The sequence below is a fragment of the Escherichia sp. WS1118 genome, assembly GCF_046487695.1.
Classification (GTDB): domain Bacteria; phylum Pseudomonadota; class Gammaproteobacteria; order Enterobacterales; family Enterobacteriaceae; genus Escherichia; species Escherichia coli.
On sequence record NZ_JBJQIZ010000007.1, the window covers coordinates 115,343 to 173,013 of the forward strand.

At 51.3% G+C, this 57,671-nt stretch carries 53 protein-coding genes, 1 tRNA gene and 1 pseudogene (2 of these 55 running past the window's edge); 29 read left to right on the plus strand and 26 right to left on the minus strand.

Features of this window, described 5'->3' with window-relative positions; all coding sequences use genetic code 11:
• The 5 genes from ACJHYO_RS13740 to atoS all read right to left on the minus strand — a co-directional run.
• On the minus strand, positions 1-95 hold the 5' portion of the coding sequence (locus tag ACJHYO_RS13740; protein ID WP_000580275.1) for a TIGR00366 family protein. 1,228 nt of this gene lie to the left of the window's left edge; only the first 95 of its 1,323 coding nucleotides appear in the window; its start codon is at positions 93-95; its stop codon lies beyond the left edge, outside the window.
• Positions 92-742 carry an acetate CoA-transferase subunit beta gene (gene atoA, locus ACJHYO_RS13745; RefSeq protein ID WP_000339055.1) on the minus strand — a complete coding sequence of 217 codons (651 nt, stop codon included), beginning with the start codon at positions 740-742 and terminating at the stop codon, positions 92-94. The genes ACJHYO_RS13740 and atoA overlap by 4 nt, the downstream gene beginning before the upstream one ends.
• The gene (gene atoD, locus ACJHYO_RS13750; protein ID WP_000850538.1) at positions 742-1,404 is read right to left on the minus strand and encodes an acetate CoA-transferase subunit alpha; all 663 of its coding nucleotides are present in this window, start codon (positions 1,402-1,404) and stop codon (positions 742-744) included. Before atoD ends, atoA begins: the two co-directional genes overlap by 1 nt.
• Before the next feature lie 195 nt (positions 1,405-1,599).
• Positions 1,600-2,985 (minus strand): acetoacetate metabolism transcriptional regulator AtoC, encoded by a 1,386-nt coding sequence (gene atoC, locus ACJHYO_RS13755; RefSeq protein ID WP_410232491.1) that lies wholly within the window; start codon positions 2,983-2,985, stop codon positions 1,600-1,602.
• Entirely contained in the window at positions 2,982-4,808 is a 1,827-nt protein-coding gene (atoS, locus tag ACJHYO_RS13760; RefSeq protein WP_001296244.1) for a two-component system sensor histidine kinase AtoS, read from the minus strand. Before atoS ends, atoC begins: the two co-directional genes overlap by 4 nt.
• 166 nt (positions 4,809-4,974) lie before the next feature.
• Between atoS and rcsC the strand changes: the two genes are divergently transcribed.
• Positions 4,975-7,824 carry a two-component system sensor histidine kinase RcsC gene (gene rcsC / locus ACJHYO_RS13765; RefSeq protein WP_085455444.1) on the plus strand — a complete coding sequence of 950 codons (2,850 nt, stop codon included), beginning with the start codon at positions 4,975-4,977 and terminating at the stop codon, positions 7,822-7,824.
• Positions 7,825-8,023: 199 nt separating this feature from the next.
• Here the strand turns inward: rcsC and rcsB are convergent, their stop codons facing one another.
• The gene (gene rcsB, locus ACJHYO_RS13770) at positions 8,024-8,674 is read right to left on the minus strand and encodes a response regulator transcription factor RcsB (protein WP_001061917.1); all 651 of its coding nucleotides are present in this window, start codon (positions 8,672-8,674) and stop codon (positions 8,024-8,026) included.
• A gap of 16 nt (positions 8,675-8,690) precedes the next feature.
• A complete protein-coding gene (gene rcsD, locus ACJHYO_RS13775; RefSeq protein WP_001249136.1) occupies positions 8,691-11,363 on the minus strand; it encodes a phosphotransferase RcsD in 2,673 nt (890 codons plus the stop codon).
• Between the two features lie 738 nt (positions 11,364-12,101).
• On the opposite strand from rcsD, the gene ompC reads away from it, so the two are divergent.
• From ompC to mqo, 6 genes are all read left to right on the plus strand, one after another.
• Complete coding sequence (gene ompC / locus ACJHYO_RS13780; protein WP_001539019.1) at positions 12,102-13,229, plus strand: porin OmpC; 1,128 nt, start codon at positions 12,102-12,104, stop codon at positions 13,227-13,229.
• Positions 13,230-13,340: 111 nt separating this feature from the next.
• A complete protein-coding gene (gene apbE / locus ACJHYO_RS13785; protein ID WP_000406075.1) occupies positions 13,341-14,396 on the plus strand; it encodes an FAD:protein FMN transferase ApbE in 1,056 nt (351 codons plus the stop codon).
• A gap of 73 nt (positions 14,397-14,469) precedes the next feature.
• Entirely contained in the window at positions 14,470-15,534 is a 1,065-nt protein-coding gene (ada, locus tag ACJHYO_RS13790; RefSeq protein ID WP_021531460.1) for a bifunctional DNA-binding transcriptional regulator/O6-methylguanine-DNA methyltransferase Ada, read from the plus strand.
• Positions 15,534-16,184, plus strand: coding sequence for a DNA oxidative demethylase AlkB (gene alkB, locus ACJHYO_RS13795; RefSeq protein ID WP_000884929.1), 651 nt, complete (start codon positions 15,534-15,536; stop codon positions 16,182-16,184). The genes ada and alkB overlap by 1 nt, the downstream gene beginning before the upstream one ends.
• A gap of 75 nt (positions 16,185-16,259) precedes the next feature.
• A complete protein-coding gene (yojI, locus tag ACJHYO_RS13800) occupies positions 16,260-17,903 on the plus strand; it encodes a microcin J25 efflux ABC transporter YojI (RefSeq protein WP_001357210.1) in 1,644 nt (547 codons plus the stop codon).
• Between the two features lie 217 nt (positions 17,904-18,120).
• Positions 18,121-19,767 (plus strand): malate dehydrogenase (quinone), encoded by a 1,647-nt coding sequence (mqo, locus tag ACJHYO_RS13805; protein WP_000758051.1) that lies wholly within the window; start codon positions 18,121-18,123, stop codon positions 19,765-19,767.
• Between the two features lie 149 nt (positions 19,768-19,916).
• Here mqo and eco read toward each other — a convergent pair whose 3' ends face one another.
• Complete coding sequence (eco, locus tag ACJHYO_RS13810) at positions 19,917-20,426, minus strand: serine protease inhibitor ecotin (protein WP_000712252.1); 510 nt, start codon at positions 20,424-20,426, stop codon at positions 19,917-19,919.
• 113 nt (positions 20,427-20,539) lie between these two features.
• The gene (locus ACJHYO_RS13815) at positions 20,540-20,704 is read right to left on the minus strand and encodes a hypothetical protein (protein ID WP_001296243.1); all 165 of its coding nucleotides are present in this window, start codon (positions 20,702-20,704) and stop codon (positions 20,540-20,542) included.
• 108 nt (positions 20,705-20,812) lie between these two features.
• On the opposite strand from ACJHYO_RS13815, the gene napF reads away from it, so the two are divergent.
• Genes napF through ccmH form a run of 15 tightly spaced genes read left to right on the plus strand, consistent with a single transcriptional unit; the run spans position 20,813 to position 32,952 of the window.
• Complete coding sequence (napF, locus tag ACJHYO_RS13820; protein ID WP_000686723.1) at positions 20,813-21,307, plus strand: ferredoxin-type protein NapF; 495 nt, start codon at positions 20,813-20,815, stop codon at positions 21,305-21,307.
• A complete protein-coding gene (gene napD / locus ACJHYO_RS13825; protein ID WP_000557384.1) occupies positions 21,297-21,560 on the plus strand; it encodes a chaperone NapD in 264 nt (87 codons plus the stop codon). Before napF ends, napD begins: the two co-directional genes overlap by 11 nt.
• Positions 21,557-24,043 (plus strand): periplasmic nitrate reductase subunit alpha, encoded by a 2,487-nt coding sequence (gene napA, locus ACJHYO_RS13830; protein WP_000778064.1) that lies wholly within the window; start codon positions 21,557-21,559, stop codon positions 24,041-24,043. Before napD ends, napA begins: the two co-directional genes overlap by 4 nt.
• Before the next feature lie 6 nt (positions 24,044-24,049).
• On the plus strand, positions 24,050-24,745 hold the full coding sequence (napG, locus tag ACJHYO_RS13835; RefSeq protein ID WP_000091291.1) for a ferredoxin-type protein NapG: 696 nt from the start codon (positions 24,050-24,052) through the stop codon (positions 24,743-24,745).
• Positions 24,732-25,595: a quinol dehydrogenase ferredoxin subunit NapH gene (gene napH, locus ACJHYO_RS13840; RefSeq protein ID WP_000013506.1), complete on the plus strand. Its 864-nt coding sequence runs from the start codon at positions 24,732-24,734 to the stop codon at positions 25,593-25,595. Before napG ends, napH begins: the two co-directional genes overlap by 14 nt.
• Positions 25,592-26,041 (plus strand): nitrate reductase cytochrome c-type subunit, encoded by a 450-nt coding sequence (napB, locus tag ACJHYO_RS13845; protein WP_000835174.1) that lies wholly within the window; start codon positions 25,592-25,594, stop codon positions 26,039-26,041. The genes napH and napB overlap by 4 nt, the downstream gene beginning before the upstream one ends.
• A 9-nt stretch (positions 26,042-26,050) precedes the next feature.
• The gene (gene napC / locus ACJHYO_RS13850; RefSeq protein ID WP_000528376.1) at positions 26,051-26,653 is read left to right on the plus strand and encodes a cytochrome c-type protein NapC; all 603 of its coding nucleotides are present in this window, start codon (positions 26,051-26,053) and stop codon (positions 26,651-26,653) included.
• Positions 26,654-26,665: 12 nt separating this feature from the next.
• Entirely contained in the window at positions 26,666-27,289 is a 624-nt protein-coding gene (gene ccmA, locus ACJHYO_RS13855) for a cytochrome c biogenesis heme-transporting ATPase CcmA (RefSeq protein ID WP_000525586.1), read from the plus strand.
• Positions 27,286-27,948, plus strand: a complete 663-nt coding sequence (ccmB, locus tag ACJHYO_RS13860; RefSeq protein ID WP_085455442.1) for a heme exporter protein CcmB — start codon at positions 27,286-27,288, stop codon at positions 27,946-27,948. The genes ccmA and ccmB overlap by 4 nt, the downstream gene beginning before the upstream one ends.
• 41 nt (positions 27,949-27,989) lie before the next feature.
• Positions 27,990-28,727: a heme exporter protein CcmC gene (gene ccmC / locus ACJHYO_RS13865; protein ID WP_001295447.1), complete on the plus strand. Its 738-nt coding sequence runs from the start codon at positions 27,990-27,992 to the stop codon at positions 28,725-28,727.
• On the plus strand, positions 28,724-28,933 hold the full coding sequence (ccmD, locus tag ACJHYO_RS13870; protein ID WP_000186540.1) for a heme exporter protein CcmD: 210 nt from the start codon (positions 28,724-28,726) through the stop codon (positions 28,931-28,933). The genes ccmC and ccmD overlap by 4 nt, the downstream gene beginning before the upstream one ends.
• Positions 28,930-29,409, plus strand: coding sequence for a cytochrome c maturation protein CcmE (ccmE, locus tag ACJHYO_RS13875; RefSeq protein ID WP_001026418.1), 480 nt, complete (start codon positions 28,930-28,932; stop codon positions 29,407-29,409). Before ccmD ends, ccmE begins: the two co-directional genes overlap by 4 nt.
• Positions 29,406-31,349 (plus strand): cytochrome c-type biogenesis heme lyase CcmF, encoded by a 1,944-nt coding sequence (gene ccmF, locus ACJHYO_RS13880; RefSeq protein WP_000982445.1) that lies wholly within the window; start codon positions 29,406-29,408, stop codon positions 31,347-31,349. The genes ccmE and ccmF overlap by 4 nt, the downstream gene beginning before the upstream one ends.
• On the plus strand, positions 31,346-31,903 hold the full coding sequence (gene dsbE, locus ACJHYO_RS13885; protein ID WP_000824439.1) for a thiol:disulfide interchange protein DsbE: 558 nt from the start codon (positions 31,346-31,348) through the stop codon (positions 31,901-31,903). The genes ccmF and dsbE overlap by 4 nt, the downstream gene beginning before the upstream one ends.
• Positions 31,900-32,952 carry a cytochrome c-type biogenesis thiol:disulfide oxidoreductase CcmH gene (gene ccmH / locus ACJHYO_RS13890; RefSeq protein ID WP_001211575.1) on the plus strand — a complete coding sequence of 351 codons (1,053 nt, stop codon included), beginning with the start codon at positions 31,900-31,902 and terminating at the stop codon, positions 32,950-32,952. Before dsbE ends, ccmH begins: the two co-directional genes overlap by 4 nt.
• A gap of 34 nt (positions 32,953-32,986) precedes the next feature.
• On the opposite strand, the gene narP is transcribed toward ccmH, so the two are convergent.
• Positions 32,987-33,634 (minus strand): nitrate/nitrite response regulator protein NarP, encoded by a 648-nt coding sequence (gene narP / locus ACJHYO_RS13895; protein WP_001113641.1) that lies wholly within the window; start codon positions 33,632-33,634, stop codon positions 32,987-32,989.
• Between the two features lie 319 nt (positions 33,635-33,953).
• On the opposite strand from narP, the pseudogene ACJHYO_RS13900 reads away from it, so the two are divergent.
• Positions 33,954-34,707: pseudogene (locus ACJHYO_RS13900) on the plus strand (autotransporter outer membrane beta-barrel domain-containing protein); the annotation flags it as partial.
• Positions 34,708-34,838: 131 nt separating this feature from the next.
• Here the strand turns inward: ACJHYO_RS13900 and ACJHYO_RS13905 are convergent.
• The 3 genes from ACJHYO_RS13905 to ACJHYO_RS13915 form a co-directional block, all read right to left on the minus strand.
• Positions 34,839-34,915, minus strand: a tRNA-Pro gene (locus ACJHYO_RS13905).
• A gap of 74 nt (positions 34,916-34,989) precedes the next feature.
• Positions 34,990-36,750, minus strand: coding sequence for an LPS biosynthesis-modulating metalloenzyme YejM (gene yejM / locus ACJHYO_RS13910; protein ID WP_000256203.1), 1,761 nt, complete (start codon positions 36,748-36,750; stop codon positions 34,990-34,992).
• A 19-nt stretch (positions 36,751-36,769) separates the two neighbouring features.
• Positions 36,770-36,997, minus strand: a complete 228-nt coding sequence (locus tag ACJHYO_RS13915; RefSeq protein WP_001135664.1) for a YejL family protein — start codon at positions 36,995-36,997, stop codon at positions 36,770-36,772.
• Positions 36,998-37,178: 181 nt separating this feature from the next.
• Here ACJHYO_RS13915 and yejK point away from each other — a divergent pair, with 181 nt between their 5' ends.
• Positions 37,179-38,186: a nucleoid-associated protein YejK gene (gene yejK / locus ACJHYO_RS13920; protein WP_000050789.1), complete on the plus strand. Its 1,008-nt coding sequence runs from the start codon at positions 37,179-37,181 to the stop codon at positions 38,184-38,186.
• A 138-nt stretch (positions 38,187-38,324) separates the two neighbouring features.
• Here the strand turns inward: yejK and rplY are convergent, their stop codons facing one another.
• Together rplY and ACJHYO_RS13930 are read right to left on the minus strand one after the other, a co-directional pair.
• The gene (gene rplY / locus ACJHYO_RS13925) at positions 38,325-38,609 is read right to left on the minus strand and encodes a 50S ribosomal protein L25 (protein WP_000494186.1); all 285 of its coding nucleotides are present in this window, start codon (positions 38,607-38,609) and stop codon (positions 38,325-38,327) included.
• A gap of 124 nt (positions 38,610-38,733) precedes the next feature.
• Complete coding sequence (locus ACJHYO_RS13930) at positions 38,734-40,494, minus strand: DEAD/DEAH box helicase (protein ID WP_000578053.1); 1,761 nt, start codon at positions 40,492-40,494, stop codon at positions 38,734-38,736.
• Positions 40,495-40,643: 149 nt separating this feature from the next.
• Here ACJHYO_RS13930 and rsuA point away from each other — a divergent pair, with 149 nt between their 5' ends.
• The 3 genes from rsuA to ACJHYO_RS13945 all read left to right on the plus strand — a co-directional run bounded on the left by rsuA (position 40,644) and on the right by ACJHYO_RS13945 (position 43,235).
• Entirely contained in the window at positions 40,644-41,339 is a 696-nt protein-coding gene (gene rsuA, locus ACJHYO_RS13935; protein ID WP_085455441.1) for a 16S rRNA pseudouridine(516) synthase RsuA, read from the plus strand.
• Between the two features lie 27 nt (positions 41,340-41,366).
• Positions 41,367-42,557 (plus strand): multidrug efflux MFS transporter Bcr, encoded by a 1,191-nt coding sequence (bcr, locus tag ACJHYO_RS13940; protein ID WP_000213379.1) that lies wholly within the window; start codon positions 41,367-41,369, stop codon positions 42,555-42,557.
• Positions 42,558-42,890: 333 nt separating this feature from the next.
• Positions 42,891-43,235: a YejG family protein gene (locus ACJHYO_RS13945; RefSeq protein WP_000202798.1), complete on the plus strand. Its 345-nt coding sequence runs from the start codon at positions 42,891-42,893 to the stop codon at positions 43,233-43,235.
• Positions 43,236-43,238: 3 nt separating this feature from the next.
• Here the strand turns inward: ACJHYO_RS13945 and yejF are convergent, their stop codons facing one another.
• The 10 genes from yejF to yeiP form a co-directional block, all read right to left on the minus strand.
• A complete protein-coding gene (yejF, locus tag ACJHYO_RS13950) occupies positions 43,239-44,828 on the minus strand; it encodes a microcin C ABC transporter ATP-binding protein YejF (protein WP_340531210.1) in 1,590 nt (529 codons plus the stop codon).
• Between the two features lies 1 nt (position 44,829).
• Positions 44,830-45,855: an ABC transporter permease gene (locus tag ACJHYO_RS13955; RefSeq protein ID WP_001683059.1), complete on the minus strand. Its 1,026-nt coding sequence runs from the start codon at positions 45,853-45,855 to the stop codon at positions 44,830-44,832.
• Positions 45,855-46,949 carry a microcin C ABC transporter permease YejB gene (locus ACJHYO_RS13960; RefSeq protein ID WP_000501604.1) on the minus strand — a complete coding sequence of 365 codons (1,095 nt, stop codon included), beginning with the start codon at positions 46,947-46,949 and terminating at the stop codon, positions 45,855-45,857. The genes ACJHYO_RS13955 and ACJHYO_RS13960 overlap by 1 nt, the downstream gene beginning before the upstream one ends.
• Positions 46,950-48,764, minus strand: coding sequence for an extracellular solute-binding protein (locus ACJHYO_RS13965; protein WP_001337883.1), 1,815 nt, complete (start codon positions 48,762-48,764; stop codon positions 46,950-46,952).
• An 81-nt stretch (positions 48,765-48,845) separates the two neighbouring features.
• Positions 48,846-50,402 (minus strand): cyclic di-GMP phosphodiesterase, encoded by a 1,557-nt coding sequence (locus ACJHYO_RS13970; protein WP_000470587.1) that lies wholly within the window; start codon positions 50,400-50,402, stop codon positions 48,846-48,848.
• 180 nt (positions 50,403-50,582) lie between these two features.
• Positions 50,583-51,149 (minus strand): bifunctional murein DD-endopeptidase/murein LD-carboxypeptidase, encoded by a 567-nt coding sequence (gene mepS, locus ACJHYO_RS13975; protein ID WP_000241011.1) that lies wholly within the window; start codon positions 51,147-51,149, stop codon positions 50,583-50,585.
• A 411-nt stretch (positions 51,150-51,560) separates the two neighbouring features.
• Entirely contained in the window at positions 51,561-52,274 is a 714-nt protein-coding gene (gene lpxT, locus ACJHYO_RS13980) for a Kdo(2)-lipid A phosphotransferase (protein ID WP_001296239.1), read from the minus strand.
• Between the two features lie 38 nt (positions 52,275-52,312).
• Complete coding sequence (gene yeiR, locus ACJHYO_RS13985; protein ID WP_000198796.1) at positions 52,313-53,299, minus strand: zinc-binding GTPase YeiR; 987 nt, start codon at positions 53,297-53,299, stop codon at positions 52,313-52,315.
• Between the two features lie 117 nt (positions 53,300-53,416).
• A complete protein-coding gene (locus tag ACJHYO_RS13990; RefSeq protein WP_001091922.1) occupies positions 53,417-54,883 on the minus strand; it encodes a mannitol dehydrogenase family protein in 1,467 nt (488 codons plus the stop codon).
• A gap of 222 nt (positions 54,884-55,105) precedes the next feature.
• Positions 55,106-55,678, minus strand: a complete 573-nt coding sequence (gene yeiP / locus ACJHYO_RS13995) for an elongation factor P-like protein YeiP (RefSeq protein ID WP_001136827.1) — start codon at positions 55,676-55,678, stop codon at positions 55,106-55,108.
• A gap of 154 nt (positions 55,679-55,832) precedes the next feature.
• Here yeiP and ACJHYO_RS14000 point away from each other — a divergent pair, with 154 nt between their 5' ends.
• Positions 55,833-56,087: a YkgJ family cysteine cluster protein gene (locus tag ACJHYO_RS14000; RefSeq protein WP_000389030.1), complete on the plus strand. Its 255-nt coding sequence runs from the start codon at positions 55,833-55,835 to the stop codon at positions 56,085-56,087.
• Here ACJHYO_RS14000 and setB read toward each other — a convergent pair.
• Positions 56,084-57,265: a sugar efflux transporter SetB gene (gene setB, locus ACJHYO_RS14005; protein ID WP_000552001.1), complete on the minus strand. Its 1,182-nt coding sequence runs from the start codon at positions 57,263-57,265 to the stop codon at positions 56,084-56,086. The two genes, ACJHYO_RS14000 and setB, sit on opposite strands and share 4 nt — an antisense overlap.
• Positions 57,266-57,632: 367 nt before the next feature.
• Here setB and fruB point away from each other — a divergent pair, with 367 nt between their 5' ends.
• Positions 57,633-57,671 carry the 5' portion of a fused PTS fructose transporter subunit IIA/HPr protein gene (gene fruB / locus ACJHYO_RS14010; RefSeq protein ID WP_000487246.1) on the plus strand. The gene runs 1,092 nt beyond the window's last position, so the window shows 39 of its 1,131 coding nt (coding positions 1-39); its start codon is at positions 57,633-57,635; its stop codon lies off the right edge, out of view.

A 57,671-nucleotide genomic window follows, 5' to 3' on the forward strand; every position in this document is an offset into this window, starting at 1 on the left:
AATGTTAGCAATGTCAGCAACATGGCAAAGATCAGTGGATCGGGAAGCCACCGGCTGACAAAACGCGTCATAAAACGCGATATGCGACCAATCATAAATCACCCCGTTGCGTATTCAGATCGGCAGCGACTTCAAACCGAGCTTCTGTTTTGGCACGCACGGTGGCTAAATCACACCCGTCGGCAATTTCGGTGAGCCACATTTTGCCGTCAATAAAACGAAAGACAGCCAGTTCAGTAACCAGCATATGCACCGCATGTTGCGCAGTGAGTGGCATGGTGCAGCGGCGCAAAATTTTTGCTGAACCATCTTTGGCGCAATGTTCCATGGCGATGATCACTTTGCGCGACCCGGTCACCAGATCCATCGCGCCCCCCATACCGGGCACCATTTTCCCAGGCACTACCCAGTTCGCGAGGTTTGCTTCTTCGTCTACTTGCAAACCACCGAGCACGCAGGCATCAATATGACCGCCACGGATTAGCGCAAATGACATGGCGCTATCAAACATGGCTGCGCCGGGTAAAATGCCGCACGGTTGTCCGCCAGCGTTCACCAGATCTGGATGCGCTGTTGTGACCGGGCCTAAACCGAGGAAGCCGTTTTCTGATTGCAGAGTGATATGAATACCCTCCGGTAAATAATTGGCGACCATTGTGGGTAAACCGATCCCTAAGTTAACGATGTCACCATCACGAAGCTCTTGCGCCACACGGCGCGCAATACGTTGTTTCGCATCCATTATTTGCTCTCCTGTGAAACGATGATGTGGTCGATAACGGCACCAGGGGTGACAATATGGTCAGGTTGCAGCTCGCCGGTTTCGACCAGTTCATCCGGCTCTACCAGCGTGATATCAGCCGCAAGGGCTATCAGGGGGTTAAAGTTGCGGGCGCTAAGGTGATAGGTCAGGTTGCCAAGTGTGTCGCAACGATGAGCGCGAATTAGCGCCAGGTCGGCGCGCAGCGGGCGTTCGAGCAGCCAGGTTTTACCGTCGAGTGTCAGTGTCTGTTTGCCTTCCTCTACGACGGTGCCGACACCAGTTGGGGTGAGAAAACCACCAAGTCCAGCTCCGCCACAGCGAATTTGCTCGATTAGCGTACCTTGCGGCACCAGAACGACGTCCATCTCACCAGATATCATGCGCCGACCTGTTTCCGGGTTGGTGCCGATATGTGAAGCAATCACTTTGCGGACTCGACCATTGACGATGAGCGGACCGATGCCTGTATCAACAAACGCGGTATCATTGGCTATCAATGTCAGGTCGCGAACACCAGATTCCAGTAATGCTTCAACCAGGCGGGATGGAGTGCCAATCCCCATAAATCCGCCCACCATGATGGTCATGCCGTCACGAAAGAAGCCGGTGGCGTCTTGTAATGTCATCAATTTTGTTTTCATTTTTTATCCCTCTTGCATACACCGTTGTGGGTACAGTCAGGGAATAGCAAGGGGAGTGCCAGAATGAGATTATTGAATGTTGTTATTTAACTAATTGAATAGAAAAGGATAAATTAGATGGGGATTCATAAGGAGAATGAGCGGCTATGCAGAAAATTGCGCACTGTGCAAATTTCTGCATAGCAAGTTTTGGCGTTATACATCCGCCGGATCGATACCGTATTCCTGGAGTTTATACATCAATGCACGGCGACTGATGCCCAGCATTAAAGCAGTGCGGGTTCGGTTTCCTTCTTGTTGTTCCAGCACTTCCATAATGATGCGTTTTTCGACGCGTTTAATTTCCTCTTTTAAATTACGCTCACCGACAGGGGCTGTTTTTGCTTCACCAGCATTACAGACTGGCTGACGAATCTGCGGCGGAAGATCCTCAGAAAAAATGATCGGGCCTGAATTCATCACGACGGCGCGTTCAATAACGTTGGAAAGCTCTCGAATATTTCCCGGCCATGACCAGGCGGTAAGCAGTGACATTGCCATCGGATCGATGTCGATAATATCGCGCTGATTCTCACTACTGAATTTTTGCAAAAAGTGATTAGCTAACAGGGAAATATCTTCCCGGCGATCGCGCAGAGGCGGCAGTATTAAATGAATAACGTTAAGGCGATAAAAGAGATCTTCACGGAAGGTGCCTTCTTTCACCATTGCCTGCAAGTCGCGGTTGGTGGCAGCAATGATGCGGATATCAACTTTTATGGTCTGATGGCCGCCAATCCGTTCAAATTCCCGTTCCTGCAGAATGCGTAGTAATTTGGCTTGCAGTACCAGCGGCATTTCGCCAATTTCGTCGAGGAGCAGAGTACCTTCGTTGGCACGTTCAAATAATCCCTGACGCAAGGTTTGTGCACCAGTAAATGCACCTTTTTCATGACCAAACAGTTCACTTTCGAGCAACGATTCCGGCAGCGCCGCGCAGTTGACTTTAATGAACGGCCCCTTTGCCCGCCGCGAATTGTAGTGAATCGCTCTGGCAATCAACTCTTTCCCAGTGCCGCTTTCACCGCTAATCAAGACGCTGGCCTGAGAAAGGGCAATTTTGGCGGTGTCTTTGCAGATGTCCATCATCGCCGGGCTGTTGGTGAGAATGTGCCCCCATTGCCAGCTGGTGCTCAGTGCCTGGTGCAGATGACGGATCTCTTTTTTCATTGACTGGAGTTGTAAAGCGCGCTGAACGATTAAATTCAACTCATCGGGATCAAACGGTTTGATAACATAGTCGAAGGCTCCGCAGCGTAGTGCTTCGACGGCGGTTTCCACTTCAGCATAGGCCGTCATCAGAATAACGGGTGTCCGGGTCTCATGGCTGCGCATCTCCTTTAGTGCCTTGATGCCGTCCATCTCTGGCATGCGGATATCCATCAACACCACGTCAGGGTGAATATCGGCAAACAGGTGTAATGCTGTGCGCCCGTTGTTCGCACAATGTGTTTCGAATCCTTGTAGTGCAAAAGCGGTGCTCAGCATACGGCGAACATTATCTTCATCATCCACAATAAGGATGCGATTAATAGCAGTCATACAGTCTGATTTCCCTGCGGGTTGATCGGTAAAATAAGCGTGAAGGTTGCGCCGTAGCCCGGCAAACTGGCGACGCGAATATCACCCTGATGGGCATTAATGATGCGTTGACTTAACGCCAGACCAAGCCCGGTTCCTGAGGCTTTGGTAGTGAAAAAGGGATCGAAGATCTTTTTTTGCAGCGAGAGATCAATGCCACTGCCGTTGTCCTCTATCGAAATGGCCTGTTGCGAGTCGCTATACTGCCAGGTTCGAATGCGAATTTTCCCTCGTGCACTGATAGCCTGGACGGCATTGATCAGGATATTCAGTAGTACCTGTTTGAGCAGTTCACGATCGGCGTTAATCGGGCTTAATTCATTATCCAGTTCGCTTATGAAGTCGACCCGCGCTTGTACGCCGGCGGTTTGTACCAGTACCAGAGTTTCTTCAACCAATGCATTGAGGCTGACTTGTTGCCATTGACTGTGGCGTGGACGTGAAAATTCGAGCAATTGCTGAATAACTTTGTTAATTGAATCGATTTCTTTGAGTACTACGGACAGATATTCCTGATGTATTGGGTCACGGGTTTGTTGGCGCAAGATCTGTACATAACCACGAATAGCCGTTAACGGATTACGTACTTCATGCGCCACGCCAGCCATCAGCTCACCCAGTGTGGCGAGGCGTTCTGCTTGCGCCATGCGGCGCTGGGTTTCTTTGCGGGCAGTTAAATCAGAGAAAATCACCAAAGCACCTATCATTTCACCGTGCGTGTTATGAATACGACTGGTCGTGACACTGAGTTCAATGGTGCGGTCACGGCCTGGAAAACTGATCTCCAGTGCTACATGTTCGGTGCCATGTTCCAGCGTATCCAGTACGGGACTGTAGAACTGAGTATTGTCGAACAACATGGAGTAAGGCTGCCCTACCAGTTCATGACGTTGATAGCCAGTGATGACTTCTGCTGCTGGGTTCATGGTGGTTACATCACCCTGGCGGTCAATGGCAATGACGCCATCGGCAGCGTTTTCAATAATCAGATCGTTAAGTGTTCGCGTTTCACGCAGTGCCTGGGCGAGGTTGTTAACACTCTGACTGATTTGCCCCATTTCACCGGGCAATTGTGGTAATCGAGTGGGAATATTTTGAGCCAGAGTCGAGAGGCCATCGGTGATGATATCTATATTGGCGCTCAGGCGACGGGAGAAAAGGACAATCAACAGCAGGCTTATCAGCAAACCGGCGGTGAGCACAATGATAATCCTCACATCCATTTTCCAGGCCTGGCGGCGAATATCTTCGGTTAATTCATTGGCCCAGATATAGCCGAGGATTTCACCATTACGCTCAATGGGAATCATTGAATTCAAAATATCGCCGCGCACCTGCCTGCCTGAATAAACCAAAGGGGTATTTGTACGCATGACTTCGCGACCAGGGTGATCTGCGGCAATGGTAACGCCCACATTATTCTGATATAGCGCTGAAGGCGCGTAGGTGATTATCGCATCCAGCGTTTTGTTGTAATAACCAGCGCCGATGCCAGGGAAGGCGTGAGTGATATTTTCGGTAATGGGGGCAAGTTCTGCATTTAATGCGCGGATACGCTCCTCACGCGGTAAGTCGATGTAGAGATCGTAGCGATTGCCTAGCGCCTGATTAAGCAGGTTGACCACGGCAGAAAGTTTTTTCTCTTTTTCAGATAAGACTGCTGAACGTCCTTCCGTTTCTACGATATAACCAATAGTAAGCGTTGGGACAATGACCATCAGGATTGCCATCAGGATCATTTGATTGCGTAAGCGGCGTGGATAAATCCACTTCATATAATGCATGCTGAAATCCACTAGTCTTGTCCGGTATATGACGATTATCAGAGGTTAAGGTGATGATTTCTCGGCGGTGTATCATATTCCAGAGAAGAGAGAACATTGCGGTAACACGCTTTTACCGCTACCTTAACCACACTCCATCGGTCACCTGAGGCGGAGCTTCGCCCCTTTGAAATACCTTGCTTCTTTTCGTACAACCCTGAAAGCCTCGCGCTACATGTTCAGAGCATTGGCGTTAGTGCTCTGGCTATTGATTGCTTTTTCATCCGTTTTTTACATCGTTAATGCGTTACATCAGCGAGAATCGGAAATTCGTCAGGAATTTAATCTGAGTTCCGATCAGGCTCAGCGCTTTATTCAACGCACCTCTGATGTGATGAAAGAGCTGAAGTACATAGCTGAAAATCGCTTATCGGCAGAAAACGGTGTGCTTTCCCCGCGTGGACGAGAAACGCAGACGGATGTGCCTGCGTTTGAACCACTGTTTGCTGACTCTGATTGTTCCGCAATGAGTAACACCTGGCGAGGTTCTCTGGAGTCATTGGCGTGGTTTATGCGCTACTGGCGCGATAATTTTTCTGCGGCTTACGATCTAAACCGGGTATTTTTAATCGGCAGCGATAATCTCTGCATGGCCAATTTCGGTCTGCGTGATATGCCAGTGGAACGCGATACCGCGTTAAAAGCTTTGCATGAACGCATTAATAAATATCGAAATGCACCACAAGATGATAGTGGCAGTAACCTCTACTGGATCAGCGAAGGTCCGCGCCCTGGCGTCGGGTATTTTTACGCCTTGACGCCTGTTTATCTGGCGAACCGGTTGCAGGCGCTTTTGGGTGTCGAGCAGACAATCCGGATGGAGAACTTTTTCTTACCTGGTACGTTGCCGATGGGGGTTACCATTCTTGATGAAAATGGTCATACCCTGATTTCGCTTACCGGACCAGAAAGCAAAATTAAGGGCGATCCTCGCTGGATGCAGGAACGCTCCTGGTTTGGCTATACGGAAGGGTTCCGGGAACTGGTGCTGAAGAAAAATCTGCCACCCTCATCGCTAAGCATCGTTTATTCAGTGCCAGTTGATAAGGTGCTGGAACGCATTCGCATGTTGATCCTTAACGCAATTTTGCTGAATGTGCTTGCCGGAGCTGCATTGTTTACTCTCGCGCGGATGTACGAGCGGCGTATTTTCATTCCGGCGGAAAGCGACGCCCTGCGACTGGAAGAACATGAGCAGTTTAATCGCAAGATTGTCGCCTCCGCGCCAGTGGGTATCTGCATTTTGCGTACCGCTGATGGCGTCAATATTTTAAGTAACGAACTGGCGCATACTTATCTCAATATGCTTACGCATGAGGACCGCCAACGGCTGACACAAATTATCTGTGGGCAGCAGGTCAATTTTGTTGATGTCCTGACCAGCAACAATACCAATCTGCAAATCAGCTTCGTCCATTCGCGCTATCGTAATGAAAACGTGGCCATTTGTGTGCTGGTGGATGTTTCTTCGCGCGTGAAGATGGAAGAGTCGTTGCAGGAGATGGCACAAGCAGCGGAACAGGCGAGCCAGTCAAAATCGATGTTCCTGGCCACCGTCAGTCATGAGCTGCGAACGCCGCTGTATGGCATTATCGGTAACCTGGATCTGTTGCAAACCAAAGAGTTACCGAAAGGCGTCGATCGTCTGGTGACGGCAATGAACAACTCTTCCAGCCTGTTGTTGAAAATTATCAGCGATATTCTCGATTTCTCGAAAATTGAATCAGAACAGTTGAAGATCGAACCGCGTGAGTTTTCACCGCGTGAAGTGATGAACCACATCACCGCCAACTATTTACCGCTGGTGGTACGCAAGCAGTTAGGCTTGTACTGCTTTATTGAACCGGGTGTGCCAGTGGCCTTAAATGGCGACCCGATGCGTTTACAGCAGGTCATCTCCAACCTGTTGAGTAACGCCATAAAATTCACCGATACCGGCTGTATAGTTTTGCATGTTCGCGCTGATGGCGATTATCTCTCTATCCGTGTTCGCGATACCGGCGTGGGGATTCCGGCAAAAGAAGTGGTGCGTTTGTTTGATCCCTTCTTCCAGGTCGGAACGGGCGTACAGCGTAACTTCCAGGGGACTGGTCTGGGTCTGGCGATTTGTGAAAAACTGATCAGCATGATGGACGGCGACATCTCGGTAGATTCAGAACCGGGAATGGGCAGCCAGTTTACCGTGCGTATTCCGTTGTACGGCGCTCAGTACCCGCAGAAAAAAGGTGTGGAAGGGTTGAGTGGTAAACGCTGCTGGCTGGCGGTCCGCAATGCGTCGCTCTGTCAGTTCCTGGAAACCAGTTTGCAGCGCAGCGGCATCGTCGTTACAACATACGAAGGGCAGGAATCGACTCCCGAAGATGTGTTAATTACTGACGAGGTAGTGAACAAAAAATGGCAGGGCAGAGCGGTAGTGACCTTCTGTCGTCGCCATATTGGTATTCCGCTGGAGAAAGCGCCAGGGGAGTGGGTACACAGTGTGGCTGCTCCGCATGAGCTACCGGCATTGTTGGCGCGTATTTATTTGATCGAGATGGAGAGCGACGATCCTGCTAACGCTCTGCCGTCGACGGACAAAGCGGTCAGCGATAATGACGATATGATGATTCTGGTCGTGGATGATCATCCGATTAACCGGCGTCTGCTGGCAGATCAGTTGGGATCGTTGGGCTATCAATGTAAAACCGCGAATGATGGCGTCGATGCGCTTAATGTACTTAACAAGAATCATATTGATATCGTGCTTAGCGACGTCAATATGCCAAATATGGATGGTTACCGCTTGACGCAACGCATTCGTCAGTTGGGACTGACGTTGCCGGTAATCGGAGTAACTGCTAATGCGTTGGCTGAAGAGAAGCAGCGGTGTCTGGAGTCCGGTATGGACAGCTGCCTGTCGAAGCCGGTAACGCTGGATGTGATAAAACAGACGCTGACGGTATATGCCGAGAGGGTCAGGAAATCGCGGGAATCGTAGGACGGATAAGGTGTTTATGCCGCATCTGGCATTCAGTGCAAATGCCAGATGCGACGCTGACGCGTCTTATCTGGCCTACTTTAATGTAATCTGTTGAAATAATGGGAATCGTAGGACGGATAAGGCGTTTACGCCGCATCCGGCAATCCGTGCAAATGCCAGATAAGACACTGACGCGTCTTATCTGGCCTACAGGTGATTAGTCTTTATCTGCCGGACTTAAGGTCACAGAAGAGAGATAATTCAGCAGAGCAATATCGTTCTCGACACCCAGCTTCATCATTGCAGATTTCTTCTGGCTACTGATGGTTTTAATACTGCGGTTCAGCTTTTTAGCAATCTCGGTCACCAGGAAGCCTTCCGCAAACAGGCGCAGAACTTCACTCTCTTTTGGCGAGAGACGCTTGTCACCGTAACCACCAGCACTGATTTTTTCCAACAGGCGAGAAACGCTTTCCGGGGTAAATTTCTTCCCTTTCTGCAGCGCGGCGAGAGCTTTCGGCAGATCGGTCGGTGCACCTTGTTTCAGCACGATCCCTTCGATATCCAGATCCAATACCGCACTAAGAATCGCCGGGTTGTTGTTCATGGTCAGAACAATGATCGACAGGCTTGGGAAATGGCGCTTGATGTACTTGATTAAGGTAATGCCATCGCCGTACTTATCGCCAGGCATGGAGAGATCGGTAATCAACACATGTGCATCCAGTTTCGGCAAGTTGTTGATCAGTGCTGTAGAGTCTTCAAATTCGCCGACAACATTCACCCACTCAATTTGCTCAAGTGATTTGCGAATACCGAACAAGACTATCGGATGGTCATCGGCAATAATTACGTTCATATTGTTCATGTAATAGGCTACCTTGCTACAGCAAGCTCTTGACATAACTGTCAATGTCGCTGATGTATTTTTCTATTCCTGGAACATCCTTCTCACGAATCAGATGTTCCAGCGTTTCACATAACTGCTTGCCGGGTACCAGATTTAGCATGGCAAATACGCCTTTAAGACGATGAGCCGTTTGGGCTAACGCAGCAAAGTCACTGGTTGCTGCTTCAGTATATAGCCTCTTAACATCATCCGGTACTGTGTCTACAAAGAGCGCATAATAGCCGCTGGCATGGAGTTGCGCATTTTCATCTCCGCCCAGAGGCGATTCTGTCACCTCTTCCTGCGCCAGTTGCACTTCAATTAATTGTAAGACCGCTTCCTGCATAGCGTTGCTCATATTGAAGTTGACGCACAATTGACCAGGCCCAATTTCCCGTACGCCAGACTCATCATCGCTTAAAAGCAAGCCAGAGGCAGTAAGATTAGACGGATTATCCGTTAAAAAGATATCATAATCTTGACTAATTAATCTTTCATCGGGTGTGATACAGGTTGCCCCCCAATTTTCTAACTGGCGAGTGACAATATTCCGAATTTCTGCCGAAGTAACATCCACCATTACGCAGACATCATCCAGTAATCGCTCTTCTTCCTCTTCAACTTCCGGGTCAGCTGCGAGCATTTTGATATGCACAGAGTAGCGTGTACCAAGCCCATCCCGCGTTTTGATGTTTAAATGACCGCCCAGTTTACGCGCCAGTTGATCGCTCAGCCAGAATGCCAGCGGGTCCGCCTTGCCATAGCGATCGTTTTGGGTCTGGTTGATAAACGGGAAGTGCAAATTATCCATTTCATGAATGCTTACGCCTTCTCCAGTGTCCAGAATGCGGAACGTCAGGCGGTCTTCGGAGGACTCATCCTGATCAACCTCAAGGGTGATTTTTCCCAATTGCGTTGAGGTCACGGCATATTGCATCAGTAGTAGCAAAATACGTCGTAAGGCATCGCGATCGCCGCGGCGCATATCGTGTGCTTTCAGATGATTGTTAATAAGCAGTTGCAGACCTTTACGCTTGATGGCAGGCAACACTGAAGGCACTACTTCATCAATTAAATCCTGCACGGAGAACAGCTCCGTCTCACTTTTCCAGCTATCGTCCGCAAGCATGTTCGCTAACTGTATTTCATCGACCAGCCGCACCAGCACATCTGCCTGATTCGCCAGTTGTTTGCCTTCCGGGGCGTTGAGTTTAGCCGCGCTCTCCGCCAGGGACTGTGCGGGTTCTTTCAGCGCATCGCCAATGTTTTTCATAAAGGTCATCCGCCCCTGCTGGTTTTTCTCATACAGACGCTGCGCCTGCTTGAGTTTCTTGTTTACCAGCACTTCGCGATCCTGATCGCGAATAATGAAAATTTGTGTGCGCGGCGCAACCTGGCTGCGGAACATGCGGATCTCATACAGCTCGTTATTGATCGTCGCCTGAATAATCCCCTGATGCTGCTCCGCCATGGTAGTGATGTTTTGCAGATTCAAATGCGGCAGCAAATGATCGGCAATTTTGTTACTTATGACTGTGCGGTTCGATTCCTGATCGTGAACCAGCAGGCCGAGCGGCAGCAGTGAGACTATCTCTTCATTAATTGCCCGTAAAATGCGCAATTCGTTATTGACCGCCGTGCTGGGGACGCTTTCTGTACTGCGGCTGGAGAAATGGCGGAATGTGGTATAGCCAAATAATGCCAGCGCCAGCAAACCGATGTTCAGCAGCAGTGGCAGCAGAATGTTTTGCAACGTATCCAGCAGTAAGGTGCCGTAAGGAACCTGCCAGACCAGGCGCATATCGGTAGAGTTGAGTGCCGAGGAGATTTCAATCTTCGTACTGTTAAAGTGGATACTGACGCTATCCGTCCCTTCTTTCTCATTTTCATTGTTTCCCGTTGCCGTCGCGTCTGGCTCAAGGCGGAAACTGTCCAGCGGCATACCCGGTGGGATCAAATCATTAATCGGCAGATCAAAAGCCACGACCGTTGCCAGATGTCCCGGCTGGTTGAACGTGGTACGCAAGGTAAAGTAATGACCGTTCTGCCAGGCCAGGCGGCGCATGTTAGAAAAACTTTCGCGTTCATCGAGGGCGTTGGCCTGTTGCAACATCTCTGCACGACGTGAATCAACAATGTCGCTGACGGTCGATTCTTTAAATCCGGAGGTGAGATCTTTGAGGGGCAGGGTTGAGATCAGCACCAGACTGTTATCCTGACCATTCAGGTAATACATCGACCACGGTACATTTTCTGCGCCCCACAATGTGTCCAGATAGGTGGACATCCGTTGAGTCATCTCAAGCGTTGAGTTGTCATGAGAGCCAAAGATTAACGCTTCCGTTTTGCGGCGTGGTTTCTCCAGATAGTAGACATCCTGTTTCAGGCGCGTCTCTTGTAAACCTTCGCCGGAGGAGGGGGAGGTCGTCGCGGCAATGTTGTCGTAGATCTGCCAGGTCACGTAACGCCAGGTATCGACGCGCTTTTGGATTGCGTGGGTAATGTCGACAATCTGGTAACTTTTATCTTTCAGCCAGGCGTTAACGGCGCTTTGTACCATTACACCCATCGTCACCAGTAACACAATGATCAACAGTAAAAAGAAGCGGGTAATGCTCCCCGGTAGGAGTGAAAAGCGGGTCGTGGCCGTTGTCTCTTTCTGACGCATTCGTGTTTATGACCTGTTAAAACTTCGCGAAGTGATAGGGCAGTATAAAGGGTACAGTGTGAAATTCCAGACTCTTACCTGATTGATGATTCTCTATTCTCCAGTGATATTTATCATCCTGCATTGGGGGAAATAGATGTACAAGCGCCATTTTGCTGTACAAATAACCTACAAAAAGCCTAACGAAATTAATTGCAAATAAACGAAGATTGCTGGAAATTATGCTGATGTTAATTATTTGTGAAATAGTTAACGAGCGTTATAGTTTTTCTGTGGTAGCACAGAATAATGAAAAGTGTGTAAAGAAGGGTAAAAAAAACCGGATGCGAGGCATCCGGTTGAAATAGGGGTAAACAGACATTCAGAAATGAATGACGGTAATAAATAAAGTTAATGATGATAGCGGAAGATATTCTAGTTGCGAGTGAAGGTTTTGTTTTGACATTCAGTGCTGTCAAATAATTAAGAATAAGTTATTGATTTTAACCTTGAATTAATATTGCTTGATGTTAGGTGCTTATTTGGCCATTCCGCAATAATCTTAAAAAGTTCCCTTGCATTTACATTCTGAAACATCTATAGCGATAAATGAAACATCTTAAAAGTTTTAGTATCATATTCGTGTTGGATTATTCTGCATTTTTGGGGAGAATGGACTTGCCGACTGATTAATGAGGGTTAATCAGTATGCAGTGGCATAAAAAAGCAAATAAAGGCATATAACAGAGGGTTAATAACATGAAAGTTAAAGTACTGTCCCTCCTGGTCCCAGCTCTGCTGGTAGCAGGCGCAGCAAACGCTGCTGAAGTTTACAACAAAGACGGCAACAAATTAGATCTGTACGGTAAAGTAGACGGCCTGCACTATTTCTCTGACGACAAGTCTGTAGATGGCGACCAGACCTACATGCGTCTTGGCTTCAAAGGTGAAACTCAGGTTACTGACCAACTGACCGGTTACGGCCAGTGGGAATATCAGATCCAGGGCAACAGCGCTGAAAACGAAAACAACTCCTGGACCCGTGTGGCATTCGCAGGTCTGAAATTCCAGGATGTGGGTTCTTTCGACTACGGTCGTAACTACGGCGTTGTTTATGACGTAACTTCCTGGACCGACGTCCTGCCAGAATTCGGTGGCGACACTTACGGTTCTGACAACTTCATGCAGCAGCGTGGTAACGGCTTCGCGACCTACCGTAACACCGACTTCTTCGGTCTGGTTGACGGCCTGAACTTTGCTGTTCAGTACCAGGGTAAAAACGGTAGCGTAGATGGCGAAGGCATGACCAACAACGGTCGTGGTGCTCTGCGTCAGAACGGCGACGGCGTTGGCGGTTCTATCACTTATGATTACGAAGGCTTCGGTATCGGTGCTGCAGTGTCCAGCTCCAAACGTACTGACGCTCAGAATGGTACTTACGTAGTTGATAATGTAACTCATAACTACATCGGTACTGGCGACCGTGCTGAAACCTACACTGGTGGTCTGAAATACGACGCTAACAACATCTACCTGGCTGCTCAGTACACCCAGACCTACAACGCAACTCGCGTAGGTTCCCTGGGTTGGGCGAACAAAGCACAGAACTTCGAAGCTGTTGCTCAGTACCAGTTCGACTTCGGTCTGCGTCCGTCCCTGGCTTACCTGCAGTCTAAAGGTAAAAACCTGGGTGTCATCAATGGCCGTAACTACGACGACGAAGATATCCTGAAATATGTTGATGTTGGTGCGACCTACTACTTCAACAAAAACATGTCCACCTACGTTGACTACAAAATCAACCTGCTGGACGACAACCAGTTCACTCGTGACGCTGGCATCAACACTGATAACATCGTAGCTCTGGGCCTGGTTTACCAGTTCTAATCTCGATTGATATCGAACAAAGGGCCTGCGGGCCCTTTTTTCATTGTTTTCAGCGTACAAACACAGTTTTTTGGTGTACTCTTGCGACCGTTCGCATGAGGATAATCACGTATGGAAATAAGCTTTACCCGCGTGGCACTGCTGGCTGCCGCGCTCTTCTTTGTTGGTTGCGATCAAAAACCACAACCCGCCAAAACCCACGCTACTGAAGTTACCGTTCTTGAAGGCAAAACCATGGGTACCTTCTGGCGTGCCAGCATCCCGGGCATTGACGCCAAACGCAGTGCCGAACTTAAAGAAAAGATTCAGACCCAACTGGACGCTGACGATCAGCTGCTTTCGACCTATAAAAAAGATTCCGCGCTGATGCGCTTTAACGACTCGCAAAGTTTGTCGCCGTGGCCGGTAAGTGAAGCGATGGCCGATATCGTCACCACCTCGCTGCGCATTGGCGCAAGGACCGATGGTGCGATGGATATAACCATCGGGCCGCTGGTGAATCTGTGGGGCTTTGGTCCGGAACAACAACCGGTTCAAATTCCGAGCCAGGAACAGATCGATGCGATGAAAGCCAAAACCGGCTTACAGCACCTGACGGTCATTAATCAGTCGCATCAGCAATATCTGCAAAAAGACCTGCCGGATTTATATGTCGATCTCTCTACCGTCGGTGAAGGTTATGCGGCGGATCACCTGGCACGCTTGATGGAGCAGGAAGGGATTTCCCGCTATCTGGTGTCGGTGGGCGGCGCGCTGAACAGCCGTGGTATGAACGGTGCTGGCAAGCCGTGGCGGGTGGCGATTCAAAAACCAACCGATAAAGAAAACGCGGTTCAGGCCGTGGTGGATATCAACGGTCATGGGATTAGTACCTCTGGCAGCTACCGTAACTATTACGAACTGGACGGTAAACGTCTTTCTCATGTTATCGATCCGCAAACCGGGCGTCCTATCGAACACAATCTCGTATCCGTGACGGTGATTGCCCCGACGGCTCTGGAAGCCGATGCCTGGGATACTGGCTTAATGGTACTCGGACCGGAGAAAGCCAAAGAGGTTGTTCGCCGGGAAGGACTGGCGGTCTACATGATCACCAAAGAGGGCGATAATTTTAAAACCTGGATGTCGCCGCAGTTTAAAAGCTTCCTTATCAGCGAAAAAAATTAAAGCGCAAGATTGTTGGTTTTTGCGCGATGGTGACCGGGCAGACTAACGGCTATCCTTAACCAGGGAGCTGATTATGAAAAACGCCACATGTTTAACTGACGATCAACGCTGGCAATCTGTCTTAGCCCGCGACCCGAACGCCGACGGCGAATTCGTTTTCGCCGTGCGCACCACGGGTATCTTTTGCCGTCCGTCTTGCCGAGCCAGACATGCCTTGCGGGAAAATGTCTCCTTCTACGCAAATGCCAGCGAGGCGCTTGCCGCTGGCTTTCGTCCCTGCAAACGTTGTCAGCCAGACAAAGCCAATCCCCTGCAACATCGCCTTGATAAAATTACCCACGCCTGCCGACTTCTGGAACAGGAAACGCCTGTAACGCTGGAAGCCTTAGCCGACCAGGTGGCGATGAGTCCATTTCATTTGCATCGGTTGTTTAAAGCGACTACCGGAATGACGCCTAAAGCCTGGCAACAGGCCTGGCGCGCTCGCCGTTTGCGCGAATTGCTGGCGAAAGGGGAGAGCGTGACTACATCTATTCTTAACGCCGGATTCCCCGACAGCAGCAGTTACTACCGCAAAGCCGACGAAACGCTGGGCATGACGGCTAAACAATTCCGTCACGGTGGCGAAAATCTGGCGGTGCGTTACGCGCTGGCTGATTGTGAGCTGGGCCGTTGCCTGGTGGCAGAAAGTGAGCGGGGGATTTGCGCGATATTACTGGGCGATGATGACGCGACACTAATCAGCGAGTTACAGCAGATGTTTCCCGCTGCCGACAGCGCGCCTGCCGATCTTACGTTTCAGCAACATGTGCGTGAAGTGATCGCCAGCCTCAATCAACGCGATACGCCGCTGACGTTACCACTGGACATTCGCGGCACTGCTTTTCAGCAACAAGTCTGGCAGGCACTGCGCACGATACCTTGCGGTGAAACCGTCAGTTATCAGCAACTGGCTAACGCCATTGGCAAACCGAAAGCGGTACGGGCCGTTGCCAGCGCCTGTGCCGCCAACAAGCTAGCTATCGTTATACCTTGTCATCGGGTGGTCCGTGGTGATGGCACACTTTCCGGTTACCGCTGGGGCGTGTCGCGCAAAGCGCAACTGCTGCGCCGCGAAGCTGAAAATGAGGAAAGGTAATGTTGGATCTGTTTGCCGATGCTGAACCGTGGCAAGAACCACTGGCGGCTGGAGCGGTGATTTTGCACCGTTTTGCTTTTAACGCTGCGGAGCAACTGATCCGCGATATTAATGACGTTGCCAGCCAGTCGCCGTTTCGCCAGATGGTCACTCCAGGCGGATATACCATGTCGGTGGCGATGACCAACTGTGGGCATCTGGGCTGGACGACCCATCGGCAAGGTTATCTCTATTCGCCCATTGATCCGCAAACAAATAAACCGTGGCCCGCCATGCCGCAGAGTTTTCATCATTTATGTCAACGTGCGGCTACGGCAGCGGGCTATCCAGATTTCCAGCCAGATGCCTGTTTGATCAACCGCTACGTTCCTGGCGCGAAACTGTCGCTGCATCAGGATAAAGACGAACCGGATCTGCGCGCGCCAATTGTTTCTGTTTCTCTGGGCTTACCCGCGATTTTTCAATTTGGCGGCCTGAAACGAAATGATCCGCTCAAACGTTTGTTGTTGGAACATGGCGATGTGGTGGTATGGGGGGGTGAGTCGCGGCTGTTTTATCATGGCATTCAACCGTTGAAAGTGGGGGTTCATCCACTCACCACCGACTGCCGCTACAACCTGACATTCCGTCAGGCAGGTAAAAAAGAATAAAAATAAGAATTATTATTGCTGTGCGCACGAAGATGTTTAAACTGCGGGCTGTAATTCATTGTCCGGGTTTTCTGCATGGAACTTCTTGTACTTGTCTGGCGGCAGTATCGCTGGCCATTTATCAGTGTGATGGCGCTAAGCCTCGCCAGTGCGGCATTAGGCATTGGCTTAATTGCTTTTATCAATCAGCGCCTTATCGAAACGGCGGATACCAGTCTGCTGGTATTGCCGGAGTTTCTGGGGTTATTGCTGCTGTTGATGGCCGTCACTCTCGGATCGCAACTGGCGCTCACCACTTTGGGGCATCACTTCGTTTACCGACTGCGTAGTGAATTTATCAAGCGGATTCTCGATACTCACGTCGAGCGCATTGAACAACTCGGTAGCGCCTCGTTGCTGGCGGGATTAACCAGCGATGTGCGCAATATCACCATTGCTTTTGTGCGTCTGCCGGAACTGGTGCAGGGGATCATTCTCACTATCGGTTCAGCGGCGTATTTGTGGATGCTGTCGGGCAAAATGTTGCTGGTAACGGCTATCTGGATGGCAGTCACCATCTGGGGCGGTTTTGTGCTGGTGGCGCGGGTGTACAAACATATGGCGACCCTGCGTGAAACCGAAGATAAGCTGTACACGGATTTTCAAACTGTACTCGAAGGGCGCAAAGAGCTGACTCTGAACCGTGAACGCGCCGAGTATGTGTTTAACAACCTCTACATTCCTGATGCGCAAGAGTATCGCCATCATATTATTCGCGCAGACACCTTCCATCTTAGTGCCGTGAACTGGTCAAACATCATGATGCTGGGCGCTATCGGCCTGGTGTTCTGGATGGCGAACAGTCTCGGTTGGGCTGATACCAACGTTGCTGCGACCTATTCGTTGACGCTGTTATTCCTGCGTACGCCGCTGCTTTCGGCGGTTGGCGCATTGCCGACGCTGCTGACGGCGCAGGTGGCGTTTAACAAGCTGAACAAATTCGCGCTCGCGCCTTTCAAAGCAGAGTTTCCACGCCCGCAGGCGTTTCCCAACTGGCAAACGCTGGAGCTGCGTAACGTGACGTTTAGCTATCAGGATAACGCGTTTTCCGTTGGGCCGATTAACCTCACCATTAAACGTGGCGAGCTGCTGTTTCTGATTGGTGGCAACGGTAGTGGAAAATCGACGCTGGCGATGTTGCTGACGGGCTTGTACCAGCCACAAAATGGCGAAATCTTGCTGGATGGCAAACCTGTCAGCGGCGAACAACCGGAAGATTATCGAAAACTGTTTTCGGCAGTGTTTACCGATGTCTGGCTGTTTGATCAACTGCTGGGGCCGGAGGGGCAACCCGCTAACCCGCAACTGGTTGAGAAGTGGCTGGCTCAGCTGAAAATGGCTCATAAGCTTGAGTTAAGCAACGGGCGTATTGTTAACCTGAAGTTATCAAAAGGGCAGAAAAAACGCGTGGCGCTGTTGCTGGCGCTGGCAGAAGAACGCGATATTATCCTGCTGGATGAATGGGCGGCGGATCAGGATCCACACTTCCGTCGTGAGTTTTATCAGGTGCTGCTGCCGCTGATGCAGGAGATGGGTAAAACTATTTTCGCCATCAGTCATGATGATCATTACTTTATCCACGCCGACCGCCTGCTGGAAATGCGCAACGGGCAACTTAGCGAGCTGACAGGCGAAGAGCGCGATGCTGCTTCGCGTGATGCCGTTGCCCGGACGGCATAATATTACGACGCTGACCTGGCGGACTGCTGCCGCCAGGTCAATATTCTAAAAATCCCTTCATTTCTAATAACCCTATAATTAATCAACGAAATTATAATGTTTCTAAAATTAGAATATAATTTATAAACATTATTTAAATATTGTTGCTTAAGTGTTACCGTTGATGCCGCGCAAATCTCACCTGCAATAAAGCGACTAAAAGTAAGGCATTAACAAGATGAAAAAAGTGACTGCCATGCTCTTCTCGATGGCCGTGGGGCTTAATGCCGTTTCGATGGCGGCAAAAGCGAAAGCGTCCGAGGAGCAGGAAACTGATGTACTGTTGATTGGCGGCGGCATTATGAGCGCCACGTTGGGGACCTATTTACGCGAGCTGGAGCCTGAATGGTCGATGACCATGGTGGAGCGCCTGGAAGGTGTCGCGCAGGAGAGTTCGAACGGCTGGAACAACGCCGGAACCGGGCATTCTGCACTGATGGAACTCAATTACACCCCGCAAAATGCCGACGGCAGCATCAGTATTGAAAAAGCAGTCGCCATTAACGAAGCATTTCAGATTTCCCGCCAGTTCTGGGCGCACCAGGTCGAGCGCGGTGTGCTGCGTACTCCGCGTTCATTTATCAATACCGTTCCGCATATGAGCTTTGTCTGGGGCGAGGATAACGTTAATTTCCTGCGCGCCCGTTACGCCGCGTTGCAACAAAGCTCGCTGTTTCGCGGTATGCGTTACTCTGAAGATCACGCGCAGATCAAAGAGTGGGCACCGTTAGTGATGGAAGGGCGCGATCCGCAACAGAAAGTAGCGGCAACACGCACAGAAATTGGCACTGATGTGAACTATGGCGAGATCACCCGCCAGTTGATCGCCTCCTTACAGAAGAAATCTAACTTCTCGCTGCAACTCAGCAGCGAAGTCCGCGCCCTAAAGCGTAATGACGATAACAGCTGGACCGTCACCGTTGCCGATCTGAAAAACGGCACTGCACAGAACATCCGCGCCAAATTTGTCTTTATCGGCGCGGGCGGTGCGGCGCTGAAACTGTTACAGGAATCGGGGATTCCGGAGGCGAAAGACTACGCCGGTTTCCCGGTGGGCGGACAGTTCCTTGTTTCGGAAAACCCGGACGTGGTTAATCACCATCTGGCGAAGGTTTACGGTAAAGCATCCGTTGGCGCACCACCGATGTCGGTTCCGCATATCGATACCCGTGTTCTTGACGGTAAACGCGTAGTGCTGTTTGGGCCATTTGCCACCTTCTCAACCAAATTCCTCAAAAACGGTTCATTGTGGGATCTGATGAGTTCCACCACCACCTCTAACGTGATGCCGATGATGCACGTTGGGCTGGATAATTTCGATCTGGTGAAATATCTGGTGAGTCAGGTGATGTTGAGTGAAGAGGATCGTTTTGAAGCGTTGAAAGAGTACTATCCGCAGGCGAAAAAAGAGGACTGGCGTTTGTGGCAAGCGGGGCAGCGCGTGCAGATTATCAAGCGTGATGCCGATAAAGGTGGCGTACTGCGTCTGGGTACTGAAGTCGTCAGTGACCAGCAAGGGACCATTGCCGCGCTCCTGGGGGCATCGCCAGGGGCGTCAACCGCCGCGCCGATTATGTTGAATCTGCTGGAAAAAGTATTTGGCGATCGCGTTTCCAGCCCGCAATGGCAGGCTACGTTGAAAGCGATCGTTCCGTCTTATGGACGCAAGCTGAACGGTGATGTAGCGGCAACAGAACGCGAGTTGCAGTACACCAGCGAAGTGCTGGGGCTGAAATACGACAAGCCGCAGGCAGTAGATAGTACGCCGAAACCGCAGTTGAAACCGCAACTCGTTCAAAAAGAAGTGGCGGATATTGCGTTGTAATGATGTGCCACATCCGGCATGGTTTGCCGGATGTGGCGTATGCTGATAAGACGCTTCAGCGTCGCATCAGGCAACCGGCTCGGGCGTTAGATGTCGGATGCGGCGTAACCGCCTTATTCGGCCTACAGGTTGCAGCACTTCACAGCAGTTTAGCGAACAACCGCGTTGTCAATTTTCTCTTCCGCCTTCCAGACGCGGTACTTCACATCCACATTGTCTGGCGTATACACCACGATCGGCAGCTTGCTGTTGTAACGCAGCATTCCAGCATCGCCCAGATACGCGGTGACAAATTTCTTCTCTTTCTTGCCATCCGGGCAGGCCATCATCGTGGAAACCGGCGAGCTAACTTTATCAAAGACATAATAATCATAGCCCCAGCCTTCCAGCGTTTTGCTTTCCAGCTTCCCGCCGAGACGATGCAAATTGCAGTCGACTTCCAGCGTCTGACCGATTAACAGTTCTACTTTCAGGGTAGATTCATCTTCTTGCGGAGTTAACTGAATCACCTGACGCTTCATGCCTTTTTCAGCTTGTGGATAAGGTGCGATTTTTTCCAGTGGCTGGACGCTTTCTGCCGCCCAGGCGGAAGTGGTGGCGAAAGCGGCAAACAATACTGCAGGTAAAATGGTCTTCATTTTTTTGCTTTCCTTCTTCATTTATAGGTTTTCACCGATGATGTCGCTGAAGGTTAACATATTCATCAGATTTATTAATTTGCTTTATGAATAACTTAAAGAACATTCAGATAATTTTACCTGCTCTTTTAGTGTTAAATTCTGATGAGAAAACAAACCAGCAGAAATATCTCTGGCGAATTAATCGCTATATAAATATGTTTATAACCATTTGAAATGTGAGCAAAAGCCCGTTTTTGCCACGCTTCCCGCCACTCTTTTGATCCTGCTACAGGTTTTACCCCGATCGGGGTATGCATCTTTGACACATCCTTTAATATCTTAGCGGCTATAAAAATGGCTTATTAATTATGCGGTTTATTTGGTCGCTCTCAATTTTCAGAGCGCGTTAATGATGGAAGGTCAATGTGAAGATTGATGCATCCCGTCGGGGCATACTCACTGGTCGCTGGCGCAAAGCCAGTAACGGTATCCGTCCGCCCTGGTCCGGTGATGAATCTCATTTTCTGACCCATTGCACCCGCTGCGACGCCTGTATTAATGCTTGTGAAAACAACATTCTGCAACGCGGCGCGGGTGGCTATCCGAGCGTTAATTTCAAAAATAACGAGTGCAGCTTCTGTTACGCCTGCGCGCAGGCTTGCCCCGAATCGCTATTTTCTCCGCGCCACACCAGGGCCTGGGATTTGCAGTTCACCATTGGGGACGCGTGCCTGGCGTATCAGTCAGTTGAATGCCGCCGCTGTCAGGATAGCTGTGAGCCAATGGCAATTATCTTTCGCCCGACGCTCTCCGGGATCTACCAGCCGCAACTTAATAGCCAACTTTGCAACGGATGTGGAGCATGTGCAGCCAGCTGTCCGGTATCAGCCATAACTGCGGAGTATCTCCATGCACACTAACTGGCAAGTTTGCAGCCTGGTCGTGCAGGCCAAAAGCGAACGAATTTCAGACATCAGCACCCAACTGAACGCCTTTACCGGCTGTGAAGTTGCTGTCAGCGACGCGCCGAGCGGTCAGTTGATTGTGGTGGTGGAAGCAGAAGACAGCGAAACGCTGATCCAAACCATTGAGTCAGTACGCAACGTAGAGGGCGTGCTGGCGGTGTCGCTGGTTTATCACCAGCAGGAAGAGCAAGGTGAGGAAACACCATGAAACTCAGTCGTCGTAGCTTTATGAAAGCTAACGCCGTTGCGGCCGCTGCGGCGGCTGCCGGTCTCAGCGTGCCGGGCGTTGCCCGCGCCGTTGTTGGTCAGCAGGAAGCCATTAAATGGGATAAAGCGCCGTGCCGTTTCTGCGGTACGGGTTGCGGCGTTCTGGTCGGAACGCAGCAGGGGCGTGTGGTGGCCTGTCAGGGCGACCCGGACGCACCGGTTAACCGTGGCCTGAACTGCATTAAGGGCTATTTCCTGCCCAAAATCATGTACGGTAAAGACCGTTTGACGCAGCCGCTGCTGCGTATGAAAAACGGTAAATATGACAAAGAAGGCGAATTTACCCCAATCACCTGGGATCAGGCCTTCGATGTGATGGAAGAGAAATTCAAAACCGCCCTGAAAGAAAAAGGGCCGGAATCGATCGGTATGTTCGGTTCTGGTCAGTGGACTATCTGGGAAGGTTATGCCGCGTCCAAGCTGTTTAAAGCGGGCTTCCGTTCGAACAACATCGACCCGAACGCGCGTCACTGTATGGCGTCGGCAGTAGTTGGCTTTATGCGTACCTTTGGTATGGATGAGCCGATGGGCTGCTACGACGACATCGAGCAGGCTGACGCGTTTGTGCTGTGGGGCGCAAACATGGCGGAGATGCACCCGATCCTCTGGTCGCGCATCACTAACCGTCGTCTCTCTAACCAGAACGTTACCGTGGCGGTGCTTTCTACCTACCAGCATCGTAGCTTCGAGCTGGCGGATAACGGCATCATCTTTACGCCGCAATCTGACCTGGTGATCCTGAACTATATCGCCAACTATATCATTCAAAACAATGCGATAAATCAGGACTTCTTCAGCAAACACGTTAACCTGCGCAAAGGGGCGACGGATATCGGCTACGGTTTACGTCCGACCCATCCGCTGGAAAAAGCAGCGAAGAATCCGGGTTCTGACGCCTCCGAACCGATGAGCTTTGAAGATTACAAAGCCTTCGTTGCTGAATATACGCTGGAAAAAACCGCCGAAATGACCGGCGTGCCGAAAGACCAGTTAGAACAACTGGCGCAGCTGTATGCCGATCCGAACAAGAAAGTCATCTCCTACTGGACGATGGGCTTCAACCAGCATACCCGTGGTGTGTGGGCCAACAACCTGGTCTACAACCTGCACCTGCTGACCGGCAAAATTTCCCAGCCGGGTTGCGGTCCGTTCTCCCTGACCGGGCAGCCTTCCGCGTGTGGTACTGCGCGTGAAGTGGGCACCTTTGCTCACCGTCTGCCTGCGGACATGGTGGTGACTAACGAGAAACATCGTGATATTTGCGAGAAGAAGTGGAATATCCCGAGTGGCACCATTCCGGCGAAAATCGGTCTGCACGCGGTGGCACAAGACCGTGCGCTGAAAGACGGCAAGCTGAATGTTTACTGGACCATGTGTACCAACAACATGCAGGCCGGGCCGAACATTAATGAAGAGCGTATGCCAGGCTGGCGCGATCCGCGCAACTTTATCATCGTTTCCGATCCGTATCCGACAGTCAGTGCGCTGGCAGCGGACTTGATCCTGCCGACCGCAATGTGGGTAGAGAAAGAGGGGGCTTACGGTAACGCCGAACGCCGTACTCAATTCTGGCGTCAGCAGGTACAGGCACCGGGCGAAGCGAAATCGGATCTCTGGCAGTTAGTCCAGTTCTCCCGCCGCTTCAAAACTGAAGAAGTATGGCCGGAAGAGCTGCTGGCGAAGAAACCGGAACTGCGTGGCAAAACGCTGTACGAAGTTCTGTATGCCACCCCGGAAGTGAGCAAATTCCCGCTATCCGAACTGGCGGAAGATCAGCTGAACGATGAATCCCGCGAGCTGGGCTTCTATCTGCAAAAAGGGCTGTTCGAAGAGTACGCATGGTTTGGTCGCGGTCACGGTCACGATCTCGCGCCGTTCGATGACTACCACAAAGCACGCGGTCTGCGCTGGCCGGTGGTGAACGGTAAAGAAACGCAGTGGCGTTATAGCGAAGGTAACGACCCGTACGTGAAAGCGGGCGAAGGCTACAAGTTCTACGGTAAACCGGATGGCAAAGCGGTGATCTTCGCGCTGCCGTTCGAACCGGCGGCGGAAGCACCGGATGAAGAGTACGACCTGTGGCTCTCTACCGGACGCGTCCTGGAGCACTGGCATACCGGCAGTATGACTCGCCGTGTACCGGAACTGCACCGCGCCTTCCCTGAAGCGGTCCTGTTTATTCACCCGCTGGATGCGAAAGCGCGCGATCTGCGTCGTGGCGACAAAGTGAAAGTGGTTTCTCGCCGTGGCGAAGTGATCTCGATTGTCGAAACGCGCGGCCGTAACCGTCCACCGCAGGGCCTGGTGTACATGCCGTTCTTCGACGCCGCACAGCTGGTTAACAAACTGACGCTGGATGCGACCGATCCGCTCTCGAAAGAGACGGACTTCAAGAAGTGCGCGGTCAAACTGGAGAAGGTGTAAGCCATTATGTCCCGGTCAGCGAAACCTCAAAATGGTCGCCGCCGCTTTCTGCGCGATGTTGTTCGCACAGCAGGCGGGCTGGCTGCCGTGGGTGTGGCGCTGGGGTTACAACAGCAAACCGCACGCGCATCTGGCGTGCGGTTGCGCCCGCCCGGAGCCATAAACGAGAACGCCTTTGCCAGTGCCTGTGTGCGTTGCGGTCAGTGTGTTCAGGCTTGCCCTTACGACACCTTAAAACTGGCGACGCTGGCCTCTGGTCTGTCGGCGGGCACGCCATATTTTGTCGCACGGGATATTCCTTGCGAAATGTGTGAGGACATTCCGTGCGCCAAAGTGTGCCCGAGCGGAGCGCTGGATCGTGAGATCGAATCGATCGACGACGCACGGATGGGGCTGGCGGTACTGGTGGACCAGGAAAACTGTCTCAACTTTCAGGGGCTGCGCTGCGATGTTTGTTATCGCGAATGCCCGAAAATTGATGAGGCCATCACCCTGGAGCTGGAGCGCAACACGCGAACCGGTAAGCACGCCCGCTTTCTGCCGACGGTTCACAGCGACGCCTGTACCGGCTGCGGTAAGTGCGAAAAAGTGTGCGTGCTGGAACAACCGGCAATCAAGGTGTTACCGCTGTCACTGGCGAAAGGGGAGTTAGGTCACCATTACCGCTTCGGCTGGCTGGAGGGGAACAATGGCAAATCGTAAACGTGACGCCGGGCGCGAGGCGCTGGAGAAAAAAGGCTGGTGGCGCAGTCACCGTTGGTTAGTGTTACGTCGCCTTTGTCAATTCTTCGTGCTGGGGATGTTTTTGAGCGGTCCGTGGTTTGGTGTGTGGATCTTGCACGGCAACTACAGCAGTAGCCTGTTATTCGACACCGTTCCACTGACCGATCCGCTGATGACACTGCAAAGTCTTGCCAGCGGTCATCTGCCTGCCACGGTGGCGTTGACCGGTGCGGTGATTATCACCGTGCTCTACGCCCTGGCAGGAAAGCGATTATTTTGCAGCTGGGTCTGTCCGCTGAACCCGATTACCGACTTAGCGAACTGGTTACGCAGGCGCTTTGACCTCAATCAGTCTGCGACGATCCCTCGCCACATTCGCTACGTGCTGTTGGTGGTCATTCTGCTGGGATCGGCCTTAACCGGCACGCTCATCTGGGAATGGATCAACCCCGTTTCCCTGATGGGGCGCAGTCTGGTAATGGGATTCGGCAGCGGCGCGCTGCTTATTCTCGCGCTGTTTTTATTTGATCTACTGGTCGTTGAACACGGCTGGTGCGGGCACATTTGTCCGGTTGGCGCGCTGTATGGCGTGCTGGGTAGCAAAGGTGTGATTACCGTTGCGGCCACCGATCGGCAGAAATGTAACCGCTGTATGGATTGTTTTCATGTTTGCCCGGAACCGCATGTGCTACGTGCCCCGGTGCTGGATGAACAAAGCCCGGTGCAGGTCACCAGCCGCGATTGCATGACGTGCGGTCGCTGCGTGGATGTCTGTTCTGAGGATGTATTTACAATAACTACACGATGGAGTTCGGGAGCGAAATCATGAAAAGCCATGACCTGAAGAAAGCGCTGTGTCAATGGACGGCGATGCTGGCCCTGGTGGTAAGCGGCGCGGTTTGGGCGGCTAATGGCGTCGATTTTAGCCAGTCGCCGGAAGTATCCGGGACGCAGGAAGGGGCCATTCGGATGCCAAAAGAGCAGGATCGGATGCCGCTGAACTATGTGAATCAGCCGCCAATGATCCCGCATAGCGTTGAAGGTTATCAGGTAACGACCAATACCAACCGCTGCTTGCAGTGCCACGGTGTCGAAAGTTATCGCACCACTGGCGCGCCGCGCATTAGTCCTACTCACTTTATGGACAGCGACGGCAAAGTGGGCGCGGAAGTGGCTCCGCGTCGTTATTTCTGTCTGCAATGTCACGTACCGCAGGCCGATACCGCGCCAATCGTGGGGAATACCTTTACCCCATCAAAAGGTTACGGGAAATAAGAGGTTATTATGGGAAATTCTGACCGTAAGCCTGGTCTGATTAAGCGCCTGTGGAAATGGTGGCGTACCCCCAGCCGTCTGGCGCTAGGGACGCTGCTGTTGATCGGTTTTGTCGGCGGCATCGTCTTCTGGGGCGGCTTTAACACCGGGATGGAAAAAGCCAATACCGAAGAGTTCTGCATTAGCTGCCACGAAATGCGTAACACGGTGTATCAGGAATACATGGATTCCGTGCACTACAACAACCGTAGCGGCGTCCGTGCGACCTGTCCGGATTGTCACGTTCCGCACGAGTTTGTGCCAAAGATGATACGCAAGCTCAAAGCAAGTAAAGAGCTGTATGGTAAAATTTTTGGCGTTATTGACACGCCGCAGAAATTTGAAGCTCATCGCCTGACGATGGCACAGAATGAGTGGCGGCGCATGAAGGACAACAACTCGCAGGAGTGCCGTAACTGTCACAACTTCGAGTATATGGATACAACCGCCCAGAAATCGGTTGCCGCGAAGATGCATGACCAGGCGGTGAAAGATGGGCAAACCTGTATTGATTGCCATAAAGGGATAGCGCACAAGCTGCCCGACATGCGTGAAGTCGAGCCAGGTTTTTAACAGGGTTATTGCGTGGGTATGCTTGAAGCCAGAGAGTTACTTTGCGAGCGGGATGAACGAACCTTATTTAGTGGTTTATCATTTACGCTGAACGCAGGAGAGTGGGTACAAATCACCGGTAGCAACGGCGCGGGGAAGACAACGCTTCTCCGTTTGCTGACGGGGTTGTCTCGCCCTGACGCAGGCGAGGTTCTCTGGCAAGGGCAGCCCTTGCATCAGGTACGCGACAGCTACCATCAAAACCTGTTATGGATAGGCCATCAGCCGGGGATCAAAACCCGGCTGACGGCGTTAGAAAATCTGCACTTTTATCATCGCGATGGCGATACCGCACAATGTCTGGAAGCCCTGGCGCAGGCCGGGCTTGCCGGATTCGAAGATATTCCTGTAAATCAACTTTCTGCCGGGCAACAACGCCGCGTCGCTTTAGCGCGTCTGTGGCTGACCCGTGCCACGTTATGGATACTCGACGAGCCTTTTACCGCGATTGACGTTAACGGCGTCGATCGTCTGACCCAGCGTATGGCGCAGCATACGGAGCAGGGGGGGATTGTGATTCTGACTACCCACCAGCCGCTCAACGTTGCTGAAAGTAAAATTCGCCGCATTTCACTGACGCAAACGGGGGCCGCATGATGTTCTGGCGCATTTTCCGTCTTGAGCTGCGCGTAGCGTTTCGCCATAGCGCCGAAATCGCCAACCCGCTGTGGTTCTTCCTGATTGTAATTACCCTTTTTCCGCTCAGTATCGGTCCGGAGCCGCAACTGCTGGCGCGTATTGCGCCGGGCATTATCTGGGTTGCCGCGCTGCTTTCATCCTTGCTGGCACTCGAGCGACTGTTCCGTGACGATTTGCAGGACGGCAGTCTTGAACAATTGATGTTGTTGCCGTTACCCTTGCCCGCCGCTGTGCTGGCGAAGGTGATGGCGCACTGGATGGTAACCGGTCTGCCGTTACTCATCCTTTCGCCCCTGGTAGCAATGCTACTGGGAATGGATGTTTATGGCTGGCAAGTGATGGCGTTAACGCTACTGCTGGGAACCCCTACGCTTGGCTTTCTTAGTGCGCCGGGCGTGGCGCTGACAGTGGGACTTAAGCGCGGTGGTGTGCTGCTCAGCATACTGGTGTTACCGCTGACTATCCCATTACTCATCTTTGCCACCGCCGCGATGGACGCGGCTTCTATGCATTTGCCCGTTGATGGGTATCTGGCAATTTTAGGCGCGTTGCTGGCAGGCACCGCGACATTAAGTCCTTTTGCGACGGCGGCAGCGTTACGAATCAGCATTCAATAACGCTGGATTACTGATTTTTGTTCGAGTCTGGTATCGAAACTATGTGGAAAACACTGCATCAACTGGCGATCCCACCACGGCTGTATCAAATCTGTGGCTGGTTTATACCGTGGCTGGCAATTGCCAGTGTGGTCGTGCTTACCGTCGGCTGGATCTGGGGATTCGGCTTTGCTCCGGCTGATTATCAGCAGGGAAATAGCTACCGCATTATCTACCTGCATGTGCCTGCGGCGATCTGGTCGATGGGCATTTATGCATCAATGGCGGTGGCAGCGTTTATTGGCCTGGTCTGGCAGATGAAAATGGCCAACCTGGCGGTGGCGGCGATGGCCCCCATTGGTGCCGTGTTTACCTTTATTGCCCTGGTTACCGGCTCTGCATGGGGAAAACCGATGTGGGGCACCTGGTGGGTATGGGATGCACGTCTGACTTCTGAACTGGTGCTGCTGTTTCTGTATGTTGGTGTCATTGCCCTGTGGCACGCCTTCGACGACCGTCGTCTGGCTGGCCGTGCGGCAGGTATCCTGGTGCTGATTGGCGTGGTGAATCTGCCGATTATTCATTACTCCGTGGAGTGGTGGAACACCCTGCATCAGGGATCAACGCGAATGCAGCAAAGTATCGATCCGGCGATGCGTTCGCCGCTGCGCTGGTCGATTTTTGGCTTCCTGCTCCTGTCTGCCACGCTGACGCTGATGCGGATGCGTAATTTGATTTTGCTGATGGAAAAACGCCGTCCGTGGGTGAGTGAACTGATACTGAAAAGAGGCCGTAAATGACCCCTGCATTTGCTTCCTGGAATGAATTTTTCGCAATGGGCGGTTACGCCTTTTTTGTCTGGCTGGCGGTGGTGATGACCGTTATTCCGCTGGTGGTTTTGGTCGTGCACTCGGTGATGCAACATCGCGCAATTCTGCGTGGCGTGGCGCAACAGCGGGCGCGTGAGGCGCGTTTACGTGCTGCGCAACAGCAGGAGGCTGCATGAATATTCGCCGTAAAAACCGCTTGTGGATTGCCTGTGCCGTGCTGGCGGGGCTGGCGCTGACTATCGGTCTGGTGCTATATGCGCTGCGCTCGAATATTGATCTCTTTTATACGCCGGGGGAGATTCTCTACGGCAAGCGTGAAACTCAGCAGATGCCGGAAGTCGGTCAGCGTCTGCGCGTTGGCGGGATGGTGATGCCGGGGAGTGTGCAGCGCGATCCCAATTCGCTAAAAGTAACTTTCACCATTTACGACGCTGAAGGTTCAGTAGATGTCTCTTACGAAGGCATTTTGCCGGATCTGTTCCGTGAAGGGCAGGGCGTTGTGGTGCAGGGCGAACTGGAAAAAGGCAATCATATCCTCGCGAAAGAAGTGCTGGCGAAACACGATGAAAACTACACGCCGCCAGAAGTTGAGAAAGCGATGGAAGCTAACCACCGTCGCCCGGCGAGTGTTTATAAGGACCCAGCATCATGATGCCAGAAATTGGTAACGGGCTGCTGTGTCTGGCGCTAGGAATTGCGCTGCTGCTGTCTGTGTATCCGCTATGGGGCGTGGCGCGCGGGGACGCGCGCATGATGGCGTCTTCCCGCTTGTTTGCCTGGCTGCTGTTTATGTCTGTGGCTGGCGCATTTCTGGTGCTGGTCAATGCTTTCGTGGTCAACGACTTTACCGTCACCTATGTTGCCAGCAACTCCAATACCCAGCTTCCGGTGTGGTATCGCGTGGCGGCTACCTGGGGGGCGCATGAAGGCTCGCTCCTGCTGTGGGTGCTACTGATGAGCGGCTGGACCTTTGCGGTAGCGATTTTTAGTCAGCGTATTCCGCTGGATATTGTTGCCCGCGTACTGGCGATAATGGGGATGGTCAGTGTCGGCTTTTTGCTGTTCATTCTCTTTACCTCTAACCCGTTCTCACGCACGCTGCCGAATTTCCCGATTGAAGGGCGTGATCTTAACCCGCTGTTGCAGGATCCGGGGCTGATCTTCCATCCGCCTCTGCTTTATATGGGGTACGTGGGTTTCTCGGTGGCGTTTGCTTTTGCCATTGCTTCTTTGCTGAGTGGGCGTCTGGACAGCACTTATGCGCGTTTTACTCGTCCGTGGACGCTGGCGGCGTGGATCTTCCTGACGCTCGGCATTGTGCTCGGTTCCGCATGGGCCTATTACGAACTCGGCTGGGGCGGCTGGTGGTTCTGGGATCCGGTAGAAAACGCCTCGTTTATGCCGTGGCTGGTGGGGACTGCGCTGATGCACTCACTGGCGGTCACTGAACAACGCGCCAGCTTCAAAGCGTGGACATTGCTGCTGGCAATCAGTGCCTTCTCGTTGTGTCTGCTGGGGACTTTCCTGGTGCGTTCCGGCGTGCTGGTATCGGTACACGCGTTTGCGTCTGATCCGGCGCGCGGTATGTTTATCCTCGCCTTTATGGTGCTGGTGATTGGCGGTTCGCTGCTGCTGTTTGCCGCGCGTGGACACAAAGTTCGCTCACGCGTAAACAATGCGCTGTGGTCGCGGGAATCTTTGCTGTTAGCGAACAACGTTTTGCTGGTCGCCGCGATGCTGGTGGTGTTGCTGGGGACGTTGCTGCCGCTGGTGCACAAGCAACTGGGACTGGGCAGTATTTCGATTGGCGAACCGTTCTTCAACACCATGTTTACCTGGTTGATGGTGCCGTTTGCGCTACTGCTTGGTGTCGGCCCTCTGGTGCGCTGGGGACGCGATCGCCCACGTAAAATCCGCAATTTGTTGATTATCGCCTTCATCTCTACGCTGGTGCTGTCGCTGCTGTTGCCGTGGCTGTTCGAAAGCAAAGTTGTGGCGATGACAGTGCTCGGCCTGGCAATGGCCTGCTGGATTGCGGTGCTGGCAATTGCGGAAGCTGCGCTGCGTATTTCACGCGGCACGAAAACCACCTTCAGTTATTGGGGGATGGTGGCGGCTCACCTGGGGCTGGCAGTGACAATTGTTGGCATTGCTTTTAGTCAGAACTATAGCGTTGAGCGTGATGTGCGCATGAAGTCCGGCGATAGCGTCGATATTCATGAATATCGCTTCACCTTCCGTGATGTCAAAGAGGTGACCGGTCCGAACTGGCGTGGCGGTGTGGCGACTATCGGCGTAACGCGAGATGGCAAGCCGGAAACAGTGCTGTATGCAGAAAAACGTTATTACAACACTGCCGGGTCGATGATGACCGAAGCGGCGATTGACGGTGGCATCACGCGTGACCTGTACGCGGCACTCGGTGAAGAGCTGGAAAACGGCGCGTGGGCCGTGCGTCTTTACTACAAACCATTTGTTCGCTGGATTTGGGCGGGCGGGCTGATGATGGCGTTGGGCGGACTGCTGTGTCTGTTTGATCCTCGCTATCGTAAGCGCGTGAACCCGCAGAAAACTGCGCCGGAGGCTGCATGAAGCGCAAGGTATTGTTAATTCCGTTGATTATCTTCCTGGCGATTGCCGCGGCGCTGCTGTGGCAGCTGGCGCGTAATGCCGAAGGGGATGATCCGACCAATCTGGAATCGGCGCTCATTGGCAAGCCAGTGCCGAAGTTTCGCCTCGAATCACTGGACAATCCGGGGCAGTTTTATCAGGCGGATGTGCTGACTCAGGGCAAACCGGTGCTGCTTAACGTCTGGGCGACCTGGTGTCCGACCTGCCGTGCGGAACATCAATATCTGAATCAGCTTTCTGCGCAGGGCATCCGCGTGGTCGGCATGAACTATAAAGACGATCGCCAGAAGGCAATCAGCTGGCTGAAAGAGCTGGGCAATCCTTACGCGCTAAGCCTGTTTGATGGCGACGGCATGTTAGGGCTGGATCTCGGTGTCTATGGCGCGCCAGAAACGTTCCTTATTGACGGCAACGGCATCATTCGCTATCGCCATGCGGGCGATCTCAATCCTCGCGTCTGGGAAGAAGAGATCAAGCCACTGTGGGAGAAATACAGTAAGGAGGCCGCACAATGAGGTTTTTATTGGGCGTGCTGATGCTGATGATCTCCGGCTCAGCGCTGGCGACCATCGACGTGTTGCAGTTTAAAGATGAAGCACAGGAACAACAGTTCCGTCAGCTCACTGAAGAACTGCGCTGCCCGAAATGCCAGAACAACAGCATTGCCGATTCCAACTCGATGATTGCCACCGACCTGCGCCAGAAAGTGTATGAACTGATGCAGGAAGGCAAAAGTAAGAAAGAGATTGTCGATTATATGGTGGCGCGTTACGGCAACTTCGTCACTTACGATCCGCCGTTAACGCCGCTGACCGTGCTGCTGTGGGTGCTGCCAGTAGTGGCTATTGGCATTGGCGGTTGGGTCATATACGCCCGTTCGCGGCGTCGGGTACGCGTGGTGCCGGAAGCGTTTCCAGAACAAAGCGTGCCGGAAGGTAAGCGTGCCGGATATGTTGTTTATCTGCCGGGTATTGTGGTGGCGTTAATTGTGGCTGGCGTCAGCTACTACCAGACTGGCAATTATCAGCAGGTGAAAATCTGGCAGCAGGCCACGGCACAGGCTCCGGCGTTACTGGACAGGGCGCTGGATCCGAAAGCCGATCCGCTCAACGAAGAAGAGATGTCGCGCCTTGCGCTGGGGATGCGTACTCAACTGCAAAAAAATCCGGGAGATATAGAAGGCTGGATTATGTTGGGCCGCGTTGGCATGGCGCTGGGTAACGCCAGTATCGCCACCGATGCATACGCCACTGCGTATCGCCTCGATCCGAAAAACAGCGATGCTGCACTGGGATACGCTGAAGCGTTGACACGTTCATCTGATCCCAACGACAACCGCCTCGGCGGCGAACTGCTGCGCCAGTTGGTGAGAACGGACCATAGCAATATCCGTGTGTTAAGCATGTATGCATTTAATGCCTTTGAGCAGCAACGATTTGGCGAAGCCGTTGCCGCGTGGGAGATGATGTTGAAACTCTTACCTGCCAACGATACTCGCCGTGCGGTGATCGAACGTAGTATCGCGCAGGCGATGCAACATTTGTCGCCGCAGGAGAGTAAATAAAAAGTGGCCCGATGGTGATGCCATCGGGCTATTTTTATTGTGCCCCGCGTTGTTGCAGGAACAGAATGGTGGCCGCCACGCGTGAGCGGACGTTGAGTTTACGCAGCAGATTGCGAATATGGACTTTTACTGTCTGCTCGGAAATATTCAACACCGAGGCAATCTGTTTATTTGACAGCCCCTGTGCCAGCTCGTGCAGAACATCCAGCTCGCGTTCTGTCAGCACGCTGAAGGGGTCTTCTTCCGCGCCAAACATTTCACGTTCACGTAAGTACTGATTGACGCGTTCGCTAAAGACTTTGCTGCCTTTCGCTCCGGCACGAATTGCTTCCAGTAACACTTCCGGGTCGCTGTCTTTCAACAGATAACCGTCTGCGCCTGCGTCTATCAGTGCAAAGACATCGCTGGAGGCATCTGATACGGTCAGGATAATAATTTGCGCGGTAACGCCATCCCTGCGCAAGGCATTGAGGGTATCCAGGCCACTCATGCCTTTCATATTGAGATCCAGCAAGATCACGTCGATATCCAGTCTATTCGCCAGATCGATCGCGCTTGCGCCGTCGCCCGCTTCGGCGACCACTTCAAAGCCAGAATCAAGCTCCAGTAACTGACGAACACCGCGTCGCATAAGTGGATGATCATCCACAATCATCACCTGAAAAGGCGTTGCTTCAGGCATAGTAGTCTCCTGAGGTTTTATTAGAATCATTATGTTTGAGCGTAGCGTTGGTAACGCTACCAGGCGCGTGAATGTTACCCCATTTTATGTATGGACATGTAGTGGAAACTACAACTTTGTCGTTCGCTTTGGCATCATCTTCATTATAAAGACGGAATTTTGCATCAGCTTCTCATCAGGAAAAACAACTAAAAAATCAATCACAATACTTGTGCATTTCTTTAAACAGTTTTTAAAAACTGACTCCGGGTATGGAGCTATGGGTATTTTCTGTCCCCAATGCTTTTAACAGCAATTAATTTCATAGGATGAAAGCTTAATGCACCAATCTGGTTCTGTTTCTCTTTGTCGTTCCGCAATATCTGTTCTGGTGGCTACAGCGTTATATTCACCCATAGCATTAGCATCAACTGTTGAGTATGGTGAGACAGTTGATGGTGTTGTCCTGGAAAAAGATATCCAGCTGGTTTATGGGGCCGCCAATAATACGAAAATCAATCCTGGCGGAGAACAGCATATATAAGAATTTGGTGTAAGTAGTAATACTGAAATTAACGGGGGATATCAGTACGTTGAAATAAATGGCACCGCAGAATACGCAGTATTAAATGATGGTTATCAAATTGTTCAAATGGGTGGCGCGGTAAATCAGACTACGATCAATAATGGAGTGCTACAGGTTTATGGCGCGGCGACTGATCCCACGATTAAAGGAGGGCGCGGTGATGCGGCATTTACGTTGGGCAATGCCGGAGGCGTTGTTGATATCAGTACGTATGAATATACCTTGCTGGATAATGGCAACCATAGCTGGAGTCTCGCAGAGAATCGCGTACAAATGCCCCCTTCAACCACGGATGTGCTGAATATGGCGGCAGCACAACCGCTGGTATTTGATGCAGAACTGGACACCGTGCGTGAGCGTCTTGGTAGCGTAAAGGGCGGCGATGTGGAGTTCGGCAATTAACAGCCGCAACAGCGTGAACACTGATGCGGGAGCTGGCTTTGAGCAAACATTGACGGGGCTAACGCTTGGTATCGACAGCCGTTTCTCCTGTGAAGAAAGCAGCACAACTCAGGCGGGTGTAGTCTGGACGTTCTGATAACAGAAAATAAACAGGCCGTGATGTGTCGCGGTCTGTTTATCGAATTAAATGCAGATATAAAAAAACCAACCGCAATAGGTTGGTTTTCTTGGGATTTTTGGTCGGCACGAGAGGATTTGAACCTCCGACCCCCGACACCCCATGACGGTGCGCTACCAGGCTGCGCTACGTGCCGACTCGTGGCTGCTAATACTACCGTTTTCCACACCGATTGCAAGTAAGATATTTTGCTAACTGATTTATAATTAATCAGTTAGCGATAAAACGCTTCTCGTCTGTCAGTACTTGCAATAACAAACTTAACTGTGGTTTTTCATCTTTCACTCTTTCACCACGTAAGTTGTAAGTGCGGTATTTACCGTTATTGTTCAGCACCAGCGTCTTTTTCGGGGTGGTAATTGCCAGCGTATCGTTATCCGCGGCGGTAACCCAGTAATGGCGGCGTTGAGGGTTGAACAAATCCTGACCTTGCGAATATTCGCTGGCAGGTGTGCTGACATGTAGCAGGCGTTGCATCAGCGTCGTCATCAGATCGGTATGATCAGTCAGCGCATTAATACGCTGCGCCGGGGTGCCTGGCCAGTGAATCACTAATGGCACCTGCAGATGACCGTGGGACCAGTCAAAGGTTTCTTCCTCTTCGCTCAGCGGAATACCCCGCCCGGCAGTGATAATCACCACCGTATTGTCCAGTTTGCCAGAATCACGCAGTGCATTGAGCACGCGGTTGATCTGGTCATCGACATTGCCTGCTGCCCGGCTATATTTCCGTGCAAATGCCTGCTGATTGCTGTCGTCAATGTTTGTGCCATTGAAAGAGACCCACGAGAACCAGCGGTTATCTTCTTGTGCGTAGCGGCCCAGCCAGTTGATCCACTGCGTGGCGGTCTGTTCGTCGGATTGGGTGCGTACACTCGGCATCGAGAAATCTGACAACAATGCCTGCCGATACAGCGGGCTGGTAAAGCCATCTGACGAGAATAACCCCAGCTGATAGCCTTGCTGATTAAGCGCAGTAATTAACGCCGCAGGCGTACGGGTCGACAAAATGCCGTCCATATAGCTTGGCGAGATGCCATAAAACAGGCCAAAGATGCCGTTGTCTGTAGTGTTGCCGGAGCTCATATGGCGCGTGAACGAAATATTTTGCTCAGCAAAACCTGCCAGCGCAGGCATCTGCTTCTCGAAGCGTGAGTAGTTCAGGCCATCGACAGTAATCAACAGCACATTCTGCCCGGTGCCCATATCGCGATAGCGCAGTTCGCTTAACGGATACTGAACGGAAACGGCGTCTGGATTGCCTTGCTCAATAAGACGGCGTTGATACTCCTGCGCATCAAGCAGGCCATGCTTCTCAAGAAAACGTCGTGCCGTCATCGGGTACGAAAGCGGCAGGTTAGCGCGCTGCATGGTGATCGGGCGATAGAAGTTGGCATCGGCCCAGATATAAACCACATGCGAGGCGATAAAGGCGATAAATAAGAATGCGGCCAGCGGGCGCGCGAAGCGCCGACGACGCGTCAGGCTGCGCAGCTTTTGCCAGCTCCACGTCGCAAACACCAGTTCAAGCAATAAAATAACCGGCACACTGATGAACATTAGCTGCCAGTCGCGCGCCATCTCATTTTCGTCTGGGTTGATAACCAGCTGCCAGACGATGGGATTAAGATGGAGATGGAAACGAGTAAAGACTTCGCTGTCGATCAGTAATAGCGTCATTCCCGCCGTTGCCAGAATGACGGACAAAAACCTCATCAGCCTCTGGGAGCCGACGATAAAGGTTAGCGGGAAGAGGATCAGCAAGTAGGTGGCGAACACCAGGAAGCTGAAATGACCGATAATGCTTACGTAGGAATAAATGCGACCAGCAAGCGTTGTCGGCCAGTCGGCGATAAACAGGTAACGGCTGCCAATGACGAGCGAAAGCAGAATATTGAACAGTGCAAACCAGTGCCCCCAACTGACCATCTGGGAGACTTTTTCACGGTAGCGCTGACGATGAGTTACCATAACCTGTTATCTGTTTCCCTTAGTGCGCTTTGTCTTCGTTGATAGAGGACTGTAAGGCGCGGGCAAAAGAGTTGGCAATTGCCTGGCGTTGGGCCGGGGCAATGCTGGTGTTGATAAGGTTAGTGACCATGTTGCCTAACACCATCAGGGAAAGGTCGGTCGGAGCCTTATGTTTTTCCAGTATGTTGAGCAGCTCTGCGAGCAATTGTTCAACCTGTTCATCACTGTAGCGGGAAATTTGTGGCATAAATCGAAATCAGTTAGTTGATGAAAGGGCAACATATTACCGTAGCAACGGTTTTTTTTCTGCTTTTTTATGCGTTAAATCATTCTCGTTACGCCGCCTTCTGTAAAATGACCGCCATCTTTTATTGCGTCGCTTAACCGGCGGTGGTTGAATACCGCCCGGTCTTAAAGGAGAGTTTATCATGAGTCTGGATATCAACCAGATTGCTCTGCACCAGCTTATCAAGCGTGATGAGCAGAACCTTGAGCTGGTGTTGCGCGATTCATTGCTGGAACCGACGGAAACCGTCGTTGAGATGGTGGCAGAACTGCATCGGGTCTATAGCGCCAAAAATAAAGCTTACGGCTTGTTTAGCGAAGAGAGTGAACTGGCGCAGACGCTGCGCTTACAGCGTCAGGGCGAAGAGGACTTTCTGGCATTTAGCCGCGCGGCAACCGGTCGCCTGCGTGACGAATTAGCGAAATATCCTTTTGCTGACGGTGGATTCGTGCTGTTTTGCCACTATCGCTATCTGGCGGTGGAGTATCTGCTGGTGGCAGTTCTGAGCAACCTGAGCAGTATGCGTGTTAACGAAAATCTCGACATCAACCCAACCCATTATCTTGATATCAATCATGCGGATATTGTTGCGCGTATCGATTTAACCGAGTGGGAAACCAATCCAGAGTCGACCCGCTATCTCACTTTCCTGAAAGGGCGAGTAGGGCGCAAAGTGGCGGATTTCTTTATGGATTTCCTCGGTGCCAGCGAAGGGTTAAACGCGAAAGCGCAAAACCGTGGGCTGTTGCAAGCGGTCGATGATTTCACTGCCGAAGCACAACTGGATAAAGCAGAGCGACAGAACGTGCGCCAGCAGGTTTATAGCTACTGTAATGAGCAGCTGCAGGCAGGTGAAGAGATTGAACTGGAATCGCTGTCGAAAGAGCTGGCAGGCGTCAGCGAAGTGAGCTTCACGGAGTTTGCGGCTGAAAAAGGCTACGAACTGGAAGAGAGCTTCCCGGCAGACCGTAGCACACTGCGTCAGTTGACGAAGTTTGCCGGTAGCGGCGGTGGCTTGACTATTAACTTTGATGCGATGCTGTTAGGTGAACGCATCTTCTGGGATCCAGCAACCGATACCCTGACCATTAAAGGCACGCCGCCGAACTTGCGCGATCAATTGCAGCGCCGGACGTCTGGCGGCAATTAATCGGTTTTGTGTTCTGAATGCCAGATGCGGCGTGAACGCCTTATCTGGCCTGCAAAAAATAGCGATACCGTAATCAGGCATAATTTGCAGAGACAAAAAACCCCGCCGGAGCGGGGTTTTTTACAACTTATTCAGCAATTAAGCGCGAACGAAGTCGATGTGCAGCAGCTTCGGTTTGTACGGGTGACGCTGTACGTCCTGAGCTTTAACTTTGATTTCTTTACCGTCAACAACGATGGTCAGAACTTCGCTGTAGAATTCAGCTTTAACTTGCATGTTCATGACTTTGTCGTGATCCAGTTCGACAGCCAGCGGCGCTTCTTTGCCACCGTAGATGATTGCCGGGAACTTGTTAGCGGCACGCAGGCGGCGGCTCGCACCCTTACCCTGCTCTTTACGTACTTCTGCGTTGATAGTAAACATTTCTTTCTCTCTTAAATTAATCCTGCTACAGGCGACCCAGCAACAGGTAAGTGATCTGCTTTGCGTATGCAAAAGCGGGCGAGATTCTATACTCAATCGCCTTATACATCAATCAAAACTACCATTAACCGCGTAATTCGTGCGCCCGACGAAAACGACCTTCGTAATCGAACACTTTTTCACGCACTTGCCAGTACTGGCCTTTCATGCGGGCGACGACAAAATCCGGGTGTCGCAATAAGGCTTGCTGGGCGAGGATATCGGCGGCGGTGATCCAGCGCAGCGGGATGCCCGGTGTGCGCGTATGCGGGCGGATAAAAAGTTGCTCGAAGGCAGTTCGCTGGGCGGGCGTTTGCAGACGGAAACGCTCACTCACATCCGCGCCGTCTTCATCGTAATAGGTGATTTTCAACCATTCGCCTTTTTCGTCGTGCCCATGCTGCAAAGACATGCCGCTACAGCGTAATACCAGCGCGTCTTTCAGTCGTAGCGCCGCTTTTAACATATCATCCGGGTCAACCAGAATGGTATCACACTCGCGGCAACGGCGGGCGGCAATATCATTTTCTGCGTTACATTGCGGGCAATTTTTAAAACGGAAACGGAAGTCACACTGTTCGCGATGTCCGTCGTCATCTTCAAACCATCCCTGACAGCGACGACCAAAGTGTTCAATCAATGTCCCGTCGGCAGTCGTTTTCCCCCAAAAGGTGTTGGCAAAACCGCAGGCAGGGCAGAAAACCTGTACCGGAACGTTGTCACTTTTGCCTTTCGGTGTACCAACTTCCGGCGCGTAGAGATCGTGAGGATTACCCGCATAATCAAGAATTAAGCAATCAGTCTTGCCAGGAGCGAGACGCAGACCGCGCCCGACAATTTGTTGGTAAAGACTCACTGATTCGGTAGGGCGCAGAATGGCGATAAGATCGACGTGCGGGGCGTCAAATCCGGTAGTCAGTACCGCGACGTTGACCAGATAGCGAAAACGCTGGGCTTTAAAATCTTCAATTAACACATCGCGCTCAGCGCCGGGTGTGTCGCCAGTAATCAGTGCTGCATCTTCGGCAGGCAGTAATCCCACAATCTCTTTTGCGTGTTCGACCGTCGCGGCGAAAATCATCACCCCTTTGCGCGTTGCAGCAAACTCCATAATCTGGCTGATGATGTGTGGCGTAATGCGTTGCTGTTTTTTCAGCTCGCGGTTGAGATCGGCTTCGCTGAACAGTCCGTTACTCTGTGCCTGCAAGCGGCTGAAATCGTATTGCACTACTGGCATATCCAGCCGTTCTGGCGGCGTCAGATAGCCGTGTTTAATCATATAACGCAGCGGCAGCTCATAAATGCAGTCACGGAAAAGGGCTTTCTCATCGCCGCGTACCATGCCGTGATAATGGAACTGATAAATCCAGCCTTTGCCCAGTCGAAAAGGCGTGGCAGTCAGCCCCAGCAGGCGTAAGTGGGGATTCACTTTTGTCAGGTGAGTGAGGATTTGCTGATACTGGCTCTCTTCATCGTCACCAATACGGTGGCATTCATCGACAATCAACAGCGAAAATTCACCCTGAAAGGCATCAAGATTACGGGCGACCGACTGCACGCTGCCAAATACCACTTTACCGTGGCTCTCTTTGCGCTTTAGCCCGGCGGCAAAAATATCGGCTTCCAGCCCCAGCGCCTGATATTTTGCATGGTTTTGTGCCACCAGTTCTTTAACGTGTGCCAGCACCAGCACGCGACCACGCGCCAGCCGCGCCAGTTCCGCTATCACCAGGCTTTTACCTGCACCGGTGGGCAGCACGATAACGGCAGGGGTTTTATGACGACGAAAATGGTTGAGCGTGGCATCCACGGCTTCTTGCTGATATGGGCGGAGTGTAAAAATCATGGTCTCGCGTAGGTAGATTATTCTGCTAATAGTATGCCACGGATCTTTTTCCCTTGAGGGAAGTTATTAGACCGCTATACTGGGCAGACAACAGTTCAGATTTTCGGGTCATTACCCGACCTCCGTTTTTTACAGGCAAAATCACACACATGCGACTTGATAAATTTATCGCACAGCAACTCGGCGTTAGCCGTGCTATTGCCGGGCGTGAAATCCGCGGCAATCGTGTCACCGTCGATGGCGAAATCGTCCGTAATGCAGCGTTCAAACTGCTCCCTGAACATGATGTCGCTTACGATGGCAACCCGCTGGCGCAGCAACACGGTCCACGTTACTTCATGCTCAATAAGCCTCAGGGCTATGTTTGCTCCACGGACGACCCGGATCACCCAACGGTGCTCTATTTTCTTGATGAACCGGTAGCGTGGAAACTGCACGCTGCAGGGCGTCTGGATATCGATACCACCGGTCTGGTACTAATGACAGATGATGGTCAGTGGTCGCACCGCATTACTTCTCCGCGCCATCATTGCGAGAAGACCTATCTGGTGACGCTGGAATCATCCGTAGCTGACGATACGGCAGAGCAATTTGCTAAAGGCGTGCAGCTGCATAACGAAAAAGATCTCACTAAGCCGGCGGTGCTGGAAGTGATTACCCCAACGCAGGTTCGTCTGACCATCAGCGAAGGGCGTTATCATCAGGTGAAACGCATGTTCGCCGCCGTGGGTAACCATGTGGTTGAGCTGCATCGTGAACGTATTGGCGGCATTACGCTGGATGCTGATTTAGCCCCCGGTGAATATCGTCCGTTAACTGAAGAAGAAATTGCCAGCGTCGTCTAACTTTTCAATGACTTTCAGGAGCCCGTTGTGACCACCCGACAGCATTCGTCGTTTGCTATTGTTTTTATCCTTGGCCTGCTGGCCATGTTGATGCCGCTGTCGATTGATATGTATCTGCCTGCGCTACCGGTAATTTCAGCGCAGTTTGGTGTACCGGCGGGCAGTACGCAGATGACCCTGAGTACTTATATTCTGGGCTTTGCGTTGGGGCAGTTAATCTACGGGCCGATGGCAGACAGCTTCGGGCGTAAGCCGGTGGTTCTTGGCGGTACGCTGGTGTTTGCCGCCGCCGCGGTGGCGTGTGCGTTGGCGCAAACCATCGATCAGCTGATTGTGATGCGTTTCTTCCACGGGCTGGCTGCGGCTGCGGCCAGCGTGGTTATCAACGCTTTGATGCGTGATATCTACCCGAAAGAAGAGTTCTCGCGAATGATGTCGTTTGTCATGCTGGTGACGACCATTGCACCGCTGATGGCACCGATAGTTGGCGGCTGGGTGCTGGTGTGGCTGAGCTGGCATTACATCTTCTGGATCCTCGCCGTGGCGGCGATTCTGGCTTCGGCAATGATCTTCTTTCTGATCAAAGAAACCTTACCACCGGAGCGTCGCCAGCCTTTTCACATTCGTACCACTATTGGTAACTTTGCGGCGTTGTTCCGTCATAAGCGTGTCCTGAGTTATATGCTGGCCAGCGGTTTCAGCTTTGCCGGGATGTTCTCATTCTTAAGCGCCGGACCGTTTGTCTACATTGAAATCAACCACGTCGCGCCGGAAAACTTTGGTTATTACTTTGCGCTAAACATTCTTTTTCTGTTCGTGATGACCATCTTTAACAGCCGCTTCGTCCGCCGTATTGGCGCGTTAAATATGTTCCGCTCGGGGTTGTGGATACAGTTTATTATGGCAGCGTGGATGGTCATCAGTGCACTGCTGGGGCTGGGATTCTGGTCGCTGGTGGTTGGCGTTGCGGCGTTTGTGGGCTGCGTGTCGATGGTGTCATCCAATGCGATGGCGGTCATTCTTGATGAGTTTCCCCATATGGCGGGAACGGCATCTTCGCTGGCAGGAACCTTCCGTTTCGGCATAGGGGCAATTGTTGGCGCATTACTTTCTCTTGCGACCTTTAACTCTGCATGGCCGATGATTTGGTCAATTGCATTCTGCGCAACCAGCTCCATTCTCTTCTGTTTGTACGCCAGTCGGCCGAAAAAACGGTGATCTATTGCACAACGAGGAAGCTAAAAGGCTTCCTTTGTTGATGCATGTCAACCACAAATCTATCATTCCCCCGATATATGTTTATTTTATGTAAAATCAATTTATGTAAAAAGTCACATCATTGTAGTTAAAAAGGTTGAGTTAGATCGCAGAAACGGGTACATATAGCCCCGCAAACGTGACCACGCCCGCAGATATTATTTAAATCAGAGCCATAGAGGCCACGCAGGCGAGGCATCAATCTTTACGATCTGTATAAAGACGGATTGTTGATGATGTGTTAAAATTGATGTAAACAAATTGTGAAGTAAAATGTACTTCCGGGGAAAATAAGTGACTTCATTACAACTCTCAATCGTCCATCGACTGCCGCAGAACTATCGCTGGTCTGCTGGTTTCGCAGGTTCGAAGGTTGAACCGATTCCGCAAAATGGACCGTGCGGTGACAACAGCCTGGTGGCGCTTAAATTGCTTAGCCCGGATGGTGATAATGCATGGTCGGTGATGTACAAACTAAGCCAGGCGTTAAGCGACATCGAAGTTCCATGTTCGGTGCTGGAGTGTGAAGGTGAGCCGTGCCTGTTTGTAAATCGCCAGGACGAATTTGCTGCAACATGCCGATTGAAAAATTTTGGTGTGGCAATTGCCGAACCCTTTTCAAACTACAATCCTTTTTAAGCGTCAGCTCAACGCCAGTAGCTGACGCGTATACTCCTGCTGCGGTGCGGCAAACACGCGCGCGCACGGTCCTTGTTCCACTACTTCCCCTTGTCGCAGTACGATAACCTGATGACATAACGCGCGGACAACGTGCAAATCGTGGCTGATAAACAAATAGGCCAGTTGATGCTTTTGTTGCAATGATATCAATAGCGTCAATATTTGCGCCTGCACCGTTTTGTCGAGTGATGATGTTGGTTCATCAAGAATGATCAGCGAGGGCTTAAGAATTAACGCCCTGGCAATCGCAATACGTTGCCGCTGACCACCAGAGAACTCCGCCGGATAACGGTGGCGTGTTTCAGGATCTAATCCCACTTCATGCATCACGGCTATCACTTGTTGTTCGCGTTGTGCGGCAGAAAGCGTCGGCTGGTGAACCCGTAAGCCTTCCTCAATAATTTGCAAAACGTTGAGTCGTGGGTTGAGTGAGGAGTTTGGATCCTGAAATACCACCTGAATGCGATGACGAATAGGTAACAGCTGGCGGCGATTTAAATTTTGCAGTGGCTGACCGTCAAAGACGATGCTGCCCTGAGAGTTAATCAGTCGCAGCAGCGCCAGTCCCGTCGTGCTTTTCCCGGAACCGGACTCGCCCACTAAACCCAGTGTTTCACCCGCCCGTAGCGTAAAACTGATGTTTTTCACCACCACATTATGATCCACAATGCGCTTCAAGATCCCTTTACGAATGGGGAAGGCAACTTGAAGCTGTTCAACATCTAGCAACGTTGAGGCAGGTTCTGGCAATGGCACCGGGTCGCCAGATGGTTCACTGTTGAGTAGCTTTTGTGTGTAAGGATGAGTGGGTGAGGCAAATAGCGTAGCGGCGTTATTTTTCTCGACACAGCGACCGTTTTGCATTACCGCCACGCGGTGGGCCAGTTTTCTGACAATGCTGAGGTTATGAGTAATAAACAGCATACCCATATTCAGCTCGCCTTGCAGTTCGCGCAACAGCTGTAAAATCTGCGCCTGGACAGAGACGTCCAGCGCGGTGGTTGGTTCATCGGCAATTAATAATTCCGGTCGCGTTAACAGCGCCATCGCAATCATCACCCGCTGGCGTTCGCCGCCGGAGAGCTGATGCGGATAATCTGTCAGCCGTTTTGCCGCCTGGCGGATACCGACGCGATCAAGGCAGTTAAGAATTTCGCCACGAGCCGCTTCCCGACGCATCCCGCGGTGGAGTGAAAGCACTTCATAAAGCTGTTTTTCCAGGGTATGTAATGGATTTAACGACACCATCGGCTCCTGAAAAATCATGGCGATCTTATTACCGCGTACACCGCGCAACGTTTGATCGCTGGCATGAAGCAGCGATTCGCCATGAAAACGAATATCGCCGGAGAGATATTCAACCGGCGGGCAAGGGAGCAGGCGTAAAATTGACAGCGCGGTAACGCTCTTACCTGAACCAGACTCACCTACCAGCGCCAGCGTTTCGCCAGCCGCAATCTGTAGTGAAACATCATTTACTACTGTACGTACGGTTTGCTGATGGCGAAAACCCACCGACAAATTTTCAATCGCTAACAGAGTTTGCGTCATGCTACACCGCCTTATTAGGATCAAATGAGTCGCGGACGGCTTCACCAATAAAGATCAGCAAAGACAACAATATCGCCACCGATAAGAAGGCGGTGATCCCAAGCCACGGGGCCTGAAGGTTATTTTTCCCTTGTAACAGCAGTTCACCGAGTGACGGTGAACCGAGCGGCAGACCGAAGCCGAGGAAATCGAGTGAGGTCAGGGTGGTTATCGAACTACATAAAATAAACGGTAAAAAAGTGAGGGTAGCGACCATGGCATTTGGCAACATATGACGCAGGATGATACTGCGATCGCTGACGCCAAGCGCCTGCGCCGCGCGGATGTAGTCGAAATTACGGGTACGTAAAAACTCCGCCCGCACCACACCGACCAGACTCATCCAGCCAAACAAGACGGTAATTGCCAACAGCCACCAGAAGTTAGGCTGTACGACGCTGGAAAGTAAAATAATCAAAAACAGCGTCGGCATCCCCGACCATACTTCAATAAAACGTTGCCCCCAGAGATCGACTTTACCACCGTAATAGCCTTGTAGCGCCCCCGCCAGCACGCCCATCACGCTGGAGCAGAGGGTCAGCATCAGGCCAAACAGAACTGAGATCCGCGTGCCATAGAGAATGCGCGCCAGCACATCGCCGCCATTGGCATCCGTTCCCAGCCAGTTTTGCCGGGAGGGTGGAGAAGGGAAGGGCTTATCGGTAGCAAAGTTGATACTGGTAGCACCAAAGCGAATCGGTGCCCACAGTACCCAGCCGTTATTTTCCAGCCGTTGTTTCAGCCACGGGTCCTGATAATCAGCCTGACTTGCCAGCGGGCCGCCAAAATCGCTTTCGCTGTAGTTTTTCAACAACGGGAAATACCAACTGCCGTCATAACGCACCAGCAACGGTTTATCGTTGGCGATAAGTTCAGAACACAAACTCAAACCAAACAAGAGGAGGAAAATCCATAACGACCAGTAGCCGCGACGGTTATGGCGAAAACGCGCCCAACGGGCCTGATTGACGGGGCTGAGTCGCGGCATTAGCGTCCCTCAAAATCTATACGCGGATCGACCAGCGTATAGCTGATATCACTGACAATATTCAGCAGCAGGCCAATCAGGGTGAAAATATACAAGGTACCAAACATTACAGGATAATCGCGCGAGACGGTCGCTTCGTAGCCCAGTAAGCCGAGGCCATTGAGTGAAAACATCACCTCAATCAGCAGCGAGCCGGTAAAAAACATGCTGATAAACGTCGCCGGAAAACCGGCAATCACCAGCAGCATGGCGTTGCGGAACACATGTTTCCAGAGAATATTTTTTTCACTTACCCCTTTCGCACGTGCCGTCACCACGTATTGCTTACGCACTTCATCAAGGAATGAGTTTTTTGTCAGCATGGTCAGAGCCGCAAAGCCGCCAATCACTGTCGCCAGCACCGGCAGCGTGATATGCCACAGATAATCGGTGATTTTCTGATACCACGGCAGCGAATCAAAGTTAGCGGAAACCAGGCCGCGCAGAGGGAACAGGTCGAAATAGCTGCCGCCCGCGAAGAAGACAATCAGCAGGATGGCAAACAAAAAGGCCGGAATGGCGTAGCCGATGATGATAAATGCACTACTCCAGACGTCAAAACGGCTCCCATTATAAACAGCTTTGCGAATGCCTAACGGAATCGACACCAGATAGATAATCAGCGTGCTCCACAATCCGAGGGTGATGGAGACCGGCAGACTGTCTTTAATCAGCGTCAGCACCGAGGCGCTGCGAAAAAGGCTGTCGCCAAAATCAAAACGGATGTAGTCCCAGAGCATTTTGAAGTAACGTTCGTGGATCGGCTTATCGAAACCGTAGCGATGAGTGATCTCGGCGATCACTTCTGGATCTAATCCGCGTCCGCCACGGTAATTACTGTCGCTGATATTGCCGACGCCCGTTTGCGCATGGCTGGCGCGAACACCTTCACCGCCTGCGCCGGGTAATACTCCGGCATTGCCAAACTCAATGGCGGCGATGGCCTGGTCGACCGGACCGCCAGGCGCAATTTGCACGATGAAAAAGTTGATAGTGATAATCGCCCATAGCGTTGGGATCACCAGCAACAGACGGCGAATCAGATAAGCGCCCATCTACTCTCCCTGTTGTCTGGCTGACGGCAGTTTCGTCGCTTTGTTAACGTCATACCACCAGGTATCGATACCCAGGCTGTAAACAGGGCGTACAGCGGGTTGGGAGAATTTATCCCACCAGGCGAGACGGTCTTCCGCCATGTACCACATTGGCAGCATGTAATAATTCCACGTTAATACGCGATCCAGTGCTCGTCCCAACGGCAGTAATTTTTCTTTATTTCCCTGCGCGGCAATAATTTGGTTGATCAGCGAGTCGATAACCGGGCTTTGCACGCCGGGGGCATTATAAGTGGAATTGATATATTCCGATGACCAGGAAATCTGTAAATCGGAACTGGGCCACGGCATCGCCCGCCATACGCGCGGCATCATGTCATAGTCGCGACTGCGCATGCGGTTGGTGATTTGCGAGTTATCCACCTTGCGAATGTCCATGTTGATACCCAGCCGTTGCAGGCTGTGCTGGAACGGCAATACCCACTGACTATTGCTGCTTGCGGGAAGCAATAATTCAAAGCTGAGTGGCTGACCCGTTGTGACATTAACGCGTTGCTGACCCTTCAACACCCAGCCTGCTTCGTTGAGAAGTTTGTCGGCTTTTAACAGGTTGTCACGATCGTAGCCATCGCCTTTGGATACCGGCGGCTGGTAGATTTGCGTGAAGACTTCTGGCGGTAGATCTTTTTTCATTGGTGCCAGAAGCACCAGCTCCGCGGCGTCGGGGTAATTTCTGGCCGCATATTCGGTATTCTGAAAATAACTGTTCGTGCGACTCCAGGCATTGTAAAACAACGCTTTGTTCATCCATTCAAAGTCAAAGGCGAGAGTGATCGCTTCCCGGACCCGGCGATCGCTGAATACCGGACGTTGGATATTAAACGCCAGCCAGCGCGTATCCTGGGCTGATTCGTTCTTTTGCTCATCTTTGATGATGTATTTTTTATCGAAATTTTTACCGGTATAGCGCGTGGCCCAGTTTTTGGCGTCGTTTTCCATACGCAAATCAAAGGCTCCTGCTTTAAACGCTTCAAAGGCGACATTATCATCGAGGTAATAATCGTAGCGAATGGTGTCGAAATTCCAGCGTCCACGGTTTACCGGTAAGTTTGCTGCCCAGTAATCTTTCACGCGGGAATAGACAATATTTTGCCCCATTTTCCAGGACGTAATGCGGTACGGACCACTGGCAAGCGGAGGCGTGGCGAGCGGGTCGCTAAGTTTGTGATCTTTCCAGTACTTTTCTGGAAATACCGGCAGCGAAAACAGACTCAGCATATCTTCTTTGCCGGGTTTAGCTAACTCAATGCGCACGGTTAACGGCGCAATGGCTTTGACGGTGGTGCCTTTGTAGACCAGACGAAATTGCGGCACGCCTTCGGTCATAAATTTTTGAAAAGTAAACTCTACATCGCGGGCAGTAATGGGCGAACCATCATGAAAACGGGCGCGTGGATTAATAGCGACCTCCACCCAGGAATAATCTTCAGCATAGCGTGCGCTTTCAGCAATCAGCGGGTAATAACTGCCTGGTTCGTCATCGGAAGTCGTAAATAGCGTGTCGTACAGCTGCTCGGTGCGTGCGCCCGGATTGCCGCGCAGTGCATAGCGGTTGAAATTATCGAAGGTGCCGAGGGCAGACAACGTTATTTGCCCACCTTTTGGCGCGGCGGGGTTCACATAATCAAAATGGTTGAAATTAAATGCGTACCGGGGTTCGCCCAGTACGGCAAAGGCATAGCTTTCCTTGATAGCCTGCGCCTGCGCACCAAAGGTGAACAGAGCGATAAACAGCAGCAGTATGCGCACAATCATCTGCAACGGATTTCCTTTTACTCATCATTAGCCGCAATCCGGCATGCTTTCACTATGAATAATAAGGGACGTAAGCACACCTTACCACTGCGGCGTATACGGTTTCTTCAGCCAGCGAACAAAATCGTCCAGCGGTAACGGGCGACTAATCCAGTAGCCTTGCATGAAATTAACGCCGCGTTCGCTTAGCCATCGTGCCTGTTCTGGCGTTTCGACCCCTTCAGCAACTGTCAGCATATTGAGACGTTTCGCCAGCGTCAGCACCGCGTCAAGTACGGGTGAAGTGATCGTTTCCGTACCGATGGCGTTGATAAATCCACGATCAATTTTCAGATAATCGAGCGTAAAACGCTCAAGATAGATAAGCGCGCTGTGCCCGGTGCCGAAGTCATCAATAGCAATTTCTACGCCGACCGAATGCAGCCAGGCGAAGAGTTGTGTGGCTTCTCGCTCTTTCAGCATATCGCGCTCGGTAATTTCCAGCACAATCTGGAAATGGTGTGCGGGCAGGGAAGTGAGCAGTTTCTGGATATCCGCTTTAAAGCTTTCGCTGTGCAAGTGGGCCGGCGCAATGTTAATGCCAAATTTGACGCCTACCGGCAGTACTTTTTCTAATTCTGCGGCATCGCGGGCAATCAACTCAAACAGGTGCTGAGTCAGTGGCACAATCATCTTTTGCGCTTCGGCAAAGTTAATGAAGGCATCCGGGGGGATTTCACCTGCTACTGGATGCCGCCAGCGTAGCAGTACTTCCAGGCCCGTTACCCGCAAAGCTTGTGTATCAACCACCGGTTGATACACCACGTAAAATTGTTCGCGCTTGATGGCGGTCATGATTTCTCTGCCTGGGCGCATACGCACACTCATCAGGTAATAGCAGAGAAGTCCAACGAAAGTTCCACTCATGCCACCCAGTAAAAATGCGTACCACACATCGTTCCATGTCCAGTCATCTGCATAAAGCCGAACAGTCAGAGGAATGCCCGCAATTTTAGTTTCACGGACCGGCATGTCGGTTAATTCATTAACGTTCATCAAACGTGAAGAAAAGGTAGATAGCGCAGTATTACCAATAATGAGGGCTAGGCCATCGTAATCTTCCTGCCGTGAACTATAAAAGAGTGAAGGCGTCAGGTTGAGATTCAGAGCGGCAAACACGCCGCTATTTTTCAGCAAAGGGTTGCGATACCAGATGACGATTGCGGGTTTGTTCGGCACCATCGGCGTGCCGGGTAAGATTGCCATATCGACGTTTTTATTAATGTCGAGCGCCGGAATCAATTCATTGAGTGGAATGTCCATCTCACCAGTTGCAGATGAACAGAATGTTTTTTTATCTTTTACCAGCACAAACGTACGAACATTCATGCTAAACGCCGCGCGGGCGGTCAGTTCGGGGTTAGCCTGCTGGCAGGTATCTAAGGTCAGCGGCTGGAGCCGGTCAGTAGTGGATTTAAGGTCGGCAAAATAGGTATCGAGATACTTTTGTACGTCGGTAATCAGTGTGTCGTATTTGACTTCGTGCTTATGCCAGGCCACTAAAAACTGAAGGCAGCTCACCAGTATCGCAATCATCACGCCTGCAACAATGCAGGTAAGCAGGAGCTTACGTCCAGAATTGGGAGCGCGTATAAACATGATTCCGTTAATTTCCTGAAATTACGACAACATTTAAAAGATAACAATGACCGGACTATAGCCTGGATCAAGACGCGGAAACATCATTTTCTCTGATGAATGAAAACAAAAAAGCACTGCCTAAGCAGTGCTTTCAGTTAACTCGTCAGGATAGCCAAGGGATTGCATCCAAACGGTTTATTAGCTGCGGCTGAGAACCCGGCGTGCTTCGTTGTAACGCTTCTTCCAGTATGGTTCATTCATGCTGGAAATAATAACACCACTGCTGGTGGAAGCATGGACAAACTGGTTGTTGCCGATATAAATACCGACATGGCGTCCCGTTGAACCGGCACGGAACAGAACTAAATCACCCGTACGCAAATTACTGCGGGAAACAGATTTACCCATTTCCTGCTGTTCATAAGTCGAACGCGGAAGTTCTAAGCCAAATTGCTCACGGAATGTACGCTGTACGAAACCAGAACAATCGATACCTTTTTTAGTGCTGCCGCCCAGACGATAGCGTACGCCTTTCCAGTCAGCATACTGATCCATAATTCGCGATTTTACGTCGACATTACGAACCAGGTTTTCAAATTCATCCTGAGAAGCTTGCAGTGATGATGTTTCACTACCCACTGCACGTGTCTCAGGATGCATATTCTTTGCGGTGTTATTTGCACTACATGCAGAAAGCAGAACCGCTACTGCAATCGCGGGTATCCCGCGCAAGATATATCTCAAAATCGGTTGAGATTTGACCATGTTGTTTGTTTTCCCTTGAAGTCCTTAACGACAAATATCGTTATAAAAAAATGCCAAGCGACACGAGACTAATTACCTGGGCATGTTGAAACAATTCCTTAAGGCCAAATCTGTGGACTAACGCACAAAATTATATGCTGTGAGGATAATCTACCGCCGAGGCAAAACGAGTTCGAGATTACCCGATTGGTGCGGTCTTGGCGAGCGGTTTTACATGATTTTTTATAAGAAAAAGTGATACAGAAAGTTAATCAGCGGGATTGGTCAATTAAAGTACGATTGAGTGAAACGCATGCAATCCATTCATTTACTTAGAGAATGATTTTTGCGCTCGATGGATGAAAGCAGGAGGCGCATCATCAGGATTATCCTCACTATAAAAATAAACCTGATGATGTTAATTACTGTGAGTTATTTGTTTTGGAAATGTTTGTTTTTTCCAGGTAGTGATTTGTCAAAAAAGGTGATTAATCGATCACTTAATGGCGTCAGCAACACCCAGGGCAAGCCGATCAATATCACGGTCATGGAACCGACGATGATGTCAGTAAACCAGTGTGCGCCAATCATTACTCTGGGAAACGCAAAAACCACAAAAATAATAAGGGCGATAAGGCCTGCAACTTTGCCGAAATAACGCCACATGAATGCCGAAAAAATAAGCAGCATCATACCGTGATCGCCGGGAAAGCTATCTCGTGAGGCATCTTTCGTGGGAACAGAGAGCAGTTCGCTGACGCGGTTAATATTGGTAAAAGTCAACGTTGGGCTGGCCCGTTTTACAGGAATTAATGCCTGACCCAGCTGGTTTAATACCACTGCAGTTAATAGCATGACCAGACCAATAATCACGATACGTCGTCTGCCTGGGGCGTTTTCTTTCAGCCAGAAACTCAGCATCAACATTCCCATCGCCAGCAGTGAACAACCGTCGAAAGCGCGATTGTTGGTCAATGCAACCAGCCATAAAAAGGCCTTACTTTCGACCAGTTTCTGATTAAAGAAATAAAAAATATCCGCATCAATCGGCAACCAGAATCCATGATTAATGGGAATATACCAGGAAAGAAACAGCGCGAGGCCGACAATATTCAACAACACTATTTGCGGCAAATTTTTAATCATATTTTCTCTAATTATCTTACTGAAAAACGCAGGCAACCTTACGCGGTAGTCGCTAAACGAAGCTTCAACAGCGCGCTCTGCAAGGCATTCCAGTCAGCTTCGCTGCTGGAAATCAGCTCAATACGACTGTCCGGTGGCGCAACGTTTTGCGTTTCAATGTGCAGGTCATCGCCCTGACGGTTGATTCGCACCAGCCCTTCGGGAATACGCAGCACGCCTTTGACGCGTTCCACCGGTGCAAGTCGCGCCCATTCCAGAATACCAATGGTGTCGAATACCGTATCAGCGTCGAATATCCAGCCACAGGCCTGATGCCCTTGTCCGCTGTTCAGACTGCGACGCCAGCGTTGATGCTCTGGCAGTCTTAACGCTGCTAACCCTTTTTTCACGCTATGCTGATGAGAATGCGCGGCGCTGGCGGGCAACTCGGCTAAATTGCGACGCGGCAAATCCAGAAGATGACCGTCAATTTTTCCATGCTCGCTGTGAATTAATTGCCGATCGCCACCATTTTGCTGCCACCAGCGCTCTAGCGCTTGCTCACTTTCGGGCGTCGCACGGTCGGATTTATTGGCGACAATAATGTCTGCGGCAGCCAGCTGGTCACGGAAGTTTTCATTGCTGGCGCTTTTTTCGTCCAGCAACAGGCGTGGATCGAGAATGCACAACGTGGCGCGCAGATCTATCCACGGTTCATAGACGGGTGCGGTTAAGAGATCGAGGATCTGTTTCGGATGGCCCAGCCCGGTCGGCTCTATCAACAAGCGGTCTGGTTTTCCCTGACGCAGTAAGGTATTCAACCCTACCTGCATGGGTAAACCATTAACGCAGCACATGCAACCGCCGGGGATCTCTTTCAGCAGTGCGCCGCTATCGGCGAGCAAAGCACCATCAATTCCGACTTCCCCAAATTCATTAACCAGTACCGCCCATTTTTCGTTGGGATCTTTATGGGCTAACAGATGAAGAATCGACGTAGTTTTCCCACTGCCGAGAAAACCGGTGATGAGGTTGGTTCTGGTCACAACGGCTCCGCAATACTCTGGTAAGTTAACTGAGCGTTAATCCTGGCTAAAAAAGGCAGAAAAGAGAAGGGGAGAGCGGACGAAGGCGAGCTTCATCCGCTTTAACCGCAGAAATCGTTAAATTTTGAGGGTGTTTAATAGCGCCTGATGCGCGCCGAATTGTGCGATTTGTTGCCAGGCTTGTTCGATGGCCTGCACAAAATGCGGGTTATCTGGCAGATCATCACCGAAAATTTCACGCAGGGAAAGCAGGGCGGTTACGCGTTGTTCACTGCTGCTGACCGCAACAAGTTCACGAATTTTATCGCTAAGCGGATCGCGAACATCAATGGCATTTCCGGCATCATCAACGCCGCTGACGTAACGCATCCAGCCTGCAACGCCTAATGCCAGCAACGACCAGTCCGTTTCGCGCCCCAGATGTATGCGAATACCTGCCAACATGCGTTGCGGTAATTTCTGGCTGCCATCCATCGCGATTTGCCAGGTCTTATGTTTCAGTGCCGGATTAGCAAAACGTGCAATTAACTTATCCGCATATTGTGTTAAATCGACATCTTTAATCCGCAGTGTCGGCGCTTGCTCATCCAGCATTAATGTTCTGGCAGCATGGCGAAATGCGCGATCCTGCATGCAATCACTGATATGGGCGAATCCTGAGAGGTAACCCAGATAAGCGAGAAAAGAGTGGCTGCCATTAAGCATCCGCAGTTTCATCTCTTCCCATGGCAGGACATCATTCACCATTTGTACACCTGCGACTTCCCAGGCAGGACGCCCAGCGACGAAGTTATCTTCAACCACCCACTGGATAAACGGTTCGCAGCTAATCGCGCAGGGATCATTCACCCCCAGATGCTGGCTGATTTCCGCCAGTGATTCGTTTGTTGCAGCCGGAACAATGCGGTCGACCATAGTTCCCGGAAAACTGACGTGTTCTTTTATCCACCCGGCGAGTTCTGGCGAACGTTTTTCTGCCATTCCCAGCACCGCGTTTTTCACCACATGGCCATTGTCGGGAATATTGTCGCAGGAGAGCACGGTAAACGGTGTAAGGCCGCGCTCACGGCGGCGTTTCAGTGCTTCGACGAGAATACCTGGCGCGGAGTGAGGTTCTTCAGGGTTTTGTAGATCGTGAATAATACGCGGATTGCTGGTGTCGAGTGCACCGGTGGCCGGGTCAATACAATAGCCTTTTTCGGTAATCGTCAGGGAAACAATTGCCACCTGTGGCTCGCAAAATTTCTCAATAATTGCCGCTAAGGAATCCAGTTTTGCATTCAGACATTCGTGAACGGCACCGACAATTATCGCCTGATTGCCGTCCGCACCTTTCTCCAGCACGGTATATAAATGGTTCTGTGCGCGGAGTTGGCTCATCAGTTGATCGCCGCTGAACAAGCTGATTTCACAGATCCCCCAGTCGCCGCCCTGGGCATTCAGCACACGATCGGTCAGTAATGCCTGATGTGCGCGGTGAAAGGCTCCAAAGCCAAAATGAACGATACGTGATTGCAACTGCTGTCGATCGTAGCGTGGAGCGTGTACATGATGCGGGAGCGTAACGGAGGCGATTGTATTCATAGGAGTCACGTCTTAGTAACGATTAATTAACAATGACAGTGTAAAGTTATATGACAGCAATTGAAATTGGTCTGGATTGTTAATGCGATGAAGTGTGAGGGCGATCAATCAACGAGTGAAAATTGCGGGCGTAAGGTGTTCAGGAAGCGCAAAATAGAAGATTGGTATAATAAATTAAAAAAGGGACAGCCTGAGCTATCCCTTTTCTGCATGCGGCTGAAGTTAGTCAGCACGACCCATATAACGGCGTTCTTCGATATGGATACGAATTTTTTCGCCCGGGCTTAAGTATTCTGGTACCTGAATCACCAGACCAGTGCTCAATGTCGCCGGTTTGTTACGGGCGCTGGCAGATGCCCCTTTGATACCTGGTGCAGTTTCAACGATTTCCAGATCAACGGTCTGCGGCAGCTCAAGCGCCAGCAATTGACCGTCCCAGGTCAGCACCTGCATGTCCGGCATGCCGCCCTCAGGCATAAACAGCAACTCTTCTTCAATCTGATCTTTGGTGAAGGTATACGGGGTATAGTCTTCTTTATCCATAAAGACATATTCGTTGCCATCGACATAGGAGAAGTCAACGTAACGGCGGGTCAGCGTCACGGTGTCAACGATATCATCACCTTTGAAACGCTCTTCTACTTTCAGCCCGGTACGGACATCAGAAAAACGCATTTTGTACAGCGTAGCGGCACCGCGGGCAGTGGGCGACTGAATATCAATGTCCTTAACCAGCAGCAGTTTGCCGTTGTAATTCAGTACCATACCTTTTTTAATTTCGTTCGCTCTTGGCATCGAAAAATTCCTGTAGTCGAAAATGTCAAAAATATCGCGACAAAGTACTCGCGACGGGCCTTTCGGGCAAGTGGTATTCGCACTTTTGCTGGTGCAAAAAAGGTGGTACTGTGCGCGCTCATCAATCCGGTGGTTAACCTTAAGAGAACAACGTATGGAATGCCGTCCGGGTTGCGGGGCGTGTTGCACTGCCCCTTCAATTTCCAGCCCTATTCCCGGTATGCCAGATGGCAAGCCCGCCAATACGCCCTGCATTCAGCTTGATGAACAGCAACGCTGTAAAATTTTCACCTCGCCACTGCGACCGAAAGTCTGTGCAGGCTTACAAGCCAGCGCTGAAATGTGCGGCAACTCGCGTCAGCAGGCAATGACCTGGCTTATCGATCTGGAAATGCTGACCGCGCCTTAAACATCTTTAATTCGCAGTAAGCAAAACAGAGTAGCGATAATCATCACCATCGCAAACCAGAACACAGCGTGATAATTCCAGATCTCGGCGACGATGCCCGCCACTGATCCTGCGATGATCCAGCCCACGCGCGACGTGTTGGTATAGAGCGTGGTGGCTGAACCTGCCTGACCGGGCATCAAATCCTGAAAATAGAGCATCCCGATGCCGCCCAGAATGCCAATAAAAATAGCATTTAGCAGCTGCAAGCCCAACAGAATGACAGGTGAATGCGCCATCAGCATTCCTGCGTAAAAACAGACGCCACCCACGGCAGCAACGCGCATTAAGAAGCGCTTACCCAGACGTTTGGCAAAATATCCGGCGATCAACATGGTCGGGATTTCCAGCCCGGCGGCGGTCCCCATCATCACACCGGCCAGTTTCTCGGGAAGATGCAGTTCGTTGATAATAAATAGCGGCATGTTGATGATGTACAGGCTGTTCGAGCCCCACATCAATGTACAAATGACAAACAGCAGCAACGTATCGCGACGGTTACGGCGCGGCGCTTCAACCGTGCCGGTCGCCAGCGGAAGCTCTTTTTGCATCGACGGCAAAAACAGCCACACCATCACGCCGCAAACAATAAACGCTACCGCTGCGCTCAGATACATTACCGTAAAGCTGAAACCCATCGCTAAGGCATAAGCCAGCGGTGGGCCAATGACCCATGCCAGTGAAACCTGAGCGCGTAAAAAAGAGCTGAACATCACCGCCTCACGTCCGGTTTTGTCAGCATGTTCACGGGCAAGGGCAAACATTTGCGGGTTAGCGGTTGAGCCAAAGCTGCTAAGAAAGACGCCAACGAATAGCAAAACAAAGTAGTTGCGATTCCAGGCAAAAAGGGTGCAGGCCAGCACGCCTAACAGGCAGCAAAAGACAATCAGCGATTTGCGATCGCCGCGCTTATCAGAGCGCCCGGCGAGAAACTGACTCACCAGAATCCCAATGACTGCGCTGCCGGTAAAGAAGAATCCCACCATCGCCGGACGGGCATGTACTTCATCAGTAAGAAAAATACTGAGTGTCGGGGTTTGCAGAGCGCCCGCAATACCGGTGAGAAAGGCAACGATTAAAAACGCCGTCGAGGTCAGGTCAAACGATTTCGCGCTGGTGACTGCGGGGGAGTTATGCATGCTGGTCGATCACTGGAAGAGGAAGACGCGGAGTTTACGCTGCTTGTCAGAAAATAAACAGACAGCGAAATCAAAAGCGCCACGAATAATCAAAATGCCATTTCACTGTTGCTGATTGGCTGCTGACGCTGCTGAAATGAAATTGCTGATAACGGATTTTCCCATCAGCAATTAGGAAAAATGACAAAAAATTGTGCAGCACATCAAACTTTTGCTCATAACTTTACGGCTTTCCTTGCGTGCTGAAACAAAAGTATTATGCTTTCTTGAAACGTTTCAGCGCGATCTTGTCTTTAACCCTAAGCCAGGTTGGCGCTTTTTTTCTCATAGAAGCTGAATCGTTTCAATTCAGCAAGAGAGGAGAACTATGTTCCAGTTATCCGTACAGGACATCCATCCGGGCGAA

Coding starts and splice junctions, on each gene's coding strand:
- atoA (WP_000339055.1), bottom strand. CDS start 742: ATGGATGCGAAACAACGTATTGCGCGCCGTGTGGCGCAAGAGCTTCGT.
- atoD (WP_000850538.1), bottom strand. CDS start 1,404: ATGAAAACAAAATTGATGACATTACAAGACGCCACCGGCTTCTTTCGT.
- atoC (WP_410232491.1), bottom strand. CDS start 2,985: ATGACTGCTATTAATCGCATCCTTATTGTGGATGATGAAGATAATGTT.
- atoS (WP_001296244.1), bottom strand. CDS start 4,808: ATGCATTATATGAAGTGGATTTATCCACGCCGCTTACGCAATCAAATG.
- rcsB (WP_001061917.1), bottom strand. CDS start 8,674: ATGAACAATATGAACGTAATTATTGCCGATGACCATCCGATAGTCTTG.
- rcsD (WP_001249136.1), bottom strand. CDS start 11,363: ATGCGTCAGAAAGAGACAACGGCCACGACCCGCTTTTCACTCCTACCG.
- ompC (WP_001539019.1), top strand. CDS start 12,102: ATGAAAGTTAAAGTACTGTCCCTCCTGGTCCCAGCTCTGCTGGTAGCA.
- apbE (WP_000406075.1), top strand. CDS start 13,341: ATGGAAATAAGCTTTACCCGCGTGGCACTGCTGGCTGCCGCGCTCTTC.
- ada (WP_021531460.1), top strand. CDS start 14,470: ATGAAAAACGCCACATGTTTAACTGACGATCAACGCTGGCAATCTGTC.
- alkB (WP_000884929.1), top strand. CDS start 15,534: ATGTTGGATCTGTTTGCCGATGCTGAACCGTGGCAAGAACCACTGGCG.
- yojI (WP_001357210.1), top strand. CDS start 16,260: ATGGAACTTCTTGTACTTGTCTGGCGGCAGTATCGCTGGCCATTTATC.
- mqo (WP_000758051.1), top strand. CDS start 18,121: ATGAAAAAAGTGACTGCCATGCTCTTCTCGATGGCCGTGGGGCTTAAT.
- eco (WP_000712252.1), bottom strand. CDS start 20,426: ATGAAGAAGGAAAGCAAAAAAATGAAGACCATTTTACCTGCAGTATTG.
- ACJHYO_RS13815 (WP_001296243.1), bottom strand. CDS start 20,704: ATGCATACCCCGATCGGGGTAAAACCTGTAGCAGGATCAAAAGAGTGG.
- napD (WP_000557384.1), top strand. CDS start 21,297: ATGCACACTAACTGGCAAGTTTGCAGCCTGGTCGTGCAGGCCAAAAGC.
- napA (WP_000778064.1), top strand. CDS start 21,557: ATGAAACTCAGTCGTCGTAGCTTTATGAAAGCTAACGCCGTTGCGGCC.
- napG (WP_000091291.1), top strand. CDS start 24,050: ATGTCCCGGTCAGCGAAACCTCAAAATGGTCGCCGCCGCTTTCTGCGC.
- napH (WP_000013506.1), top strand. CDS start 24,732: ATGGCAAATCGTAAACGTGACGCCGGGCGCGAGGCGCTGGAGAAAAAA.
- napB (WP_000835174.1), top strand. CDS start 25,592: ATGAAAAGCCATGACCTGAAGAAAGCGCTGTGTCAATGGACGGCGATG.
- napC (WP_000528376.1), top strand. CDS start 26,051: ATGGGAAATTCTGACCGTAAGCCTGGTCTGATTAAGCGCCTGTGGAAA.
- ccmB (WP_085455442.1), top strand. CDS start 27,286: ATGATGTTCTGGCGCATTTTCCGTCTTGAGCTGCGCGTAGCGTTTCGC.
- ccmC (WP_001295447.1), top strand. CDS start 27,990: ATGTGGAAAACACTGCATCAACTGGCGATCCCACCACGGCTGTATCAA.
- ccmD (WP_000186540.1), top strand. CDS start 28,724: ATGACCCCTGCATTTGCTTCCTGGAATGAATTTTTCGCAATGGGCGGT.
- ccmE (WP_001026418.1), top strand. CDS start 28,930: ATGAATATTCGCCGTAAAAACCGCTTGTGGATTGCCTGTGCCGTGCTG.
- ccmF (WP_000982445.1), top strand. CDS start 29,406: ATGATGCCAGAAATTGGTAACGGGCTGCTGTGTCTGGCGCTAGGAATT.
- dsbE (WP_000824439.1), top strand. CDS start 31,346: ATGAAGCGCAAGGTATTGTTAATTCCGTTGATTATCTTCCTGGCGATT.
- ccmH (WP_001211575.1), top strand. CDS start 31,900: ATGAGGTTTTTATTGGGCGTGCTGATGCTGATGATCTCCGGCTCAGCG.
- narP (WP_001113641.1), bottom strand. CDS start 33,634: ATGCCTGAAGCAACGCCTTTTCAGGTGATGATTGTGGATGATCATCCA.
- yejM (WP_000256203.1), bottom strand. CDS start 36,750: ATGGTAACTCATCGTCAGCGCTACCGTGAAAAAGTCTCCCAGATGGTC.
- ACJHYO_RS13915 (WP_001135664.1), bottom strand. CDS start 36,997: ATGCCACAAATTTCCCGCTACAGTGATGAACAGGTTGAACAATTGCTC.
- yejK (WP_000050789.1), top strand. CDS start 37,179: ATGAGTCTGGATATCAACCAGATTGCTCTGCACCAGCTTATCAAGCGT.
- rplY (WP_000494186.1), bottom strand. CDS start 38,609: ATGTTTACTATCAACGCAGAAGTACGTAAAGAGCAGGGTAAGGGTGCG.
- ACJHYO_RS13930 (WP_000578053.1), bottom strand. CDS start 40,494: ATGATTTTTACACTCCGCCCATATCAGCAAGAAGCCGTGGATGCCACG.
- rsuA (WP_085455441.1), top strand. CDS start 40,644: ATGCGACTTGATAAATTTATCGCACAGCAACTCGGCGTTAGCCGTGCT.
- yejF (WP_340531210.1), bottom strand. CDS start 44,828: ATGACGCAAACTCTGTTAGCGATTGAAAATTTGTCGGTGGGTTTTCGC.
- ACJHYO_RS13955 (WP_001683059.1), bottom strand. CDS start 45,855: ATGCCGCGACTCAGCCCCGTCAATCAGGCCCGTTGGGCGCGTTTTCGC.
- ACJHYO_RS13960 (WP_000501604.1), bottom strand. CDS start 46,949: ATGGGCGCTTATCTGATTCGCCGTCTGTTGCTGGTGATCCCAACGCTA.
- ACJHYO_RS13965 (WP_001337883.1), bottom strand. CDS start 48,764: ATGATTGTGCGCATACTGCTGCTGTTTATCGCTCTGTTCACCTTTGGT.
- ACJHYO_RS13970 (WP_000470587.1), bottom strand. CDS start 50,402: ATGTTTATACGCGCTCCCAATTCTGGACGTAAGCTCCTGCTTACCTGC.
- mepS (WP_000241011.1), bottom strand. CDS start 51,149: ATGGTCAAATCTCAACCGATTTTGAGATATATCTTGCGCGGGATACCC.
- lpxT (WP_001296239.1), bottom strand. CDS start 52,274: ATGATTAAAAATTTGCCGCAAATAGTGTTGTTGAATATTGTCGGCCTC.
- ACJHYO_RS13990 (WP_001091922.1), bottom strand. CDS start 54,883: ATGAATACAATCGCCTCCGTTACGCTCCCGCATCATGTACACGCTCCA.
- yeiP (WP_001136827.1), bottom strand. CDS start 55,678: ATGCCAAGAGCGAACGAAATTAAAAAAGGTATGGTACTGAATTACAAC.
- ACJHYO_RS14000 (WP_000389030.1), top strand. CDS start 55,833: ATGGAATGCCGTCCGGGTTGCGGGGCGTGTTGCACTGCCCCTTCAATT.
- setB (WP_000552001.1), bottom strand. CDS start 57,265: ATGCATAACTCCCCCGCAGTCACCAGCGCGAAATCGTTTGACCTGACC.